This window comes from Alcanivorax sp. IL3 (assembly GCF_047495465.1).
Lineage (GTDB): Bacteria > Pseudomonadota > Gammaproteobacteria > Pseudomonadales > Alcanivoracaceae > Alcanivorax > Alcanivorax jadensis.
On sequence record NZ_CP179931.1, the window covers coordinates 2,168,829 to 2,226,499 of the forward strand.

A 57,671-nucleotide genomic window follows, 5' to 3' on the forward strand; every position below is an offset into this window, starting at 1 on the left:
TCGTTCAGGCGGGTAATGCCACCAACGATGGCCGGGTCGTCGGCAAAGGCCCGATCCCCGTGCAGTTCATCAAAATCAGCGAAAATCCGCTTGATGTAATCCAGCATGTAAGGCCGTTTGGGGTGACGGGCCAGTTGCGAGATCTGCCAGGCACTGAGGTTGCTGAAAATGTTCTCGGTAAGCGAAATGCTCTTTTCCTGCAGCTTGGCCACTTCCTCAGAAATGTTGACCTCACTACCACTGCCTACCAATCGTAATTCCTCGATCTTCGCTTCCAGATCTGCGATGGGTTGTTCAAATTCGAGGAAGTTCGGGTTCATATCTCTGAGCCTGTTTATGGTGTTTTGCTGGCAACGCCGGGAAAAATCGCCCTGTCTGGCGCATGGCTGGCGAAATCGTCATCCCTGATCCCGCCGGAATTGGCCTGCACAAGTGTAGCCGTAACCGGATGACAAGGTCGAGACGCGAAGCGCACGGCTAGGTTGCAAACTGTTTCAAGGAAATCAGCCACCAGCTTTTAGCTCGTAGTTAGAGGGCTCGTAGCTAGAAGCCGCTATCAATACTCCATCCGCACCGCATCTTCGCCGAACTGCACCCGCAGCTCCTCTACCAGGGACTCGTGGGGGCTGATTTTCCAGGCCTCGCCCATCCAGAAACTGGCGGCAGCGATGGGGTGGTCCAGATCCAGCAGCACCGGGGTACTTCCCCCCTGGTATGGGGCCAGCGTCTGTTGCAGGCGTCGGGGCAGTTCTTCGGATACCGGCACGGCCACGCGCAGGCGGCGGGCGAAAGTTTCCCGGGCCTGGCGCATATCCATGATTTCATCGGCAATCAGGTTGAACCCGCCGGTGTAATCGTCATTGCGGACACCGCCTTTGAAGATCAGCAACGCATCCTTTTGCACAAGGTCTCCGTACTCGGCAAAGGTCTTGCCGAACACGGAGACTTCTACCCGCCCGGTCTTGTCATCCAGGGTCACGAATGCCATACGCTCGCCGCTGCGCTTGCTGCGGGTGATACGCAAGGCCACCACAAGGCCGGCCACCGTTGCCGCTTCACCTTTACCCGTGGGTAGCAGCGAGTTGAGCCGGGCGGAGACAAACTGGCGCACTTCGCTCTCATACTGATCAATGGGATGGCCGGTGAGGAACAGCCCCAGGGTGTCACGCTCGCCGTTAAGGCGGGTGTCGTCATTCCAGGACCGGGCCGGTTTCCATTCCACTGCCGTGGCCGGACTTTCGTCCACGGCACCAAACATATCCATGATGCCGGCAGCCTCATTACGGGCATCCTGGTCGGCGGCGGCGATGGCATCCGGCAAGGTAGCCAGGATCGTGGCGCGGTCATGGAAGCTGGATCGTTTATCAGAGGAAGGCGGCCCCAGGTTGTCCAGCACCCCGGCTCGCACCATGGCTTCCAGGGAGCGACGGTTGATTTTCTTCAGATCGATACGACGGCAGAAATCGAACAGGTCCTTGAAGCCACCTCCGTCGGCGCGGGCGGACACGATAGCCTCGATGGGCCCCTCGCCCAGCCCCTTGATGGCGCCCAGACCATAAACGATGTCGCCTTCCGGGTTCACCGTAAAACGGTAACCGCAGGAGTTCACATCCGGTGGCAACACCTGCAAGCCCATGGTCTTGCACTCATCGATGAAGGTCACCACCTTGTCCGTGTTTTGCATATCCGCCGAGATGGTGGCGGCCATGAATTCCGCCGGATAATGCGCCTTCAGCCAGGCAGTCTGGTAGGCCACCAGCGCATAGGCAGCCGAGTGAGACTTGTTGAAACCGTAACCGGCGAATTTTTCCACCAGGTCGAAGATCTTCATGGCCAGGTCCGGATCAACGCCCTTGCCCTTGGCGCCCTCTTCAAAGATGACCCGTTGCTTGGCCATTTCTTCCGGCTTTTTCTTGCCCATGGCCCGACGCAGCATGTCCGCCCCCCCAGGGTGTAGCCAGCCAGCTCCTGGGCGATCTGCATCACCTGCTCCTGATACAGGATGACCCCGTAGGACGGCTTGAGAATCGGCTCCAGCCATTCGTGCTGGTACTGCGGGTCCGGGTAGGCCAGTGGCTCGCGACCGTGTTTGCGGTTAACGAAGTTGTCTACCATGCCTGATTCCAGCGGCCCCGGACGGTACAGGGCCACCAGGGCGATGATGTCTTCAAAGACATCGGGCTTGAGCTTCTTGATCAGCTCCTTCATGCCCTGACTTTCCAGCTGGAATACCGCGGTGGTATCCCCCTTCTTGAGCAGGTCGAAACTGGGCGAATCATTCAGCGGGATATGGTCGATGTCGAGATCATCCAGCCCTTCCCGCTGACGCTTGACGTTGGCTGCCTTCACCGCCCAGTCAATGATGGTCAGGGTCTTCAGGCCGAGAAAGTCGAACTTCACCAGCCCGGCGGATTCCACATCGTCCTTGTCGTACTGGGTCACCAGATTGGTGCCGTCTTCCTCGCAATAGAGCGGCGCGAAATCCGTCAGCTTGCCCGGTGCAATCACCACGCCCCCGGCGTGCTTGCCCACGTTCCGGGTCAGGCCTTCCAGTTTCAGCGCCATTTCCCAGATTTCGTTGGCGGAATCCTTGTCGGAGTTCTCGTCGCTTTCCAGGAACTCGCGCAGGGTTTCTTCCTGCTCAAACGCCTTCTCCAGGGTCATCCCCGGGGTGGGCGGAATCATCTTGGAGAGCCGGTCTGCCAGGCCATAGGGCTTGCCCTGGACCCGCGCCACATCGCGCACCACCGCCTTGGCGGCCATGGTGCCGAAGGTGATGATCTGGCTCACCGCATCACGGCCGTACTTGTCGGCCACGTAGTTGATTACCCGGTCACGCTTCTCCATGCAGAAATCCACATCGAAGTCAGGCATGGATACCCGTTCCGGGTTAAGGAAACGTTCGAACAGCAGGTCGTAGCCAATGGGATCCAGATCGGTAATCTTGAGGGCATAGGCCACCAGCGAGCCAGCACCGGACCCCCGCCCCGGCCCTACCGGCACCTCGTTATCCTTACCCCATTGAATGAAGTCGGCAACAATCAGGAAGTAACCGGGAAAGCCCATCTGGTTGATGATATCCAGCTCGAACTTGAGCCGGTCGTCATAGTCTTTACGCTTGCTGGGGTACTCCGGGTCATTTCTGTCCAGCAATACCTCAAGGCGATCTTCCAGCCCATCCCGGGACAGCTTTTCGAAATATTGCTCGATGGTCATGCCATCCGGAATCGGGAAGTCCGGCAGAAAATTCTCGCCCAGGCGAATATCCAGAGTACAGCGGCGGGCGATTTCGACGGTGTTTTCCAGCGCTTCCGGCAGATCGGAAAACAGCGCCGCCATCTCATCTTCCGATTTCAGATACTGCTCTTCGGAATACTTCTTGGGCCGGCGGGGATCCTCCAGGGTGTTGCCATCGTGGATGCAGACGCGGGCCTCATGGGCCTCGAAATCCCCCCGGCGAATGAAACGTACGTCATTGGTCGCCACCACTGGCATCGCCAGTTCTGTCGCCAGCGCCACGGTGGCGTGCAGGCAATCCTCATCCCCCGGCCGGGAGGTGCGCTGAACTTCCAGATACACCCGATCACCATAAACAGACTGCAGCCAGCGAGCCTGCTGCCGTGCCAGGTCGTTTTTCTCGGCCAGCAACAGCTGCCCCACTTCGCCCTGGCTTGCCGCGGACAGCACGATTAACCCCTCATGGAGCTCTTCCAGCCATTCTGGCTTGACCAGGGCCCTGCCCCGGTCCTGGTTGGTCTGCCAGGCGCGACTGATCAGCAGCGTCAGGTTCTGGTAGCCCTGTTCGTTCTGTACCAGGAAAGACAACTTTGCAGGCTCTTCGATATGGGCGCTTTCCACCCACAGATCCGCCCCCATCAACGGCTTCACTCCAGCATTCATGGCTGCGGAGTAGAACTTGATCATGGCGAACAGGTTGGAATCGTCCGTCACGGCCACCGCCGGGATGGCCTGGCTGGCACAGGTCTTGATCAGTTCCTTGACCCGCACCACCCCGTCCACCAGGGAATAATCGGTGTGCAGGCGCAGGTGGACAAAACGGGGGTCACTCAATGGGGTGTTCCTCAGTGTTGCTGTGTTCGTATCGTGTTTCGGCAAGCCGTCCCGGTCAGTGCCAGCTCAGGCATGGGCACCGAGAATTCTGGCCACCGGCGCAAAGGAGCGGCGATGTTGGGCCAGAGCACCATGTTGTTCCAGCGCGGCCAGATGCACCTTGGTCGGGTAACCCTTGTGGCGGTCGAAACCATACTGGGGGTGTTGCTGGTGAAGCTGCTGCATTTCACGGTCGCGAGCCACCTTGGCCAGAATGGAGGCCGCAGAAATCGCCGGTACCCGACCGTCACCCTTCACCACCGCCTCTGCCGGACAGACAAGCTCGGGGACGCGGTTACCGTCCACCAGCACGCCGTGCACGTCAAGGGGCAAAGCCTGTACCGCACGCTGCATGGCCAGCAAGGTCGCGTGGAAGATGTTCAGCTCATCGATTTCTTCCGGTTCAGCGCGCCCCAGCGACCAGGCCAGAGCATGAGACTTGATCTCAACTTCAAGCTGCAACCTTTTCTTTTCACTGATTTTCTTTGAGTCGGCCAGACCGGGTATCGGGTGCGCAGGATCCAGCACAACCGCGGCGGTTACCACCGCACCCACCAAGGGGCCGCGGCCGACTTCATCCACACCGGCCACCCGCATACCCGGCTGCCAACGAAACACGGAAGGAATGAAAGGCTCGGCCAAGGCGTATTCGGAAAACGGATCCATCAGCTACCTTCCAGCAGTTGGTTGACCGCATCCGCCGCCTTTTCACTGGCACCGCCACGCAGCTGTTCATGCACCGCCCGGAAGCGGGACTTGAGGGCATCAGCCTGATCCGGGTTATCGAACCAGTGACTCACGGACTGCACAATGGCATCGGTGGTCAGGCCGTCCTGGATCAGCTCGGGGACCATTTGTTCGCGACAGAGCAGATTGGGCAGCGACACGAATTCGCTTTTCACCAGTCGACTGGCGATGGCATAGGTAATAGCACCCACCCGATAGCCCACTACCATAGGTTTACCCACCAGCAAGCCCTCAAGGGTAGCGGTACCGGAGGCCATCAGAATCACATCCGCCGCTGCCATCACGGTACGGCTTTGCCCATCCACCAGGGTGACCGGTAAATCCGTTGCTGTATCCAGCAGTGCCTGAATCTGTTCACGGCGAGCGCCATTGGCAGCGGGAATCACAAAATGCAGATCCGGCCGCTGAGCATGCAGGGCCACCATGGCATCCAGGAAAGCAGGCATCAGCTGCCCCACTTCCCCGCCACGACTACCAGGCAGGACTGCCAAAATGTCGGCGCTTTCCGGCAGAGCAAGCTCGACACGCGCCGCCGGAGTATCCGTTTCCAGTGGCACACGATCCGCCAGAGGGTGGCCCACAAAGGACACAGGCACCTGATGTTGCTCATAAAAGCGCGCTTCGAACGGCAACAAGCAGAGCATCAGATCGATGCTGCGTTTGATGCCCTTGATCCGGCCCTGCCGCCATGCCCACACCGAAGGGCTCACGTAATGGACGGTTTTCAGACCCTGTGCGTGGAGACGCCGTTCGATAGGGAGAGTGAAGTCCGGGGAATCAATGCCGATGACCACATCCGGGCGCTCTTCAAGCAGGAAGCTCACCAGTTGTTTGCGCAGGCGCAACAGTTCCGGCAGGTGAGCCAGAACTTCGGTGATTCCCATCACCGAGAGCTTTTCCATGGGAAACAGGCTGGAGAGACCGGCAGCCGACATTTCCTCGCCGCCTACACCGATAAAACGGGCACCCGGATAGCGAACCTGCAAAGCCTGCATCAATCCTGCACCAAGAATATCGCCGGAGGCTTCTCCGGCGATCAGGGCAACAAGCGGAGCGTCCTTGCTGGCTGCCATCTCAGCGGGTGATGCCGCGTTCGGATGCCTTGAGAGAGTCAATAAGGGCCTGCAGTTCATCCGACGCGTCCATTGCCTCAAGCTCGATCACTGCCTGCTCCAGAGTCAGCCCCTGGCGGTAGATAAGCTTATAGGCAGTTCGCAGGGACGCGATGGTCTCTTTAGACCATCCTCGGCGCTTCATGCCTTCAAAGTTCATGCTCCGCGCCTGGGCAGGGTTACCTGATACCATGATATAGGCGGGTATATCCTTCAGCACGAAGGAGCAGCCGGAGGTCATGGAGTAAGCGCCTATCTTGCAGAACTGATGAACCCCAGTCATACCGCCGAGAATCACACCATTACCAACTTGCGCATGACCAGCAACTGAAGCGTTGTTGGCAAAAATACAGTCATCACCAACGATGCAGTCATGGGCTATATGCACATAGGCCATCAACAGATTGCGGCTACCGATGCGGGTCAGAGAATTGTCCTGGATGGTACCGCGGTGGATCGTTACCGATTCACGGATAACGTTATCATCACCAATTTCCAAGCGTGTCGGCTCACCCTTGTATTTCTTATCCTGACAATCCTCGCCAACAGACGCGAACTGGAAGATATGGTTATTCTTACCAATGGTGGTCGGCCCCTTGATGACCACATGGGAGGCGACAACGGTACCTGAGCCAATTTTCACATCAGGTCCGATAACCGTGTAAGGGCCTACCTGCACATCCTCTGCAAGCTCCGCGGCCGGATCGATAAGGGCGGTCGGATGTATCATGAAATTTTCGCTTTAATGTTCTGTAAATACAGGGAGTATACGCCAAAAATCGCTGGCTTATGCCTCCCCGGCTCAGACCTTCTGTTCTGCCACCAGCATCTCGGCACTGGCGACGATCTTGCCATCAACCTTGGCCTCACAGGCGAACTTGAGGATATTGCGTTTGGCCATGATGAACTCGGCACTAAGATGCAGCGTGTCACCCGGTACAACCCGACGCTTGAAGCGTGCGCGGTCAGTGCCAACCAGCAAATAGATAAAACCGTCGCCAGGTTTCTTGTTCTCGGTAACAAAACCGAGGATCCCAGCAGCCTGTGCCATGGCCTCAATGATCAGTACACCCGGCATGATCGGTTCATGGGGAAAATGACCATTAAAGAAGGGCTCGTTGATGCTCACGTTCTTGATCGCCTCAATGCGCTTGCCGGGCTCCACATCAAGAACACGGTCAATCAGCAAAAAAGGGTAACGGTGCGGCAGGTATTCCCTGACCGCCTGAATATCCATCATCATGTGTTCCACACAGGCAAGTGCCGCAATACGCGGTCGTTAATCGCTTGAACGTTCCAGTTTGCGCACGCGGCGAGCCAGATCATCAAGATTTCGGAAGCGAGCCACATTTCTACGATAGCGACTCTGGGTATCTACGGGTAACGCTGAGCCATAAGTACCCGGCTCTTTGATTGAACTCGACACCAGTGACATAGCCAGTATCTGCACCTTGTCACAGACTTCGATGTGCCCGGCAATGCCGGCAGCCCCACCGATCAGACAGTAGGCACCGATCTTGGCAGAACCTGCAATACCAGCTTTACCCGCGATAGCCGTATGGTTCCCGATCACCACGTTGTGGGCGACCTGGATTTGATTATCCAGAATCACACCATCACCGATCACAGTATCTTCAATGGCACCCCGATCCACGGTGGTACCGGCGCCGATCTCCACATCGGCGCCGATGACAACACCACCGACCTGATGCAGCTTGGTCCAGCCGCCGCCATTGAAGGCGAAGCCAAAACCATCGCCTCCAATCACGCAATTGCCATGTATGATAGTGCGCGGGCCCAGTGTCACACCATGATAAATTGTAACATTTGGCCAGATCTTGCACTGATCCCCGATCACTGAACCGGCGCCCACCACGGAATTGGCCATGATCACGGCCCCCTCGCCTACCGTTACCCCGGCATCGACCACCGCATTGGGACCGATGGAGGCAGAATCGGCAATCCGGGCCTGGGGATCCACCACAGCAGAGGGGTGAACCCCCGGCGTTGCTACCGGTGCGGTTTCGAAAAAGGCACTGGCTTGGGCAAAAGACAGATACGGATCTTTCACGATCAGCGCAGGTACCGGGCAGAACTCCCGCTGGGACTCAGGGATTAACACCGCTGCTGCCCGCGTCTGTTCCAGAAAACTGCGATAGCGGGGATTAGCCAGAAAGGTCAGCTGGCTGTCCGTGGCAGATTGTATCGTCCCCATACCGTCTACCGGCTGGTCGGGATCTCCGACCAGCTCGGCACCCAGTTGCCGGGCCAGTTCACCGAGAGTCAGCATTACTTCATCTTGTTCAATTGTTTGGTCACCGCTTCAGTGATATCCAGATCCGGCTTGGTGTAAATCACTGCCTGAGCGCTGACAACCAGGTCCAAGTTTTCTTTCTTGGCCACTTCGGCAACGGCGCTTTGCAGTTTAGGTTCCATTTCCTGCAGCAGTTCACGCTGGGCATCGTTAGCACGCTTTTGCAGTTTGCGCTGCAGGCTCTGGATTTCGATCATTTTCTGCTGACCTTCGGTCTGCATCTGCTCCTGTTGATCAGATGACATGGTCATGCCTTCTTTTTGCATTTTTTCCTGCATCTTGCCCACTTCTTGACGCAGGCTGTTGAGACGCTGCTCATCGGCACCCAGCTCTTTTTCCAGTGCGCTCATGCGGGATTTTACGTTGTCAGCCGCCTGAAGCGCACCGATGGGATCAATCACACCCACACGACTTTCGGCCATTGCCAGAGCCGGCAGCATTACAGCAAAAACAGCGATCCATTTTTTCATCATTATTAAGCTCCTAAAAAGTCTGTCCCAGAGAAAATTGGAAAACTTCCGTATCATCGCCAGTCTGGTCATTCAGCGCCTTGGCGAGGTTGAAACTGAGCGGGCCAATCGCTGTCAGCCAGGTCAGGCCTACCCCCACGGAAGTACGCAGGTCTGTGGCTTCGAAGTCGGCCACAATGTCACTGCGTTCGGTTTCAAACACGTTGCCCGCATCGGCGAACAGGAAGGTTCGCACGCTTCGGGATTCCGGCGCAAACGGCGTCGGGAAAATCAGTTCCAGGCTGGCTTCGGTGAGCAGGTTACCACCGATGGGATCCGGGTCCGGGTCACGGGTGCCGTTGAGGAAAAACGCCAATCCTTCAGAACGCGGGCCCAAGGAGCGGGATTCATAGCCACGCACCGAACCGATGCCGCCGGAGTAATAGTTCTCGAAGAACGGCAGTACGGCATCGTCGCCATAACCATCCCCGTAAGCCACATCTGCACGGGTGCGCAATGTCCAGCGCTGAGTGATCGGGAAATATTTCTGGCCGTTCCAGTTCAATTTATAGAAGCCATAGTCCGATCCGGGGACTGCCACTTCCAGTCCAAGACTGCTGGACCAACCGCGATCTGGCAACACACCTCTGTTCAGCGTGCTGGTCTGCAAGGAGGCATTGAACTTGTATTCATTGAACTCCCTACCTTCCTTCTCCAGGAAATTGAAAATATCCACGGCCACGAAATCACCGCTCGTAATATCGGTTTTCTCATAAGTGCCGCCGAAACTCAGCCGTGAGTATTCAGAAATCGGATAACCAAAGGTCACCGAGCCACCCAGGCGATCCGCCGCATAGGAGGCTACAGAGGTTTCATCAAAATCAATCTTGGAATAGAACAGGCTGAAACCACGGCTTACCCCGTCCAAGGTGTAGTAGGGGTTGTAGTGAGAAAAGCTGTAGGAATCCCGGATATCCGAACGGCTCAGAGCGAAAGACACCCGATTACCGGAGCCACGCCAGTTGTTCTGGGTGACATTGGCACCAAAGATAAACCCTGAGGCATCGGAAAAACCCACATTAGCGCCGATGGAACCAGAAGGCTGCTCTTCCACCTTGTATTCCACGTCTACCAGATCTTCGGAATTCGGCACACGGGGAGTGTCAGCTTCCACGACACTGAAGTAACCCAGACGCTGCAAACGCTGTCGAGACAAGTCCACCAGGGAGGTATTCGCGGGTGCCTGTTCAAACTGGCGCAGCTCGCGACGCAGCACTTCGTCATCAGTTTTAGCATTGCCGCTGAAGTTGATACGGCGCACGTATACTTTGCGCCCGGGCTCCACGTAGAACGTCACATCAACGGTGTTGTCTTCATCATTGGCGTTGTGGTCGCGGCCGTTGACCTCGGCAAAGGTATAACCTTCATTGCCAAGACGGCGCTTGAGCAGGTCATTGGTGTAGGTCACCAGCTGCTGGCTGAACACCTGCCCTTTTTTGACGATCAAGAGCGGCTCAAGCTGTTCCTCGCCCACCACAAGATCACCCGCCAGGCTCACCTCATTGACGGTGTACTGCTCACCTTCCGCCACGTTGACCGTGATAAACACACTGCGACGATCCGGAGTCACCGATACCTGGGTGGATTCGATGGAAAAATTGATGTAGCCGCGATCAAGGTAATAAGAGCGCAGCCGCTCCAGGTCGCCACTCAGTTTCTGCCGGGAATATTTGTCATCACCCTTGATGAAGGACCAGAACCCGGTGGAATTCAGCTCGAAATCCTTTAGCAACTCTTCATCATCAAACAGATCGTTGCCGACAATATTGATATCACGAATACGGGCGGCCTTACCTTCGTAGATCTCGATCTTGAGTCCTACCCGGTTGCGAGGCAACGGCACAGATTCGGTCTTGATATCGGCCCCATAACGACCCTGGCTAACGTATTGCCGCTCCAGCTCACCGGCGATCGCCTGCAATGTGGAGCGCTGGAAGACTTCACCTTCGGCAAGACCGGCTTCAGTGAGCCCCTTGCGCAGGTTTTCCTCGTCGATGGACTTGTTGCCGGATAGTTCAATGCGGGCAATGCTGGGGCGCTCAGCCACAACCACTACCAGATCATCGCCATCACGGCCCAGTTGCACATCCTCGAAGTTGCCGGTGGCAAACAGACGCTGTACCGCATCAACGATCTGATCCCGGTCCACCGTGTCACCTGCCTGAATCGGCAATTCCGCATAGACCCGCTCCACCGGCAGGCGCTGAAGCCCTTCCACACGCACATCGTGCACCTTGAACGGCACCAAGGATTCCGCGCTCGCCCAAGGTGCCAGACACAGGCAGGCTACCGCCAACAGGCCCTTCAGGGGGCGGTTTAGTTTGTCCCCAAATATCATGAAAACTGCTTCACCAAGTCGTTGTAAATGGCCAGTAGCATAAAGCTGATGACTAGCGTCAGCCCTACCCCTTGCGCGGCCATAAGAAACCGCTCCGGTAAACTGCGACCGCGAATCATTTCAATGATTCCAAAGAAAATCCAGCCGCCGTCCAGCATGGGTACCGGGAGAAGATTGATAATACCGAGAGTGATGCTCAGATAGGCCAGCAGCGCCAGAAAACTGGCGATGCCATAGGACGCGCTCTCCCCGGCCACCTGCGCAATGGTAATGGGGCCGCCCAGATTATCCAGGGACAACTTGCCCGTTACCAGTTTTACCAAGCTTGCCCAGACCACTTCGCTCTGTTCCGCAAAACGTTCGGCGGCCGCCACAATGGCACCGCCGGCTCCGAATTGCTGCTGGTAAATGCCGCCCATGGCTACGCCAATACGGCCGAAACTCTGCTCTCCTTCAGTCACTGTTTCCGGGGTGACAGCAAAACGCCGCATTGCCCCGTCTCGCAGCACAGTCAGCTCCAGAGTCTGGTTCGCAGACACCATGATGGTTTCTTGCCAGGCCTGCCAGCCGCTGACCGGCTCGCCGTCCAGTGCAATCACCTGATCACCGGCGAGCAAGCCTGCCTGATCTGCGGCGCTGCCCTCGACAACCTCGCCAATCAGCACCGCCTGACTGATACCCAGTGCATCCAGTGGCAACTTCTCCAGGTCCGCAGACCAGGGCGACGTATCCAGCTCGCGAACCGCCGTATCACCGGATGCGGTGGCTACCGTTACCGGGAGTTTTTCCTTTTCTCCCAGATGCAGAATCAATTCGTTGTAGAAAGGACGCCAGCCCTCAACAGCGGTGCCACCCGCCTCCAGAATGCGGTCTCCGGGGGCAAAGCCGGCCTGTTCCGCCACCGTCCCCGGTGCCACCGGCCCCACCACCGCCTGCATGCGACTCTGGCCGAAACCGACCATCAGCAGCCAGTAAATGAGCATGGCAAGAATGAAATTGAATACCGGGCCAGCGGCATAGGTGATCACCCGTTGCCAGGCCGGTTTGCTGGAGAACTCGCCCGGGTCACCTTCGGCAGTTTCATCTTCACGGGCATCCAGTGGCTTTACGTAGCCCCCCAGAGGGATCCCGCTGATTACCCATTCAGTCCCTTTTTTGTCAGTGAACCGGAACAGCTTGGGGCCAAAGCCCACAGAAAAAGTCAGCACGCGAACGCCAAAAGCACGCATGGCGAGAAAGTGGCCCCATTCATGGAAGGCCACAATAATGACGATGGTGACAACAAAAGCCAGAAGCGTCAGCATCCGCGTTCCTTGATCAGTTGGCAGGCCATTTCACGGGCCTGGCGGTCGATTTCCATCACAGCATCCACATCCATACAGGCGGGTGAGGCCTGCTTTTCCAATGTCAGTTCCACGACCGCCGGAATGCCCATAAAGTCCAGCTTGCCAGCCAGGAAGGCGGCAACCGCCTCTTCATTGGCGGCATTCAAGACCGCCGTGGCAGTGCCTCCGGCGCGCATGGCATTCCTCGCCAGCCCCAGACAGGGAAAACGCTGCAGATCCGGCGCCTCGAAGTTCAGTCCTATCAGGGCGGAAAAATCCAGGCGCTGGGCACCGGATTCCACCCGCTCCGGCCACGACAAGCCGCAGGCAATCGGCGTTCTCATATCCGGTGTACCCAGTTGCGCCAGTACCGAGCCGTCCCGGTAGGCCACCATGGAATGCACCACACTCTGCGGGTGCACCACCACATCAATCATGTCCGGGGACACATCGAACAACCAGCAGGCTTCGATGAATTCCAGGCCCTTGTTCATCAGGGTGGCGGAATCCACCGATATCTTCGGGCCCATGTCCCAGTTTGGATGTTTCACCGCCTGCGCCGGCGTCACCGCCGCAAGATCGGCGGTACTGAATTCACGGAACGGGCCGCCGGAAGCCGTGAGCAAGAGGCGCTCCACGCCGGCATTGACTCCCTCATCCGGCAAGCACTGGAAGATGGCGTTGTGTTCGGAATCCAGTGGCAGCAGCGTGGCACCGTGACGCTTTACCGCATCCATAAACAAGGAACCCGTGACCACCAGGGCTTCCTTGTTGGCCAACAGCACTCGCTTGCCGGCTTCCACCGCCGCCAGTGTAGGCCTGACACCAGCCGCACCGACGATGGCCGCAACCACCGTATCCGCATCCGGATGAGCCGCCAAATCCGCCAGGGCCTTGGGCCCGGATAATACCTCAACTTGAGACCCGGCCTCAGCCAGATGGTTCCTGAGTGCCGCCGCCGCCGCCGGGTCGGACATGGCGACAAAACGGGGCCGGACTGTCTGGCACAGCTCCGCCATCAGCTGCCAGCGGGAACTGGCCGTGAGGGCAAACACCTCATAGCGTTCCGGATGCCGGCGCACCACATCCAGGGTCTGCTGGCCGATACTGCCAGTGGCACCCAGGATAGTCAGACGCTGTCTGGCAGGAGGTGTCACAGACTGCCTCCCGGCAGGGAAAACCAGTTGAAGCCGGCCAGAGCGATGGGTAGGGCCGCAGTCACACTGTCGATGCGATCCAGCATGCCGCCATGGCCGGGCAGGATGGTGCCACTGTCCTTGAAGCCACGCTCACGCTTGACCATGCTCTCGAACAGGTCACCCAAAGCGGAAGCCAGTACCGTCAACAGCGCCACAATCATCAGTGGCAGCAACTTGGCATCGAGAAGACCGGCTGCATAGACGCCAGCCACCACTGCCAGCGCCAGGGCCACACCACCGGCGAGCCCTTCAATGGTCTTGCCGGGGCTGACCAGCGGCGCCAGCTTGTGTTTACCGAAGGCTCGGCCGGCAAAATAGGCGCCAGTATCTGCTGCCCACACCCAGAGCAGGATGAACATCAATGCCCAGGGGCCCGCCAGACCCAGCGCGCCGTCGTCCTGGAGTTGTACGATTGCTGCCCAGGAAGGCACCAGCAACAGCAACCCGACCACTGCCATAAGGGCCGGGCGGTACCAGACACGGGCATTGCCCGGATAACCGATAACCAGAATCAGTGCCAGCAACCACCAAACAGGAATAGCATTGAGCAACCAGGCAGGGCGATAGATCTCTGCCAGGGCCATCACCACACCAAGACCGATGACCCAACCGCTGCGAACCGCGGCTGACACCTTGCCCATCATGGCCGCCCATTCCCAGCCTGCCGTCAGGAAGAACGCACCTGCCACCAGGGCAAACGGTAAACGATCCAGTCCGAAGACGGCGCCCAACACAATGGGCAGCAGGATCAGCGCAGTAATCACGCGCAGTTTCAGCATTCTTATTCTCCTTTCAATCCGGCCACTTCTTCACCTGAGCGTCCAAAACGACGCTGGCGGCCGGCATAATCCTGCAAGGCGGCAGCAAAGGCGTCCGCATCAAAATCAGGCCATAACAGCGGGGAAAAAAACAGTTCGCTGTAGGCCAGTTGCCACAGCAGAAAATTGCTGATGCGCTGGTCACCGCCAGTGCGGATCAGCAGGTCGGGCAGAGGCAAATCGGCCATGGCCACATGCTGCCCAAGGACTTCGGCCGTAATTTGATCAGGCGTGATGCCACCCTGCTCCACCTGAATAGCCAGCTGACGGGCTGCCTGGGCAATATCCCACTGACCGCCGTAGTTCACTGCGATGACCACCGTCATGCGAGGATTATCGCCGGTCAGCGCCTCGGCGTCGGCCATGCCTTTCTGCAGGTCCTCGGCAAAGGCACTACGATCACCGATAAAACGGATACGCACACCATGGCCATGCAGCTCTTCCACACGACCGCCAAGGGCCTTGAGGAACAACGCCATCAGGTGATCCACTTCCCCTTGTGGGCGACGCCAATTCTCCGAGCTGAAGGCAAACAGGGTCAGCGCTTCGATACCCCGCTCTGCCGCACTGCGGATAATAGTCTGCACCGTGGTTTCACCGGCACGATGCCCTTCTTCGCCGGGCAGACCCTGTTTGCGGGCCCAGCGGTTATTACCGTCCATGATAATGGCTACGTGCCGGGGCAGTTCGCCTTGATGGGAATCGATGTCCGGGGCACTGGAGTGGATGTTTTCGCTGGCCATACTGCATCCGCCAATAACAAAAAAGCGGGCTGACGTGCACCTGAATCCGTGGTTTCAGCGTGGACGCATGGCGCAAGAATTTGTTGCCACAGGGGATTTTCCGAAGAAGTATCGTATCAGGGAATACGATCGACTGAGGACAAATTTTCTGTGGCGACAAAGGCTTACGTCAAGCGCCGCGATGAAGTCAGGGATTCAGGTCACAGCCCGCATCCGTGAATGATGACCGGTTGTGCTAAACGGTCATCAACTCCTCTTCCTTCTCTTTCAAGACCCGATCCACTTCCACCACCATCTTGTCGGTAAGCTGCTGGACAAGCTCTTCCCCGCGGCGCTCCTCGTCCTCGGAAATTTCCTTTTCCTTGAGCAGTTCCTTCAAGTCACTGTTGGCATCACGGCGAACGCTGCGCACGGAAACCCGTGCCTGCTCGGCTTCAGCTCGAACCACCTTGACCAGGTCCCGGCGGGTTTCCTCGGTCAACGGCGGCAGCGGTAGCCGGATCAGGCTACCGGAAGTAGACGGGTTCAGACCCAGGTCAGAGGTCATGATGGCCCGCTCTATCTGCGGAATCAGACTCTTGTCGAAGGGAGAGATGGTCAGGGTGCGCCCCTCTTCCACGGAGATATTGCCAAGCTGCTGCAGCGGCGTCTCCGCGCCATAGTAATCCACCGTGATATTGTCCAGCAGGCTGGGGTGGGCACGACCGGTACGCACACGCTTCAGCGCGGTATCCAGCGCAGCCAGACTCTTTTTCATGCGGGATTCTGCATCTTTGCGAATATCGTCAATCACCGTAATTCCTCGCCTTTCTTTTCAGCAGAGTCTGGAAAGCCTCGAGACGCCAACCAGACCCTTGTTATGCAACGTCCGCAGCGCGGACAACAAAAACTTCCAACAGCGGCCAGCCGGAGATTACCCGGCTTCCACCAGGGTCCCTTCGCTGCCACCCAGCATCAGGTTCAGCAGCGCACCCTTCTTGTTCATATCAAACACACGCAGAGGCATGGAGTGATCGCGGCACAGACAGATAGCCGTCAGATCCATGACTCCAAGCTTTTTATCCAGCACCTCGTCATAGGTCAAGGTGTCATATTTGATGGCCGCCGGGTTTTTCTGCGGATCATCACTATAGACTCCATCCACCTTGGTGGCCTTGAGAACCACATCGGCACTGATCTCAATACCGCGCAGACACGCCGCGGAATCGGTAGTAAAGAAGGGGTTGCCGGTACCGGCACAGAAGATCACCACTTCACCATTCTTGAGATGGCGATTGGCATTACGATGGTCATAATGCTCCACCACCCCGCTCATGGGGATCGCCGACATCAGGCGAGTGCGGATATTGGACCGCTCCAGTGCATCACGCAGCGCCAGGCCGTTCATCACGGTCGCCAGCATGCCCATATGGTCGCCTGCCACCCGGTCAAGACCCGCGCTTTGCAATGCCGCACCGCGGAACAGATTACCACCACCTACTACCAAGCCCACCTGGACCCCGATACCGACGAGCTGACCGATTTCCAGGGAAATCGCATCCAGCACTTTGGGATCAATCCCGAAGCCCTCTTCACCCGCCAGCGCTTCACCGCTCAGCTTGAGCAGAATCCGGTTATAGCGCGGCGAGCGCTCCTTGTTCGTCGGCATGTCTTGTTCTCCACCACTCATAAGAAAGCGCCACCCATGAATACCCGCTTTTACACTGTTACCGGGCTGGCAGCAGCTGCCAGCCCGGCCTTTACGCTGCACTCATCTCGCGTCGGTATATGGCCTGCTAGCACAGTACCGCCCCGCACGATGGTTGCAAGCGCTTTTCCCTGAATCGCCCGTAACAGCCGGTCAACAGGCGAAAAAAACGCCCTGCTGATCTCGCCAGCAAGGCGTTCTTTGGTCATCGATCAGTGCTCAACCTCAGCCCTTGGCCGCAGCCTGAACCTCGGCAGCAAAATCGACTTCTTCTTTCTCAATACCTTCGCCCACAACCAGACGCTCGAAAGCGACGATCTCGGCGCCAGCACCCTTCACCAGGGCACCTACAGAGGTATTGGGATCTTTCACGAACGGCTGATCCAACAAGCTAACCTCTTTCAGGTACTTGTTGATCCGGCCGCCGAGCATCTTCTCGACGATCTCAGCCGGCTTGCCTTCCATATCAGGCTGGGCACGGATGATCTCTTTCTCTTTTTCCAGCACTTCCGCCGGAACCTGATCACCGCTGATCACCATCGGGTTAACCGCAGCCACATGCATGGCCACATCTTTACCCAGCTCGGCATCGCCACCCTTCAGGGCTACCAGCACACCGATACGGCCGCCATGGACGTAAGCACCAATGGCACCTTCCGCTTCCAGCTTGGCAGCACGACGGATCTGGATGTTCTCACCGATTTTCTGAACCAGCGCCTGACGGGCTTCTTCAACGGTGGAGCCATCTTCCAGCTTCAACTCGCCAATTTTGGCGGCGTCGGTTTCGCCAGCAGCCAGTGCTGCGCCAGCGACTTTGTCGCAGAAACCCAGGAAATTGTCATCGCGAGCAACGAAATCGGTTTCCGAGTTGATTTCCACCATTACAGCCAGGGTGTTGGCGTCGTTGGTCGCAACCACGACACCGCCTTCCGCAGCGGTACGGCCGGCTTTCTTGGCCGCTTTGGCCTGGCCAGACTTACGCATATCATCAATGGCTTTTTCGATATCGCCATCCGCTTCCACCAGCGCCTTCTTGCACTCCATCATGCCAAGACCGGTGCGCTCACGAAGCTCCTTAACCATTGCAGCAGTTACAGCAGCCATGATTATCCTCTCAATTTGGTAAGTTTCGGTAATACAGGCAGGCCGCAGGGGCCTGCCTCGACGGATCAACCTTCGGCTTTCTCGCCTTGGGCCTCGTCGGCTACCTCGACGAATTCGCTTTCACCACCGGTCTGGTTCTGGGCGTACTGCTTGCCTTCCAGGATGGTGTCGGCGGCCGCTGTCACGTACAGCTGAATAGCACGGATAGCGTCGTCGTTACCCGGGATCACGTAATCCACGCCATCGGGGTTAGAGTTGGTGTCCACTACCGCTACAACCGGAATACCCAGCTTGCGGGCTTCCTGCAGGGCAATGTCTTCGTGATCCACGTCGATCACGAACAGGGCATCGGGCAGACCGCCCATGTCCTTGATACCGCCGATGGAACGCTCAAGCTTGTCCATCTCACGCTTGCGCATCAGGGCTTCTTTCTTGGTCAGCTTGTCAAAGGTGCCGTCCTGGAACTGGGCTTCCAGCTCGCGATACCGCTTGATGGACTGACGGATGGTTTTCCAGTTGGTGAGCATGCCGCCCAACCAACGGTGATCAACGTAGGGCATACCGCAACGCTGAGCTTCTTCGCTCACTGCTTTCTGCGCTGCACGCTTGGTACCAACAAACAGGATCTTGTTGTTGCTGGCAGCCAGCTTGTTCAGAAACGCCATGGCGTCATTGAACAGGGGCAGGGTCTGTTCCAGGTTGATGATGTGAATCTTGTTACGGGCGCCAAAGATGTAAGCGTTCATCTTCGGGTTCCAGTAACGGGTCTGGTGGCCGAAGTGCACACCGGCCTTCAGCATATCGCGCATAGTTACGCTGGACATTGTTAATACTCCACTTTGGGTTAGGCCTCCACGCCCCCGCATAAACCCAACCAGCACCCTGTAAACAGGAATACCAGCACCCGGAGCTATGTGACGGGGCATGTGTGATTTCCTTCCCCACCCAACGGCGGTTACAATGCGGCACTTGTTGCCACATGGCCGTCGGTGAGCGGGAAAGCGCGCGCTTTATACCACAGATGCCCTTTGCGAGCAACGCCAAAGGCGCATTGCCGGCACAGAGAGCGCCGTCTCACACCCGCTCAACCCACTGAAATAGCTGGAGTTTCCTCAAGTCTCATGAATGTTGTCATCAAAACCCCCGAACAGATCGCCAAAATGCGCGAAGCCGGCAAACTGGCCGCCGAAGTCCTGGAAATGATCGGCGAGCACGTCAAGGCAGGGGTCACCACCGAGGAACTGGACCGCATCTGCCACGATCATATCGTCAACAAACAGCATGCCATCCCCGCCTGTCTGGGTTATGGCGGCGCGCCGGGTCGCATTCCATTCCCGAAATCCGTCTGTACTTCGGTGAACCACGTGGTCTGCCACGGCATTCCCAATGACCGTAAAGCGCTTAAGAACGGCGACATCGTCAATATCGACGTCACCGTGATCAAGGATGGCTGGCACGGCGATACCTCCAAGATGTTTTATGTAGGAGAGCCCTCGGTACTGGCCCGCCGGCTAGTAGAAATCACCCGCGAGTGCATGATGGCCGGCATCAGAATGGTCAAACCCGGAGTCCGCCTGGGTGATATCGGCAACCGTATCCAGAAAATGGCCGAGGGAGAACGCTTCTCAGTGGTCCGCGAATATTGCGGCCATGGCATCGGTGAAGGGTTTCATGAAGAGCCCCAGGTGGTGCATTACGGCAAGCCTGGCACGGGTCTTGAATTACAGGAAGGCATGGTGTTCACCATCGAACCCATGATCAATGCCGGCAAGGCGGCAAACAAGCTGCTGCCGGACAACTGGACCGTGGTCACCAAGGATCGCAAATTGTCTGCTCAGTGGGAGCACACCATCGCTGTAACCGCCGATGGTTACGAAGTTCTCACCGCCCGAGGCGAAGAGACCGATTTGTACTGACACGGGCCGCCAACCGGTTTCCTGCCAGTAACCGTTACGGTTGCTGGCCTGCCCGCAACCCCACCACAGGACATTCATGACCTTCTCCCCTGCCCTGCCCCAGGAACAACTGTTTGAGGCCCTCCAGGAAAGCGCCCAACCGGGCCAGTATGCCCGCCAGTATCTGGAGCAGGGTCAGGAGCGCCTGAACCAGGCCTTTGCCTCCACCGACATTACCGAGCTGGTCCGCGACCGGGCTGATCTGGTAGACCAAGTGATGATTGCCGCCTGGTCCCTGTTTGGACTCGCCGAACGCGATGGCGTGGCACTGGTAGCCGTGGGCGGCTATGGCCGGGCCGAGCTTCACCCCTGTTCTGATGTGGACGTGCTGGTACTGATGGCCGACAGCCCGGATCAGACCCTGCGCGACTGCCTGGAGCGTTTCGTCGCCTTCCTCTGGGATATGGGCCTGGAAATCGGCCATGCAGTGCGCACTCTGGATGAATGCGTGGAGCTGGCCCGCGAAGACATCACCGTTGCCACCAACATCATGGAAGCGCGCACCCTGGGCGGGAGCGATACCCTTCGCTTGCAACTGGAAGAGCGTACCGGCCCCGAGCACATGTGGGATTCCGCTGCCTTCTTCGCCGCCAAATGGCAGGAACAGGTGGCCCGCCACAAGCGCTTCAATGACACCGAATACAACCTGGAACCGGATCTGAAGAATGCGCCGGGCGGCCTGCGCGACGTGCAAATGATCGCCTGGGTAGCCAAACGCCACTTCAATGCCGACAGCCTGGAAGCCCTGGTGGATGTGGGCTTTCTGACCGCCGAAGAATACGGCGTGCTGCGCAAATGCCTGGATTATCTCTGGGAAGTGCGCTGGCAATTGCACGTACATACCGAGCGCAACGAAAACCGGCTGCTATTCGATCATCAGCGCCAGCTCGCCACCCGTCTGGGCCACGAGGATTCCAGCGCCAATCTGGCGGTGGAACATTTCATGAAAGGCTTCTATCGGGTAGCGCTGGCCCTGTCGGTACTCAATGAGATGCTGCTGCAACTGTTCGACGAGGTAATCCTGCACAACGAGAAGCCGGATCAGGTGCGCCCCCTCAATCGCCGCTTCCAGGTACGCAACGACTACCTGGAAGTGACCAGTCCGCAAGTCTTCGAAAAACACCCCAGCGCCCTGCTGGAAGCCTTTGTACTGATGGCCCAGAACCCCCAGCTTAAAGGGATTCGTGCTTCTACGGTGCGAGCCCTTATCTACAATCGAAGGCAGATCAACGAGGCGTTCCGCAACGACCCGGAAAACACCGGCCTGTTCATGCAGTTGCTGCGCAGCCCCCACGCCCTTTTTTCGCAGCTGCGACGCATGAAGCGCTACGGTATTCTCGGCAAATACCTGCCGGAGTTCGGCGGCATCATCGGCATGATGCAGTACGACCTGTTCCACATCTACACTGTGGATGCTCATACCCTGCTGGTAATCAAGAACATGCGCCGGCTGCGCTATGAAGATCTGCGCGAGGAATTCCCGCTGGCCAGCGAGGTATTTTACCGCCTGCCCAAGCCGGAACTGCTCTACGCCGCCGGCCTTTACCACGATATCGCCAAGGGCCGTGGCGGCGACCATTCCGAACTGGGCGCCGAAGACGCCATTGCCTTCTGCCAGCGCCACGGACTTACCGCCTGGGATGGCAAGCTGGTGGCCTGGCTGGTGAGAAGTCATCTGACCATGAGCGTGACCGCCCAGCGCAAGGACATCTCCGACCCGGACGTGGTCTACGAATTTGCCCGCAAGGTGGGCGACCTGGTGCACCTTGATTATCTCTACGTGCTGACCGTGGCCGACATCAACGCCACCAACCCCACCCTGTGGAACTCCTGGCGCGCCTCCCTGCTGCGTCAGCTATATACCGAGACCAAGCGTGCCCTGCGGCGGGGCCTCAACAACCCGGTGGAAAAACAGGACTGGATCGACGAAACCCGCGATGCAGCAATGAAAATGCTCACCGAGCGTGACCACGATCCCAAAGCGATCGAATCCCTGTGGGCGAACATCGGCGACGAATACTTCCTGCGCGAAACCCCCCGGGATATTTCCTGGCATACCGAAGCTCTGCTGGACCGGGATGATCCGGAAGACCCCCTGGTGCTGATCCGCGAATCCAGCCAGAGCGTGCTGGCCGGCGGCTCGCAGATCTTTATCTACACCCCGGACACCCGCAACCTATTCAGCGCCACGGTGAACGCCCTGGACACCCTGGGCCTGACCATCATGGACGCGCGCATCATTACCAGTGCCGACGGCTTCAGCCTGGATACCTATATCGTTCTTGACGAGAACGGCACCCCCATTGGCGAGGACTGGCCGCGCATTGAACAGATTCGCAAAATGCTCACCGAGACCCTGAAGCATCCAGAACGCTTCTCCTCCACGGTGAGCCGACGCATGCCTCGTCGACACAAACATTTCGATGTACCTACCCAGGTACTGATCAGCAACGATATCGTCAACGACCGCACCGCCGTGGATATCCAGACCCTGGATCGCCCCGGCCTGCTCGCCCATATCGGCCGCATCTTCATGCGCTTCGAGTTGCTGGTGCAGAATGCCCGCATTGCCACCCTCGGCGAGCGCGTGGAAGACGTCTTTTTTATTACCGATCTCGATGGTGATCCGGTTTCCGACCCGGCCCTGTGTCAGGAGCTGCAGGAAACCCTCATCAAAGAACTCGACGACAAGAACAACGGAAACTCCTGACCCTATGAATCCAGATCTGGAACGGTTGCACCCTTACCCGTTTGAAAAACTGAAACTCCTGTTCAAGGATTTGCCCACCTCGGACAAGTCGCCCATTGCCCTGTCCATTGGCGAACCCAAGCACCCCTCGCCAGACTTTGTACAACAGGTGCTGGGCGACAACACCGCCCTGCTGTCGCGCTATCCGACTACTGCCGGCATTCCGGAGTTGAGCGACGCCATTGCGACCTGGCTCAAGCGCCGCTTCCACCTCAACAGCGTGGATGCCAGCAGCCAGGTACTACCGGTGAACGGCACCCGGGAGGCCCTGTTTGCCTTCACCCAGGCCGTCATTGACCGTCAGCGTCAGCCACTGGTGCTCATGCCCAACCCCTTCTACCAGATCTATGAAGGCGCCACCCTGCTGGCCGGTGGCGAGCCCATGTACCTGCCCTGCACCGACGACACCGGCTTGCAGCCGGATTTCGACGCGGTCAGCGAAGACACCTGGATTCGTACCCAGCTGCTGTTTATCTGCACTCCCGGCAACCCCACTGGCGCCACGCTTACCAAGGCCCAGCTCAAGGCCCTGATACAGCTCGCCGACAAGTATGATTTCGTCATCGCCTCGGATGAGTGCTACTCGGAAATCTACCGGGACAAGCCCCCCGCCGGCCTGCTTCAGGCCTGTGCGGAACTGGGCCGGGATGATTACCGCCGCTGCGTGGCATTCCACTCCCTGTCCAAGCGTTCCAACCTGCCGGGGCTGCGCTCCGGCTTTGTGGCCGGCGATAGCGAAATCCTCAAAGGTTTTCTGCGCTACCGCACCTACCACGGCTGCGCCATGCCCATTCATCACCAGCTGGCCAGCATCGCTGCCTGGAATGATGAAACCCATGTGGAAAAGAACCGGGCCCTTTATCGGGAAAAATTCGACGCGGTACTGGACATTCTCGGCGGCCCACTTAAGGTATCCGCCCCGGCTGCCGGCTTTTACCTTTGGCCGAAAACACCGATCTCCGATGAGGAATTCGCCCAGCGTCTGCAAGCGGAGCAGAATGTCACCGTACTGCCCGGCCGCTACCTGTCACGCACAGTGAATGGCAAAAACCCGGGCAAGAACCGGGTACGAATGGCGCTGGTGGCTCCGCTGGAAGAGTGTGTAGAAGGGGCGAAACGCATCAAGGCGTTACTGGATACGCTATAACATCGCCGTAGGAGCGTCGCTGGCGGCGCGATCAAAAACCAGGATCAAAAGCGATTTCACCACAGAGGGCACAGAGCACACAGAGTAAAACCCGTCTTTTCCTCAGTGATCTCTGTGCCCTCTGTGGTAAACAGCGCTTTTCAGGTTATGGGCTATCGCACCGCCAGCGAGGCTCCTACGGAAAGGCTCGAAGAGGAATACACATGGAACTGACCATCTTCGGTATCAAAAACTGCGATACCATGAAGAAAGCCATAAAGTGGCTGGATGACAACGGCGTTGGCTATCACTTTCATGACTACAAGAAGGAAGGCGTGCCCGAGCAACGTCTTCGTCAGTGGCTGGAAGCGCTGGGCTGGGAAACCGTGATCAACAAACGCGGCACCACCTGGCGCAAGCTTGATGACGCGGTAAAAGAATCCATGAACACGGAAAAGGCCATTACCGTGGCGACGGAGAATCCGTCCATCATCAAGCGCCCGATCCTGCAAAACGACCATTTCATCCTCGCCGGTTTCAAGGCCGACGAGTGGAAAGACACTTTGAATTAAGAAACGTCAGACGCCTGACGTCCGACGCATTGAAGAGAGGACACCATGAGCAACTTTTTCGCCATCGCCCTGGGCTGCGGCACCAAGAACCGCAATGACAACTGGCTGGAAGTGTTTTATCCGGATCCGGCTCTCAATCCGGATGACAAACTGGTCGAAGTCATCCGTGAAGAACTGGGTTACCAGGGTGGCAATGCCGCCATCGAGCTGACCCACCGCCAGGTACAGCACATCGCCCGCGAATGGCGCGAAGCCGGCTTCGAGCACGAAGCCAGCTATGGCGTTGCCTTCCAGGAGTCGGACCGTCCGGTGGTTCTCACCGTACTGGAAACCGATGCGGAGCCCGCGTCCACACCAGAGGCCTACCTGAAGCTGCAGCTGATCTCTCACCGCCTGGTGAAGCCACACGGCGTCAACCTGTCCGGCATGTTCCCGCTGCTGCCTAATGTGGCCTGGACCAACGAAGGGGCCGTGGACCTGGACGAACTGCCTGAGCGTCAGCTGCTGGCCCGTCTGAATGGCAAGGTGCTGGAAGTGAACAGCGTGGACAAGTTCCCCAAGATGACTGACTACGTGGTGCCCAAGGGCATACGTATCGCCGATACCGCCCGCGTCCGTCTGGGCGCCTATGTGGGCGAAGGCACCACCATCATGCATGAAGGCTTCATCAACTTTAACGCCGGTACCGAAGGCCCGGGCATGATCGAAGGTCGCATCTCTGCTGGCGTCTTCGTCGGCAAGGGCTCCGACATCGGCGGTGGCGCCTCCACCATGGGCACCCTGTCCGGCGGCGGCAACATCATCATTTCCCTGGGTGAAGGCTGCCTGCTGGGCGCCAACGCCGGTACCGGCATACCGCTGGGCGACCGCTGCACCATCGAAGCTGGCCTCTACATCACATCCGGTTCCAAGGTGCAGCTGCTGGACGACAAGGGCGAGATCGTGGACACCGTCAAAGCCCGCGATCTGGCCGGCCAGTCCGACCTGCTGTTCCGCCGCAACACCACCAATGGTGCCGTGCAGTGTCTGACCAACAAGAGCGCCATCGCCCTGAACGAAGAACTGCACAAGCACAACTGAGGCACCAAGCCCCGACCGGGCCACCTGTAGGAGCACCTCTCGAGGTGCGAACAAAGGCCAGAAGCGAGTAACTCGTGACTCGCAACCACCCTTCGCACCTCAAGAGGTGCTCCTACAGCGGCTTTGAATCACCGATACTGGAATACCCATGTCCCGCACCCTCGACTACACCAAAGAACTCATCCGCCGTGCCTCCGTCACTCCCGAGGACGAAGGCTGCCAGGACTGGATGATTGAAAAACTGGAAGCGCTTGGTTTCCAGTGCGAAACCCTGTGGTTCGAGGAAGTGCGCAATCTGTGGGCACGGCGCGGTACGCAAGGGCCGGTGTTTGCCTTTGCCGGTCACACTGACGTGGTGCCCACCGGGGATGTGTCGGCGTGGAAGTACGACCCTTTCACACCCACCGAAGAAGGTGATCTGCTCTATGGGCGCGGCACCGCGGACATGAAAGGCTCCATCGCCGCCATCATGGTGGCCATTGAGGATTTTGTGGCGGCGCATCCGGACCACAACGGCAGCCTGGCCCTGTTGATCACCGCCGATGAGGAAGGGCCGTCAGTGAACGGCACCGTCAAGGTGGTCGAGCATCTGCAGGCCCGCAATGAACACATCGACTACTGCCTGGTGGGCGAACCCTCCTCCACCAACACCGTGGGCGATGTGATCAAGAATGGTCGCCGTGGCTCCCTGGGCGCACGCCTCACCGTCAAAGGCATTCAGGGGCATGTTGCCTACCCGCACCTGGCCCGCAACCCGGTCCATGATGCGACACCGGCCCTGGCCGAGCTGGCCGGCACCGAATGGGATCAAGGAAACGATTTCTTCCCGGCCACCAGCTTCCAGATTTCCAACATCAACGCCGGCACCGGGGCCACCAATGTGATCCCCGGCACCTGCGAGGTCATTTTCAACTTCCGTTTCTCCACGGAACTGACCGATGCCCTGCTGCGCGAGCGTACCGAGGCGGTCCTGGACAAACACGGCCTGGATTACGACCTGCAATGGACCCTGTCCGGGCAGCCGTTCCTCACCGATCGCGGCGCCCTGGTGGATGCTGCCGTCACCGCTATCCGTGATGTCACCGGCCTCGACACGGAACTGTCCACCGCCGGCGGCACCAGCGACGGACGTTTTATTGCCCCCACCGGCAGCCAGGTAGTGGAGCTCGGGCCCACCAATGCCACCATCCACAAGGTGGACGAGCACACCAGCATCAGTGAGCTGGATACGCTGACCGGAATCTACACCCGCCTGCTCGAAAAGCTGATGCAGTGAATCGCCAGCAGAAATAGGCATCAAGCCGACCTCTCCTACAGGTGCCCCGGATTATCCGTTACCATGCTCGGTAACGTGACACTGCCAGGGAACGACGATGTGGCTGCATGAAATTCCGGTTGGCGGACTGCTGATCAGCCCCATGGTGCTATTCGTGCTGCTGGGCATGATGCTCACCCTGTTGACCTTCCTGCTGCTGCGCAAACTGGGTTGGCATCAGCAACTCTGGAAAAGTGCCTGGGTCTATCTGTCACTGTTTATCTGCTTTGTAGCCCTTTTCCTGAGAGCGCTGAGTTAGGGACAATTCATGCAACAACCGCTACGCATTCTGCTCACCGTAGTTCTGGTCATTCTGGCCCTGCTGGCCGGCAACTGGGTGTGGAATTATTACCTCTATGCTCCCTGGACCCGCGACGGCAAGGTGCGCGCCGAGATCATTACGCTATCCCCGGATGTGTCCGGCTGGGTCAGCGAGCTGCACATTCGTGACGACCAGACCGTGCAACAGGGCGATCCCCTGTTCCGGATTGATGACATCCGCTACCGGGCCACACTTGCCCGGGCCGAAGCCCAACTGCTCCACGAGCAGGAGTCCCTGCGCCTGGCGGAACATCAATACGAACGGCGCAAACGCCTGCACGCCGGCAACAGCATCAGCCGTGAAGAACTGGACAGTGCCCGTATCGAGGCCCAGCTTGCTGCCGCCAATGTGGCGCTGGCCGAGGCAGAACTGGCCAGCGCCAGAATCAACCTGGAACGAACCCGTGTGGAAGCTCCCGCAGACGGCACTATCGTCAACCTGACCCTGCAGCAGGGTAACTTCGTTAATCAGGGCACGCCGGTAGTGTCGATGGTCAAGACTGGCAGCTTCTATGTCACCGGCTACTTCGAGGAAACCAAGCTGCCCATGGTGGAAGTGGGCCAGCGGGCCACAGTGGTACTGATGAACGGCGCCCGCAAACTGCGCGGCAAGGTCACCAGCGTGGGCCAGGCCATCGCCAATGCCAACACTCAGACTGACGGCCAGCTATTGCCCCAGGTCCAGCAGACCTTCAACTGGGTGCGCCTGGCCCAGCGCATTCCTGTGCATATCGAGCTGGACCACATTCCCGATGACATTCTGCTGGCCGCTGGCATGACTGCCACCGTGCGCCTCCACGAGCAGGACACCAAGAGCGAGCAATGAAACTGGATCCGCGACTGGCTGTTCTGCTCACTCCTGACCGCCAGTCTGTCCTGTTCGCCGCCAAGGGCGTCATCGCCATGGCCCTGGCACTCTATCTGTCCATGCTGCTGCAACTGGACCGGCCCTACTGGGCGCTGATCTCCGCCGTGTTCCTGCAAGTCCGCCCGGAAACCGGGCTGGTGATTGAAAAAGGCTTCTGCCAGATCGGCGGCACCCTGGTAGGCGGCGCCATGGGCCTACTGATCCTGGCCTGGCTACTCCCCTACCCGGCCCTGGCCATTGGCGCACTGACCCTGTGGATCGGCCTCAATGCCGGCGCCTCCGCCTGGGTGCGCCAGGCTAATTTCATCTACGGTTTCGCCATGGCGGGCATCACCGCCACCCTCATCGTGGTGCTGGCCATCGCCGACCCGGCCAATACCTCCAGCCTGGGCATATTCCACATTGCCAACGCCCGGGTCAGTGAGATCATTCTCGGCGCCGTCTGCGCCACTCTGGTAAGCAGCCTGCTGTGGCCAGTACGAGTCAGCGGTCTGCTCAAGGAGCATGCCCGCACCGCCCTCAACCAGACACTGGCCTATCTGGAACTGGAACTGGACCCGACGGGCACTCACGCCAAACGCCACAACCAGGTGGATACCCTGCTGCAGGGTATTTTTGCGCTCAGTGATGACAGCAGCGCCGTTCACTACGAGGGCAGCCATGGCCCGGGGCGGGCCCGGGCGGCTACCGTGATCTGCCACAAAACCCTGTCACTGGTAGCCCGCATCCGCGTGATCGGGCGCCTGATGCGTAACCATGATGATCTGCTCACCCCGGCCTTGCGCGACCTGCTTGATGCCTTGCGCACCGCCTTCCAGCGCATGCGCGAAACCCGCTCCGCCGAGCAGGCCATGAAAGAAGCCCAGACCCTGCGCCAGCAACTGCGCGAAGCCCGCGGCGAGCAAGCCGAGGATGCCCCGCCTCTGCAGCGGCGCTTCTTCCAGGTCAGCCAGAACCTGACCGCTGACCTGATCCTGGCTCTGGAGGCCAACCGTGCCCTGCATTTCAGCCATGAAGTGCAACTGCGGCCACAGGGCCTGCGGCCTTACCGGGATCTGCAGATCGCCGCCGCCGTGGGCCTGCGCAGTGCGCTGGTGTTTGCCCTTGCCGCCGGTCTCTGGGTAGGCACTGCCAGTCCCATGGCCATCATGCTGATGATCATGCCGGTCATGTTCACCATTCTCTTTGCACGTCTGCCAGAGCCGGATCAGGTGCTGAAACGGGCCACCTTCAGTTCTGTGCTGGCCACCCCGGTGGCCCTGTTTTTCACCCTCCCCCTGCTGGCGCTCAATAACGGCAACTTTCCCCTGCTCATCCTGATTCTCGGCGCGCCTTTGTTTGTCGGCCTGCTGGCCATCAGCAAACGCCTGACCCTGCCCCTGGGGCTGGGCTTCTGTACGCCCTATATCATTCTGGTGCAGCCGGGCAACGCCATGGATTTTGACGTGGCCCGGGTGGCCAGTAACGGCCTGGCAATCACCGCAGGAATCGCCATCGCCTTCCTCATGTTCCGGCTGATTACGCCCCCCAATGGCCCCAACCTGCGCCGCCGACTGATCCGCCAGACCGCCACCGACCTGACCTTGATGGGCAATACCTCTGCGACCACGACGGGCACCGCCAACATCAATGAGGAATGGTTCAATGCCCGCATGGCCGACCGTCTGCGCTGGCTGACCATCTGTGACAAGGCCCTGCCCGAGGCCCAGCGCCATTTCACGGACCTGGGCCTCACCGGACTGAACCTGGGCCAGGTTTCCCTGTGGATTCAAAGTCGCCTGCGCAGCAATGCAACACCCGCGCTGCTCGACAGCGCCGATCGCTGGCAACTGGCCCTGGCTGCGGCCTACCAGGCCTGTTCCCGTGGCGCCGTCGACCAGGGCTTTCGCCAGCAATCGGAAAGGCTCAAACTGGCTATGGACGATGCTGGCAACCTGGCTCAGCGTGACCGTGAGTTGATTGCCGGCGCCCTGGAACGCATTGCCCTGACCTTCGAGCGCATGGCGTTCCGGCTGACGGAAGCGCAGCAAAGCCGTGGCGTCACCGCCTGAAATCGGCCCGAACAGCACTAGCCACAATGTCTACTCTGTGTTTACCTATGTGCCTTTCCCGGAGTCAGACACTGGCCCTCTCAGAACAGCCCGCAGGCCGCCTTTGCGACCTGCCGTGATGGAGACTTCCTCACATGACCGCGCAAGAAAAACTGGATAGCAAAACCGTACTGGACACCAACCCGGCCACCGGCACCGCCGTGGCCGAGCTGAATGAAACCGATCTGGCCAAACTGCCCGAGATCATGACCCGGGCCCGTGAAGCCCAGGCGATCTGGGCGGCCAAATCGTTCAAGGAACGGGCTCGCCATATCACCATGATGCGCAGCTACATTGTCGACCGCGCCGACGACCTGGCTCGCACCGTCAGCGAAAGCAACGGCAAGACCCTTACCGATGCCCTGGCCACCGAAGTGCTGCCCTGCGCCCTGGCCTGCAAGTGGTATGCGAACAACGCGGAAAAATATCTGAAAGAGAAGAACCGCCCCGGCGGTAGCATCCTGTTCTTCAACAAGAAGACCCACATGCTGCGTGTACCACTGGGCGTGGTGGGCATTATCAGCCCCTGGAACTATCCGCTGTCGATCCCCTTCGGTGAAATCGTCATGGGCCTGATGGCGGGTAATGCCGTACTGCTGAAAGTGGCCGCTGCCACCCCGGCAGTCGGGCGCGCCATCGAGCAGATCATCGCCGCCGGTGAATTGCCTGAGGGTCTGTTCCATCACATCGTCGGCTCCGGCTCCAAAGTGGCCACTGGTTACTTTGAGAATGGCGTGGACAAGCTGTTCTTCACCGGCAGCGTCCCCGCCGGCAAAACCCTGATGGCCCAGGCCGCTGAAACCCTCACTCCGGTATCCCTGGAGCTGGGCGGCAACGACCCCATGCTGGTGCTGGAAGATGCGGACCTGGAACGGGCCACCAACGGTGCCGCCTGGGCCGGTTACCAGAATGCCGGTCAAAGTTGTGGCGGTGTGGAACGGGTGTATGTGGTGGACGCGGTCTACGACCAGTTCGTGGATCTACTCGCCAAGAAGACCCGCCAGCTGCGTCACGGCGTAGGCTGCAACGATTTCAATGTAGATATCGGCAGCCTGACCACTGCCGGCCAGCTTCGCACCGTGCAGCAACACCTGGAAGATGCCCTGGCCAAAGGCGCCCGTATCGAAGCCCAGTCCCGCCCGGTAGGCAACGTGGAAAACGGCTTCTTCCACCCGGCGACGCTGCTGACCAATGTCACCGACGACATGCTCACCATGTGCGATGAAACCTTCGGCCCCCTGATTGCCGTGCAACGCGTGGCTAACGAAGAAGACGCCATCCGCAAGGCTAACGAATCCAAGCTGGCACTGACCTCCTCCGTATGGACCAAGAACAACAAGCGTGGCCGCGCCATTGCTGCCCGTCTGCAGTCCGGGGTCACCACCATTAATGATCACCTTTACAGCCACGGCCTCTCCGAAACCCCCTGGGGCGGCTGGAAGGAATCCGGCATCGGCCGCACCCACGGCCCGGAAGGCCTGGAGGAAATGACTCAGGCAAAAGCGGTCAACTGGGACATCCTGCCCTCCAAGCGAAACATCTTCTGGTACCCCTTCGACGAAGCCACCTACAACGGCATCAAGAACGCCCTGCACTTCGTCTTCCCCAAAGGCCTCGGCCAGATGCTCAGCGCCTCACTGAAACTCACCCCGTTCCTGGTGAAGAAAATGTTTACCAAATGGAAAACGGATTGAGGCAGTGAATAGTTAACAATTAATAGTGAACAGTTTCGCGGAACAGGTTTGAACTGTTTTGAAACGCAAGAGGCCGCGTCCAAATCATGGACGCGGCCTCTTTGTTTTCAGTCCAGAAGGCGCGAAACCGGGCCGCTGTTAACTGTTCACTATTAACTATTCACTGATCTTATCAATCCACTCCTGATCCGGTGCATACCACCACGAGCCCATCACCGGGCGAGTGTAGTCCAGCAGGCGGTCTTTGACGGTATCGTCGGCGATGCCGTACATGCGGCGAAGCAGGTAGTCGTAGCGATCCAGTTCGCAGCAGAAGGCCAGGAAGTACAGGCCGTGTTCACTGCTGTCGCCGTAGGGGACCGAGCGGCGCCACATTTTTTGGGGAACACCATCGCGATCCACATCGGTGCGGCCCACATGGGCATTCGCCGGCATGCGTTCTTCGTCAAACTCCACTGCATCTTCCTTGGTGCGGCCGAACACGTTTTCCTGTTCGTTGACCGGCAGTTGGTTGAATTTCTTCAGGTCATGAACCCACTTCTGGGTCAGCACCCAACTACCACCGGCACCGGGGTGTGGCTCGGCAATGAAGGCGGCCTCTTCTGCCTTTTCACCGGTGGGATTGCCAATGCCATCGACAAACCCGGTCAGGTCACGCATGTCGTGGTAGACGAAGCTGTTCAGCTCCAGCTGCGTGGAAAGCAGCTCGCCCACAGCATCGCGTACCTGCATGCCGGTATCGAATAGATCACCGCGCTCTTTCGCCTGCACCCAGACCCACAGATCCCCCTGGGTGGCCGGCACATGGCCTTCCAGGGAGAACGGCGGGAAGCTGAAGCGGGTGTCCAGTTGCTCCCAGAGGGCTGGCCCGAACGCCATCAACACCGGTGTCTTTTCACTTTTCAGCGAATTCAGCTGGCGCAAAGCGGCTCTGACTGCCTGCATCTCCTGGCCACTGCCAAGGCAGAATTCGAAGAACAGATGATGTTGATAACTACGATCAAAAATCCCCGTTTGCGGTGTCGACACCGTTAACTCCTTAGTCCTTATCAATAAACTGCCAACAGTCTAGCAAGGCTACCTGACTTGTTCCCGTGAATATAACGGTATACTGGACCATGGTACGAGTTGGCAGACGCAATTCTGAAACAAATTGAAATATGCGCTGGTGTCCCCTGCCCAGGGCTTTCGCTACACTTGCTGCACACTGGTTAACTGAATCCTACTATGACACCTTGGCTTGGCCTGGATCGCCTGGGCTTCTTCCTGATCCGCATTTTCCTGCGTTTGTGCACACGTGCTAACGCGCTGCCTTCAAACCCTGACGAACTGCAACTTGCTCCCAATACCCCGGTGGTCTATGTGCTGCGTGATCGCTCTGCCGCCGATGCAGCAGCAGCGGATCAATCCGCACGACAATTGGGCCTTGCATCTGCACTGCATGGGTTGACGCTGGGCAAAAGCCACCTGAGCCATAGTTACTTCCAGCTGTACCGGCGCAAATTCAGTAATGGCCGGCAGCGAACCCCCGTGTCACCGCCACGGCTGGAAAAACTGGTCAGCGCACTACGCGCCAATCCCGAAGCCGATGTACAGCTGGTGCCGGTATCGGTGTTCTGGGGCCGCCGTCCGGAAAAGGAAAGCTCTCTGTGGCGCATTCTGTTTTCCGACAACTGGTCGCCGGCGGGTTTCATCAAGAAATTCTTTATCATCGTCACCCAGGGCCGGCAGTTGTACGTCCATTTCAGCAAGCCCATGTCCCTACGCACCCTGGTGGATCAGTGCCCCACGGACGAACAGACCGTGCGCAAGGCCTCCCGCATTCTGCGTGTGCATTTTCGCCGTCAGCAGGAAGCCGCCATCGGCCCGGATCTGTCGCACCGTCGCACCCTCACCAATACCGTGGTGGACTCCATCCCGGTACAGGAAGCCATCCGCGCCGAGGCCCAGCGCCAGGAAACCAGTATCGAGAAGGTGGAAGCCAAGGCTCGCCATTACGCCATGGAAATCGCCGCGGATTACTCCCATACCGTCATTCGGTCTCTGGAGTTGTTCCTGAACTGGGTCTGGAACCGGCTTTATGCCGGGGTCAGGTTGTACAACATGGACAACCTGACCAAGGTAGCCGGTGATCACGAAGTGATCTATGTGCCCTGCCACCGCAGTCATATTGACTACCTGCTGCTGTCATTTGTGGTATTCCGCAATGGCCTGGTACCGCCGCACATCGCCGCCGGCATCAACCTGAATATGCCCATCGTCGGGACTATCCTGCGACGGGGCGGTGCTTTCTTCATGCGCCGCAGCTTTCGTGACAACCCCCTGTACGCCACCGTTTTCAGCGAATACCTTCATACCATCACCGTACGTGGTTACTCCATCGAGTACTTCGTGGAAGGTGGGCGCAGCCGTAGCGGCCGAATGTTGAAGCCGCGCACCGGTATGCTCGCCATGACTCTGCGCAGCTTTCTGCGTGATGCCCGCAAGCCGATTGCCTTTGTGCCGGTTTATGTGGGCTATGAGAAAGTGATCGAATCAGGCTCCTATATCGGCGAGCTGCACGGCAAGAAAAAGCAGAAGGAATCTGTCGGCGGGCTGATGAAATCCCTGGCGGTGCTGCGCAGTCACTTCGGTCAGGTGCATGTGAATTTCGGTGAGCCCATCAAGCTGGTGGACTTCCTCGACGAGCATCACACCGCCTGGCGCAGCGAAGACCTGGCTGCCGATGAAAGCCCAGCCTGGTTCAAGCATGTGGTCAATGAACTCGGACAGGAAGTGGTGGAATCCATCAATGCCGCCGCCGTCGCCAACCCGATCAACCTGCTCAGCCTGGCCCTGCTCGCGTCGCCCAAACACACCATGGATGTGGCCCAGTTACGCCAGCAGCTGAACCTCTACATCGCCCTGCTCAAACAGGCTCCCTACAGTGACAGCGCCTCCATCGCCACGGATGATGCTTCAGCCATCATCCAGTATGGGCTGGACAACGAGTTCCTGGAGCGCATCGAGCACAAGCTCGGCGATGTGGTGACCACCGATGAAAAAACGGCCCTGCAGATGGCCTATGTCCGCAACAACAGCCTGCACCTGTTTATTCTCCCCGGTCTGATCTGCTCGCTGGTGATGAACGCTCGCTCTATCAGCATTGACACCCTGCAGAGCATGGTGCATTTGCTCTACCCCTTCCTGCGCAATGAATACTATCTCCACTGGCAGGACGGCGACGACCTGTCCCGGGCGGTCAGCAAGACGGTGGATGTGCTGGAGAAGGAACAGTTGATCAGCCGCGAAGACCATTGTCTGCACGGCGCCCCTATCCACACCCATGAATCCGACATGCTGGACCATCTTGGCCAGACCGTCATGCCGTCTCTGGAGCGTTACTATCTGACCATTCGCCTGCTGGTTCAGTACGGCTCAGGCATGCTGACCGCCGACCAGCTGGGGGAACTGGCTCACCAGACCGCGCAACGACTGTCGCTGCTCTACGAGTTCAACTCTCCAGAATTTTTCGACAAGGTGGTGCTGAAAAACTTTATTAGCCAGTTGTACGGTACCGGCCTGGTCACCACGAACGATGCCGGCGCCCTGGTGTTTGACGAGAAACTGGAATCGCTTGACGATGAAGCCCGTCGTATCCTCAGCCCGGATATCAGCGACGCCATTCAACGGGTGACGCGGGTGACAGACATTGAGCACCTGGTGGAGCCGGCCTCCTCTGCCTCTGCTTCCTGAGACCGGCAACCGTAGCCGACAAAAAAATACCCGCCAAATGGCGGGTATTTTTATTTCCGGGCACACAGCCAACCGCTAGATGGCAATGGAAATACCCAGGCTGTAGTTGATGCTCTCCAGATCCATTTCCAGTTCCCGGGACAGTGCCACCGTACCGCCAACCCCATTGGCCGTATCACCACTTTCCACGGTACCGGCATCCACATAGAAAATGGAGAAATCCACGGAGGCCGCATCACTGAGCCAGTAGGCAACACCCCCACCAAATTTGAAGGCAAATTCGGTGCTGCCACCGTCTTCAATGGTTGCAGATGCGCCACTAACGAAAACGGTCATATCCTCCAGTTCGTTATCGGCAAGACCGATACCCGCCCCTACATAGGGGTCAAAGGCCCCGGTGCCACGGTCATTCATGAAGTGGTAGTAGCCATTGATCATGAGAAGATGACTGGTGGTCTTGGCCTCGAACGTCCCCGCCTCTGAAGCCCCGCCGGAGCTGACGGTAACGCCATCGTCTTCCTTGGACGCCAGAGAGAAATCCAGTGCAACTTCTGCGCGCAAGTTGGGGGAAAGCCAGGTACCACCTGCTACGCTAAGATAATCCGTACCACCCGGATCGTACCCATCGATGGCCAGAGTCTCGTCTGAAGGACTCGCAACCGTAAAATCCATATCTTGTTCATCGTAATCGGCAAGGCTATAGGCAAACCGCAGGTAGTTATCGGCCATGGCAGATGCCGGCAAAACCAGAGGCAATGCCGCAGTCAACGCAAGCAAACGGAAGGTATTCATTATCTTATCCTCATGCTTAAAGTGTCATTCCTTAACACCAACACATCAGGTGCACCTTTGACGCTATCAAAGCGACATCATTGTGTCTATTTTATGATCAATTCATGAATGCGTTACAGGATGGACTAGTTGCTCAGCGATTCGGGCTACTCATAGACATCAAAACGAATAGCCTTGCCGGCAATCTGATGATGAGGGCTGCGTTTTGCCAGCGGTTCAGCCTTGCCGGGCCGTTTGACCACCACCCGATGCGGATCAAGACCAAGCGCCCATTCCAGCAACGCCGCTTCTTCGTTCTGATCGGGATAGGCTGCCAATTGCTGAAGCCATTGCAGGTCTTTTTTTACCGCCGCACTTTTGTCCCGCGATGGAAACATGGGATCAAGATAGACCGCATGCAGCGGCGGCAAGGTGTGCGCGCCAGCATCCGCGCAGGGTAGCAACTGCATGGCGGCAGCGAGCTCTGCAGGCGCCCGCCGCAAGCCATCAGCCAGCATGGCATGGAGAATCGGCGAGCGTTCCGCCAGCAATACCGGAAACCCGGCCATGGCGATCAGGGCCGCATCCCGGCCCAGGCCAGCGGTGGCATCCAGAACAGTAAAGGTTTCTTCCCGGGGTTTTCCCAGCGCCTTGATCAACCGCTCGTGGCGGACCCGCTCCGCCGTCAGTCGGTAGCCCTGTTTGCCATCATTGAAGCTGACGCTCAAGGGAGTTTCCCGCCCTTGCGGTCGCCACAGGCTGAGGCGCTCCTCATGCCAGCCCAGCACCAGCGGCAGGGCCAGTTCCACCGCTCTGTCTGCCTCTTCTACCGGCGTACCGGGAAGCCCGTCAGGGCACCCGGGTAACAGACCCAGCACCGTAGCCAGCATGGAATCAGGCCAGCCACGCCAGTAGCGCAACGCCAAGAACCAGGCGGTACACCACAAACGGCAGCATGCCGATGCGCTCAAGCAGACGAATGAAGAACACAATGGTCAGATACGCCGTAATCGCACTGACCACCGCACCCAGGGCCATCAGTCCCCAGTCCACCGCTACCTGCTGCTCGACAAGATCCTTTGTCTTGAGCAATCCCGCACCAAGAATGACTGGAATGGAAAGCAGAAAGGAAAAGCGGGCAGCGTCCTCGCGCTTGTAACCCAGCGCCAGTGCCGCCGTGATGGTAATACCGCTACGGGAGGTACCGGGAATCAGTGCCAGAGCCTGGGCCAGGCCGATAAAAATGGCGCCGATCACACCCAATCGCACCAGACTGAACTGGCGCTTGCCGAACGCATCGGCAGCCCACAGCAACGCGCCAAACACCAGGGTAGTAACGGCAATCACCAGTGCAGAACGCAACTCCCGTTCAATCCAGTCATCACCAAGAAAGCCGAACACCACCGCAGGAATGGTAGCCAACACCACCAGCAGTCCCAGTTTCAGGTCGTCGTTCATGGTGCGCTGGGTCACCGCTTTGCCGGCACCGCCGACCATGGCAAAAAGATCCCGGCGGTAGTAGGCCATCACCGCCATCAGGGTGCCCAGGTGCACGGCCACATCAAAGGCCAGCCCCTGATCGGGCCAGCCCAGTACCTGAGACGGCAGAATCAGATGGGCAGAACTGGAAATGGGAAGAAACTCGGTAAGTCCCTGTATCAGGGCAAGCACCAGGGCCTGGAACCAATCCATGGAATGTCCTTATTGAATGGAACGTCAGTAACGGGAACGAGTTGCGAGGGGCGATAATCAAGACGGGTGAAGCGCTTTGAAGCGCGATTCCCGTCTATCGCAACGTTTTACTCTTCTGTGGCGGTGATTTTGTAACCCTGCAAAAATTCCGGGGGCATGCGGCGGGGCTTACCGGAATCCAGTGCCACACACACCCAACGGGTGCGGCCGCGCAGCAGGGTTCGCCCGTCTGATTCGCGAACAATCTGGTAACGGCGCGTGATACTGATGCGCTGGTCGTTTTCCACGATCCAGGTACCGATCTTCAGGTGTTCACCTTCAAAGGCCGGCGCCAGGTAATCCACTTCGGTATGCCGGGCCACCATGCCCCGGTTGAGCTTCTGGTACAGATCCCAGCCCAACCCAAGGCTGGCGGTATGATCCCAGGCAATTTTCTCCATGAAACGCAGATATTCGGTGTTGTTCACATGCCCCATCACGTCGATGGCTTCGGCCGGCACAGTCACCGCCAGTTCATGGACATTGGGAAGGTCCCAGTTGATCATCGTACAGCTCCCTGAATTACCTGATCACGAAGATAGACCGGCTGCGCCAGTTCTGCACTGACACCCTGCCCGCGCTGGAAACCGGATAATGCCAGCTGGGCCACCGCTTTCGCATGGGGATGCACGTCGACCTCACAGTGACTTGCGCCATAGGCCAGGCAAAGGGCCTCACGATAGACCAGCCCGGAGCCGATAATCATCCAGTCTTTTTGTAGCAGAGATGGCAAAGTATCCGGGTGAAACAGGCCGTCGTCGAACACGGTTCTGGCAACGCTATCCTCACAGGCATAGGCGCCCAGATAGACCTCTCCCATACGCGCATCGAACACCGCGATCACATCCCGGTGTGGCGTCGTCTCCTGAGCGCTGAGTGCACAGGCCGCCAGAGTAGACACCCCGATCACCGGCAAGTCCGCCGCAAAGGCCAGCCCCTGGGTAACCGCAGCCGCGACCCGCACACCGGTAAAGGCACCGGGACCATGGCCAAAGGCAATGCCGTCCAGCTGGCGAAGCGACAGTTGCGCTTCCGCCAGCAGTGCTTCCACCATCGGCAGCACCCGTTCGGTTTGACGACGTGGCGCCTGCTCGAAATATTCGAGCACCTCGTCGCCATCCATGATGGCCACCGAACAGGTTTCACCGGCGGTTTCCAGAGCCAGAATTCGTGTCATGATTCCATCTGTTCCGTTGTCTGCCCTTCTTGCTGCCGGGCCAGGTAATCGAAAAACCGTTGTACCACGTCCAGCTTCCGGGTGCGGGTCATGTTGGGCAGACTGTTCACAAAGAGTTTTCCGTAGCTGCGCGTCAGCAGCCGGGGATCCGCCACCACCAACAGGCCGGTATCCTTGGGATCACGAATCAGTCGGCCGGCACCCTGGCGCAATGCCAGCACCGCCTGGGGCAACTGATAATCGCGGAAGGCATTGCCACCATTGCGATTGATATGTTCAATGCGTGCCGCCGCCACCGGGTCACCCGGCGAGCCGAACGGCAGTTTATCAATAATCACGCAACTGAGTGCCTCGCCACGCACATCAATGCCTTCCCAGAAACTGCTGGTGCCCAACAGCACCGCGTTACCTTTTTCCCGGAAGCTGTCCAGTAACTCCCGTCGACCGGACTCCCCTTGCACCAGCAACGGATAGTCCAGACGTGGGCGTAGCAACTGGGCCGCTTCCCGTAATGCTCTGTGACTGGTGAAAAGGAAAAAAGTGCGACCCTTGGCGGCATTGATGACCGGCACCATGGCATCGCAAAGCGCCGCGGTATAGCCGGGATCGTTCGGCGCCGGCAGGCATTCAGGGGCATAAAACACCGCCTGGCGTTTGAAATCGAACGGGCTTTCCAGCCGCAGGGTGGTAGCCGCGTCCATGCCAAGGCGCTTCTGGATATGCTCAAAGCGCCCGCCCACAGACAGAGTCGCCGAGGTAAGCACCCAGCTGCACGGCTGACGCTCGCGCTGGGCACGCAGCTGGGCTGCCACGGACAGGGGCGTGCTGTGCAGCACCACAGTCCGTTTGAAGGTTTCAAACCAGTACACCCGGTTGGGCTGTTCCCCTTTCAGGTAGGCCGCCAGGCAGTCCACTTGCTCGCTGGCACGACGGGCACAGGCCTCCATTCCCCGGCTGGCCTTGGCCAGGGGGCCAAGGAACATTTCCAGATCGCGCAGGGCCGTTAGCAGGGTCTCGCCCGCTTCGATGACAGTCTCTTTCTCCGCCACCTCGGACCAGGGCTCCCGACGCTCGCCGTCGCCCAGGCTCAGGCGCAGATCCAGGCAGCCCTTTTCCACCGCTGCAATCAACTGGTTCAGACGCGCCAGATCGGCAGCGGTCTGCCCAGCTTCGGACAAACTATCACGGCCCAGTTCCTGGACCTGTCGGGTGCTCAAGGTATCGCCGAAAAAAGCGGCAGCGATTTCCGGCAGCTGATGCGCCTCGTCGAAGATCACCGTGTTGGCACTGGGCAGCAGTTCCGAGGCCGAGCCGTTACCGCGCAAGGCCGCATCAGCAAAGAAAAGATGATGATTGACCACCACCAGGTCCGCTTCCTGGGCTTCCTTGCGGGCCTTCATCAGCGGGCATTCCTGATAGCTGGGGCAATCTGTGCCGAGACAGTTGTCGGCAGTACTGGTTACCCAGGGCCATACCGGCGCGTCTTCGGGAATCTGTTGCAGCTCGGCGATGTCACCGGTTTTGGTACGACCAGCCCAATGGGCCACGATCTGCAATTGCTCGGCGGTTTCCCGAGTCAGAAAACGGGCCTCTTCCTGATGCAGGGTCATCCGGTAGGGACAGAGATAATTGGCGCGCCCTTTCAACAGCGCCACCTTGCGCGGCAGCCCCAGGGCTTTCTTGACCAGCGGCACATCCTTGAAAAAAAGTTGATCTTGCAGACTCTTGGTGCCGGTGGACACCAGTGTCGGCCCCTCCGACAACAGGGCCGGCACCAGGTACGCCAGGGTCTTTCCGGTACCGGTTTCCGCCTCGACCATCAGGGTGCCACCGGTGCCGATCACCGCATCCACTGCGTCCGCCATGGCCAGTTGCGGTTCACGGGGCTGATAGCCCGGCAAAAGCGGCGCAAAGCGCGTCAGATCGGTAAGATGGTTACGGGCGCTGGTCACACGATGTCCTGAGGATGACAGAAAGGAAGCAAGCCACAGAGCATAGCATTAGACGCCACAAGCAGCACGCCTCACGCAACGCGGAAAACCCGCCAACGGACGGTTTCTGTGCTCAGGCATCCCACACCAACGGAGGCACCCCATGGACTACACCCTGATCATTCTGGCTGGCGGCCAGGGAAAACGGGTCGGCGGCGCCGACAAGGGATTAGTGGAGCTGGATGGCAAGCCGCTGATCGCTCACCTGCTGGATCACCTGGCGCCCTCCCCGACCCGTATCGTAATCAGTGCCAACCGGAATCAGGCCACCTACCGGCATTGGGCCGACCAGGTGGTCAGTGATGAACGGGACGGGTTTCAGGGGCCCATGGCCGGCCTGGAAGCAGCACTGAATGCCAGCCAGGGGCTCTGCCTGTGCCTGCCCTGCGATCTGGTGCAGGCTCCCACCTCACTGCCCGGCGACCTGCTGAAAAAAGCCGGCCCGGAGCACATCTGCGTGGCCCAGGATCCGATCCGCCGCCAACCTCTCTGCCTGGCGTTGCATGCGGAGCACTGGCGGGACTCCCTGCAGACCTATCTGGATAGTGGTGGCCGCAGCGCCTACGGCTGGCTGGATCAGGTATCGGTTCACCCGGTGGCCGTGGCCTCGCCTCTGCAGAACCTGAATCACAAAGAGATATAAGTAACGAGGAGCGAGGAGCGAGGAGCGAGGAGCGAAAAGATTAACCAAAACAACCCGTCGTGGCTCTGCTTTTCGTAACTCGTAACACGCTCCTCGAAACTGATTCCCCCAGAAACAACAATGCCCGCACAAGGCGGGCATTGGGGAAAGACTCCAGATAAACGACAGTGTCGTTATATCAGGCAGTCACTTCCTGGATCTGCTTCATCAGGGCAACCTGGTCAGCAGAAGGCTGGGCGGTTTGCAGCGCCATCAGCTTGCTCATGTCGCCTTCGATACGGATCTGGCCACTCATGAAGCCCTGCATACCGGCGGACTGGTCACCTTCGATGAAGATACGCTTGGCCAGATCAGCCGGCAGGATCATGGTAGTCGGCGCGTCAGCGTGATGACCTTCTTCGATCATGCCACCGACCAACGCCATCTCCTTGTCGCCACCATCGCCGGACACAGTGATGTTGATTACCAGATCTGCCAGGGCAGCCGGAGTTTCCACATCACCGGCACCGTCACGGATCTCTTTTACTTTCGCAAACCACTCGTCAGACAAAAATTCCAGGCTCATTCTTATATCTCCTTAACCTATCGTTGTGGCTTCGACACCCCGTGTAATCAGGCATCACCATTCAAACAAGCGTTCGAAACTTACCCGTACCTTATAGAAAGGCCCAGAGGGTGGCAATAGCCGTACAAGCGTCTATCGGGGACAAAAAAACCCGGCGCAAGGCCGGGCTTTTGGGTCGTTGTCATGCAGTGGTAATCAGAGGTCGTAACCACGCTCTTCGTGCAGGGCAATATCCAGACCCTGGGTTTCTTCGTCGCTGTCCACACGCAGCTCCGAGAACAACCCAACCAGCTTGAGCAACACCCAGGTCACCACAGCGGTATAAACGAACGTGGCCACCACGCCCAATGCCTGTACCCCGAACTGATCCAGCATGGTGAATTCCGGCTTGGCAAAACCGTAACCGGAGAACAGCCCCAGTTCCGTGGACGCAAAGATACCGGCAAACAGGGTACCGAGAATGCCGCCTACACCGTGCACCGGGAACACGTCCAGGGAATCATCGATCTTCAGCTTGTGCTTGATGAAGATGACCGAGTAGAAACAGATCACACCTGCAGACAGACCAATCACCAGCGCTGCTGCCGGCCCGACAAAACCGGATGCCGGGGTAATGGTACCCAGACCCGCCACCATGCCGGTGGCGATGCCCAGTGCCGAGGGCTTGCCGAACTTCTTCCACTCCATGGTGATCCATGCCAGCGAGCCTGCCGCCGCGGAAATGTGCGTGACCAGCATGGCCATGGCAGCGTCGCCGCCAGCGGCCAGTGCAGAGCCACCGTTGAAACCGAACCAGCCCACCCACAGCATGCCGGCACCGGTCACGGTCATGGTCATGTTATGCGGCATCATGCCTTGCCCGGGAAAACCCTTTCGGCCACCCAGCACCAGTGCCGCCACCAGCGCCGCCACACCGGCAGTGATATGCACCACGGTACCGCCAGCAAAGTCATACAGACCCAGGTCAGCCAGCCAACCGCCGCCCCACACCCAGTGGCAGACGGGCACATACACACCCAGCAGCCAGAGCACGGAGAACGCCAGCATGGGTCCGAAACGCATGCGCTCGGCAAAGGCACCCACGATCAGCGCAGGAGTAATAATGGCAAAAGTCATCTGGAACAGGCCGTGCAGGCTTTTCGGCAGCGTGCCTTCCAGAGTGTCTTTACTGATACCGGCAAAGAACGCGTGATCAAGACCACCGATCCAGGCATTCATGCTGCCGCCATCGGAGAACGCCAGCGAGTAACCACAGATCAGCCATACCAGCGATACCGCACAGGTAATGGCAAAACACTGCATCAACACGGAGAGTACGTTTTTACTCCGCACCAGGCCGCCATAGAACAGGCTCAGGCCGGGAATGGTCATGAACAGCACCAGCGCGGTGGCCGTCAGAATCCAGGCGGTGTCGCCGGTATCCAGGCCATCGGCCAGGGCCAAGGATGGAAGCATTAACAGTACAGCAAGCAGTTTTTTCATCATCGCCCCCTTAAATAGCTTCGTTGCCGGTTTCACCGGTGCGGATACGAATTACCTGCTCCAGATCGCTGACGAAGATCTTGCCGTCACCAATCTTGCCGGTGCCCGCCGCCTTCATGATCGCTTCGATGGCCTGATCCAGGTCCTCTTCACGCACCGCCAGTTCCAGCTTTACCTTGGGCACGAAATCGACCACGTACTCCGCCCCCCGGTACAGCTCCGTATGGCCCTTCTGGCGGCCGAAGCCTTTGACTTCAGTAATGGTCATGCCCTGCACCCCGACCTGGGCCAGCGCATCGCGGACTTCGTCCGCTTTGAACGGCTTGATCACCGCTGTCAGCATTTTCATGGTTATCTCCTGATCCACGTGCATCTCTGATGCACCAACACAATACGTGCCGAAAAGTTTGCACCGGCATAGGGCATACAAGAATCAGGCCAGTAATATTACTTTTTAATTTCAGTGACTTGGCCGCAGAAGACCCCATATATGCACCACAATAGAACCGTTGCACCACGCAGATGCACAGATTTAATGCATTGAAGCATTCCAGGATGATGCAGCGAGGGAAAATTCAGAAAAGGCCGAAAGCAATGTGCACCAGCAAGACGCAGCGCATCGACATACGAGGGGGTTAAGGAGAGAAATACCACGCCTCCCCCGGCCTGGGGAAAGCGTGGCGGCAGATCAATACAGGTAATTGAACATCTTGCGACGGTATTCGCTGGCCAGCGGGTCGCCCTTGGGCAGGCATTCGAATACTTCCAGCAGCGCGCTGCGGGCAATGCCGTCGCGGAAATCCCGGTGCTCGCTCAACAGTTGCAGCAGCGCCTCCAGGCCAGCCTGGAACTGGCCGGCTGCCGCAGCCTGCAAACCAAAGGCATAGAGATCTTCCGGGTTCGGCTCATCGCTGATGCGTTGACGCAGCTCCGCCAGAGAACGGCTCTCGCCCTCCAGTTTTTCCAGCAGGGCAAAGCGGGCACGGAACGGCCGTAATGGCTCCACGTCCTCGGTGACCTCCGCCAGCACCGACTGGGCCTCGTCCAAACGTCCTTCACCCAACAAGAACTCCACCAGCATGGCCCGGATCGCGTGCTTGTCAGGGCTCTGCTGCAAGGTCTGGCGTAGTGCAGCTTCCGCCTGCTCACCATGGCCGGCGTCGATGGCCATACGGATCTGCTCGATAAACCCTTCTTCCTGCTGTTGCTCGGCAGCTTCCGGGTCCACCACCGGGGCCAGCCACTGGCGCAACGCCCCTTCTGTCTGGGCACCATCCAGCTCGCTGACCAGTTGCCCCTGATACACCAGTTTCAGGCTGGGCAGGCTGCGCACCCCGAACTGGCTTGCCAGCATTTGCTGCTCATCCGCATTGACCTTGGCCAGGATCACCTTGCCCTGGTACTCATTGACCAGGCGCTCCAGTATCGGTGCCATCTGTTGGCAGGGCTGACACCAGCTGGCCCAGAAATCCACAATCACCGGCACCTGCCGGGACTGCTCAAGAATTTGCTGAATGTTCTGTTCAGTTGCTTCAATGATGTAGTTGTTCGGTTGCAACGCCTTGCTCCTGAAAGCCCTAAAACTGTGACAATTGTAAGGTATGACCGCCATTAAATCCGGTTAAATCCTGTGCAACTGATCACTTTCACGGGTTAGACTCAAAGAGGCTGAGTCAATTAGGCTTCACGCCATGTACATGACACATGAGTACGCTGGACCGTATTCAAATTTACCTGAGTTCACAGGCTCGGGTTCACGGCAAAGGAGATCACCATGCTTAGCCTGTTGGCTATTGTAGTGTTAATTGCCACGCTGATGACCTTGTTCTATCAGCGCATCAGTCGCGGCATCGGCAGCGCGGTTTTTGTAGTTGTCTGGCTGTTGAGCGCCTTCCTGGCCCCCTGGCTGGTTCACCCGGTTTCACTGATCCTGCTGGCCGCCGGCGTTGCTCTGCTCAACCACGTTGATCTGCGCCAGAAGTTCATCAGCAAGCCGGTCTATAATGCTCTTGGCAAGGTCATGCCCGCCATCGGCGACACCGAGCGCGAGGCCATTGAAGCCGGTACTACCTGGTTCGAGACCGACCTGTTTTCCGGTCGCCCGGACTGGGAAAAATTCGCCCATATTCAGTTTTCCACTCTCACCGATGAAGAGCAGTCCTTTGTGGACAATGAGGTCCAGGAACTGTGCGACATGCTGGATGAGTGGAAAATTTTCCACGAGCTGAGAGACCTGCCAGAGGAAGTCTGGGATTTCCTCAAGCACAAGGGCTTCTTCAGCCTGATCATCCCTAAGGAATACGGCGGCAAGGCATTCTCCCCCTATGCCCAAAGTCGCATCATGAGCAAGATTGCCACGCGCTCACTGACCGCCGCCGTTACCGCCATGGTCCCCAATTCCTTGGGCCCCGGTGAACTGCTCGCCGAGTACGGCACCCAGGAACAAAAAGACCGCTGGCTGCCCGGCCTGGCCAAGGGCGACGAGATCCCCTGCTTCGGCCTGACCGGCCCGGAAGCGGGTTCTGATGCTGGCGCCATCCCCGATACAGGGGTTATCTGCAAAGGCAAAATCGACGGCAAGGAAGTGTTGGGCATGCGCCTGAACTTTGCCAAGCGCTGGATCACCCTGGCCCCGGTGGCCACGGTGGTAGGTCTGGCCTTCAAACTCTACGACCCGGAGAAACTGCTCGGCGACAAGGAAGAGCTTGGAATCACCTGTGCGCTGATTCCTGCTGACACTCCCGGGGTGGAAATCGGCCGTCGCCACTACCCTGGCTCTCCGTTCATGAACGGCCCCATCAACGGCAAGGATGTGTTCGTACCGCTGGATACCATCATTGGCGGGCCAGACATGGCCGGTCGTGGCTGGCGCATGCTGATTGAATGCCTGGGTGCCGGTCGCGGTGTCTCCCTGCCCGCCCTGGCCACTGCCAGCGGCGAAGTCGGTTACCGCATGACCGGTGCCTTCGCCCGTATCCGTCGCCAGTTCAACACGGCGGTAGGCCAGTTCGAAGGCGTGCAGGAAGCCTCTGCCGAAGTAGCCGCCATTGGCTACACCCTGGAAGCCTACCGTCACCTGGTGACCCGTTCACTGGAAGATGGTGCGCCTTCAGTGGTCACCGCCATGGCCAAGTACCACGCCACAGAAATGATGCGTGAGCTGATTAACCACGGCATGGACATCGCCGGCGGGCGCGGTATTCAGTTGGGCCCCCGTAACTTCCTGGCCCTGCCCTATCAGTCCACCCCCATCGCCATCACCGTGGAAGGGGCGAATATCCTCACCCGCTCGTTGATGATCTTCGGTCAGGGCGCCATGCGCTGCCATCCATACCTATATGACGAATTGCAGGCAATCCAGGCAGAAGACAAGAAGCAGGGACTGCAGGATTTCGATGCCCTGTTCTTCTCCCATGCCGGTCACACCCTGGGCAATATCAGTAGCGGTATCATGCAGGCTATTGCCGGCCCCTATCTGTCCGAAGCACCGGGCAATGCGGACGCCTTCAGTGCCCCTTGGTACCGGCTGGTGAACCGCTATAGTGCGGTGCTCTCCAGTACTGCAGATATGGCATTGGCCCTGCTGGGTGGCGATCTGAAACGTCGTGAGCTGCTCTCAGCCCGGCTGGGTGATGTGCACAGCCAGTTGCTGATCGCCTGTTCCATTCTCAAATACCACGCCACCCTGCCACGGGACGAGGCCAACGACGCCCACGCCAGCTATGCGCTGCGCCGGTCGTTCAGCAAGGCCCATGACGCCCTGGATGCCTTCTACCGCAACTTCGGCTTCTTTGGTGTGGGGTATGCGTTGAAAGGCTTGTTCTTCCCGTTCGGTCGCCCCTGCAAGGCCCAGGCCCCAAGCGACGACCAGATCCGCACGCTGGGTGACATGATCATGGCGCCCAGCTCGGTGCGCGATGCACTGGCAGAGCCGGCCTATATCTCTCAGGACCCGGAAGATGCTATCGGTCGCGTGGAAGCCACTTTCAACAAGCTGCTGGAAGTGGAGCCGGCCTACCTGGCGTTCCTGAAAGCCGACGGCAAGGGACAACTGGAAGGCAACAGTGTGCTGGAAAAGCTCCAGGACGCGGCCAGCAAAGGCATCATCGACGCCGACCAGGTAGACCCGGTGAACGAGTACGATGCCATGCGCTACGACTGCCTGCTCACTGACGCCTTCGATATGGACCTGAAGGACGTCAACGTGCACGCAGAACGCCCGGTGATGTAAACCCAACCAGGCGGAGGGGCCGAAATGCCCCTCCGCTTTCTCCTTCTCCATTCTCCGAGCCCCCGTAGGAGCCCATGCTTGCATGGCGAACCGTGCTTGCGCGGAAATCGCCCGGAGGGCGATCAGGAATCTCAGAGCTTGACAGGTCTCTCCAGAAACGATGGCGGATAAATGTTGACTTCTGCCGCCTCTATACGCGCGGTTCGCCATGCAAGCATAGCTCCTACAGCGGCTTCGTCACAGCAGCCTCCTACTGGAGATTTTTGGCAAGGTCGCCAACCGGTCCACAGTTTCACAAAAAGCCACAAAGCCACGTCAGCGGTGAAAACGCTGCTTTTTCCACCAGTTATTCCGCTGTCATCCCCATATCACGCAGATTTAACATTCATATCACCCTTTTGGCGCTTTTACGGCTCGCCGCTTTCGTCTAGGCTTTGCCAAAATTACGCCCCACCGGGCCTGGCGCGCTTCTCGTGCCATTTTGCCCCTCGGACAACAGGTCAGGAATGACAGCAGTCGTCGAAGAAAATACCGTTCTCGAGTTCAAGGGCCGCATGCTGATGATGACGGTCCTGCAACTGAAAAACCTGGATGCCAACCTGCTGCATCAGGAAGTCAGCCAACGGCTGGAAGATGCCGCCCAGTGGCTGCAGGAAGCCCCGGTGGTGATTGACGTGAGTCAGGACCTGGAGGTGGACCCGGTGGCCCTGATGGCCGCGGTGGACACCCTGCGCAGCCTGGGCGTGAACCTGGTGGCCCTGGCCCGCACGACCGGCATCGATAACGATACCGCCGCCATGCTTGGCTTGGGCACCCTGAGCCTGTCCGGTGGCCGCGATGTGCCGCGCCGCAGCGAGCCTGCGCCACAGGTAGAAGCAGAAAAAGTCCCCACCGCCACCCAGCGCATCGAGACGCTGGTGGTGGACCAACCGGTACGATCCGGCCAGCAGGTCTACAGCCGTGGCGATTTGATCGTGCTGGCCCCGGTGAGCACCGGCGCCGAGCTGATGGCGGAAGGCAACATCCATGTCTACAGCAAACTGCGTGGCCGCGCCCTCGCCGGCGTCCGCGGGGACGGCAGTGCACGTATTTTCTGCCAGCAACTGAATGCCGAACTGGTATCCATTGCCGGCCATTACCGGGTAGCCGAAGATCTGCCCGAAGCGCACCGCAACCGGGCTGTCTATCTGTCCCTGGAAGGTGACGCCATGCAATTTACCGCGCTGAGCTAGCGCCACAGAAAGACGAAGGTAAGGAGAAAGAGCGTGACGAAGATTGTGGTCGTGACATCCGGCAAGGGTGGCGTCGGCAAAACCACCACCAGTGCAGCGCTGGCCACCGGCCTTGCCCTGCGCGGTTTCAAAACCACTGTCATTGATTTTGATGTAGGCCTGCGCAACCTGGACCTCATCATGGGTTGTGAACGCCGCGTGGTTTATGACCTGGTGAACGTGATCAGTGGCGATGCCAACATCAAACAAGCGCTGATCAAGGACAAGAAGGTGGACAATCTGTTCATCCTTCCCGCGTCCCAGACCCGTGACAAGGACGCTCTCACCACCGAAGGGGTGGAAGGCGTGCTCAACGCCCTGCGCGATGACATGAAGATGGACTACATCATCTGCGACAGCCCGGCCGGCATCGAGAAAGGCGCCCTGATGGCCGCCTACTTCGCCGACGAGGCAGTAGTAGTGACCAACCCGGAAGTCTCCAGTGTGCGTGACTCCGACCGCATCATCGGCATTCTGGCCAGCAAGACCCGCCATGCCGAACAAGGTGACGGGGATATCCCCGCCCGTCTGCTGCTCACCCGCTACTCTCCGGAGCGCGTGGAGAACGGCCAGATGCTGTCCGTGGAGGATGTGCAGGAAATTCTCGCCATCGAATTGCTCGGCGTGATTCCCGAATCCCAGGCGGTACTGAACGCCAGTAACGCCGGCAGCCCGGTAATCCTGGATATCGATTCCGATGCCGGTCAGGCGTACAGCGATGCGGTAGCCCGCTTCCTGGGCGACCAGCTGCCCCATCGTTTCGTCAACGTTAACAAGAAAGGTCTGTTCGGCCGTCTTTTTGGAGGCTAAGGGATGAGCATCTTCAGTTACCTGCTTCCCAAGAAGCAGACTTCCGCATCAGTGGCCAAGGAACGCCTGCAGATCATTGTGGCCCGCGAACGCTCCACGCGTGGCGGCCCGGATTATCTGCCGCAGCTGCAGCAAGAGCTGCTGATGGTGGTACGCAAGTATGTCCCCGTGGGGGAAGACGCCGTGAATGTGCAGGTGGATCGTGATTCAGGCTGCGAAATTCTCGAGCTGAACATCACCCTGCCGGAAGAAGAAGCCCAGCAGCAGTACTGAGCTGGCACCGGAAGCCGCCGCAAGGCGGCTTTTTCTTTCTGCCCTATTTCCCCTCACATCTACCACGTCCCGCTACCGGCACTCTCTGTGCCCCATGCGTATACCTGTAAGCGAACACTGCTTTCTCTCAACCTGGCACCACGAGCGTCGCTGGCGACGCGATCCGTGACATCGACGAAGCCACTCTAGGAACGAGCGTAGCGGAGTAACGCACGTATTTCCGTGCGACCCGAAAGGTGAGCGAAGCGAATAACTCCGCTTGAGGGACGAATCCGAGCCTTGGCGAGGAAGCAGGCGATGCGAGTGTCACCTGATCACTCAAGTGAGCCCGGTTGCTCTGCTGCTTCGGACCGCATCCGGGGGCAGACTCTGCGGATGATTTCCACGCTGACGCGTGGTTCGTCCCTCAAGCGGAACTCCTACAGCGGCTTCGTTATAAACGTGCGGGCCGAGGCCCCTAAGGCGGACCGGACTATTCCGGCAGCACCTGCCATTCCGGTTCGTCGAATTCTCCGATCACCGTAACCTCACAAACCTTGGCGTGTTTCGCCAGAATCGCCTTTACCTTTTCACTGCGGCTGTCGTCCTTGGCATCCCGGTGAGCCTTGCTGTCCCAGTGGGCAATGGCCAGCACCTTGTCCGGTTCGCCGATCTTGCGGTGCAGGTAGGTGCCCCGGGCGCCCGGAGTCTGCTGAATGATTTCACTGGCTTCCACCCAGCCCTGAGCATATTCCTCTACGGTAAAGCCCGGTTTCACCCGAACTTCGAAGATAAATTTCATGGCTGTTCTCCCTGTCGGTAAAACTGTGCCAGCAGCCGGTACAGATCCGGCCAGTCCCGGTGCAACGAGTCCGGCGCCTCGAAAAAGGCTTCACTGCAAACCGCAAAGAACTCACCCGGCCCGGTCAGTGCATAAGGATCGATAGACAGGGGCCGATGCTGTTCATAATCATCGAATAGCCGGTCCCAGGCCGCCGTGAAGGTATCGTGCCACTGGCGCGGATTCATACCCGGATGCAGCGGCGGCGCGCCATTGGCACCGTTACGGCGCATATCGAGTTTGTGGCTCATCTCATGGATGACCACATTGCTGCCCTGCCCGGCTTCAAGCACTGATTCCCATGACAGTATGACCGGGCCCTGATGCCAGGCCTCACCGGCCAGCACCGGGCTACTGGCATGGACCACACCATCCTCAGTCTGCCAGGGCCGGTTGGGAATGAAATCTCCCTCATAGAGAATGACCGTATACCAGCCGTCATACCAGTCGAGCCCCAGTTCCAGGATGGGCACACAGGCCATGGTGGCGATACGCAGACACATGGCATCGGTAATGGCGAAGTTGTTCCCCGGTGCGACACTCTTGCGCGCCAGAAAGCGAAAGCTCAGATCCCGCAGTCGAGCCCGCTCATCGCCCTGATACCGCTGCAACACCGGCCAGTCGGCCACCGCCGCTTCCCATTCTGCTTCGGTATACCCCATCTTCTTGACCCGGCGCTTGTCGCGCCAGTTTCGCCAGGCTGCAAACATTGTTACCTCAACGTCAAACACCACACCTTATTCAAGGCCACGCACAATTTGGAGCGCTCGGGCATAACAGCTGTTATCGCTGCTGGCGCTCTTCACATTGCGAGTACCGAGTTGAAAGTAACGACAGGCATATAACAATGCGGATTCTGATCTATTCGCTACTTTCAACTCGCAACTCGGTCCTGCCCTGAAGCGATTCACCCGAATCAATGTCTGTACCATGAATCGACCCGCGCTCAGGATAATGCGTGTCTACTTTGACCTGATCTATGTCGCCTGAACAGTCGTTACCCGGCACAGGCCCTGTGCTACCATCGCCAGCTCTGTTGCCATGCGAATCCTGTTCAGTGCCTGTTAACCAAGCTCACAAAGCCGACCTGCTGCTTCTGGTGGTCACCCTGCTGGCCGCCATCAGCTGGATGTTCTCCCGAGAGGCGGTGCTGGCAATGCCACCACTGCTGTTCATGTCGCTGCGCTTCCTGCTGGCGGCAAGCCTGCTGGCCATGGTCGCCCACCGCCAGCTGCGCCGGCTCAGCGGCCAGCAACTAGTCCGCTGTGTGCGGGTGGGCGCCGTGTTCGGCATTGCCATGAGCTGCTGGGTCATGGGGCTGGCCATGGCCGAACATGTTGGCGAAGGGGCCTTTCTCACCAGCCTGGGCGTGGTTCTGGTACCCGTGATCGCCCGGCTGATCTTTGCCGAACCAGTGCCCGCCAGCACCTGGCTGGCTTTGCCGGTGGCTGCTGCGGGTCTGGCTCTGTTGTCACTGGAACAAGGACTGCATCTGGAGGCCGGACAGCTGTTCTTTGTGGCGGCAGCCACCATCTTCGCGCTCTATTTCAACCTCAACACCCGTGCCGCCAACACCATTTCCACCACCGACCGCAGCGGCAATGCCATTGAACACCCACGCATTCCGGCTCTGGCACTGACCACGGTAGTACTGGCGGTGGTCGGTGTGCTGACGGGCGGCCTGTCCGCCATTTTCGAGCACTGGGGCGAGGCCGCGGCAAACGCCACCTTCGAGTTGGCAATCTGGGTCATCCTCAGCGCCACCGTGGGTACCGCCCTGCGCTTTCTTGTGCAAACCTATGCGCAAAGCCTGTCACTGCACAGCCATGGCGTTGTCATCATGGTTCTGGAACCCATGTGGACCGCACTGATGGCGGCGGCCTGGTTCGGCGAGCAGATGACGCTGATGCAGCTAGCCGGTTGCGCCCTGATTTTCCTGTCACTGCTGGTCAATCGCTGGCGGGCAGTGAGAAGCCTGCTCAAACAGGCTCTGTCACGCGTTTCCACTCACCATTAAGTTGCTCACTCCCGAAGAAAAGGATGTCTTATGGGACCCGATATTCTCTCCCTGATCCCCGCTATCGCCCCCGGCACTCTGGTGGCCATTACCGCCTTTGTGCTCGCAGGAATATTCATGCAGCGTGCCCGCACTGCGGCCATGCTCGTGATGATCGCCGGCCTGCTCACCCTGCTGCAGAATGGCTGGATCATCTTCAACCAGACCGTATTGCTGGAATGGATGTTTGATGACGTTATCAGCTCGGATACCTACTCACTCATCGCAACCGCCGCCTACAACCTGTTCTACCTTGTCATCAGCGCCCTGCTGCTGTTTGCTGCCTTTGCCGGTCGCCAGTCTCTAAACGCGCCCAGATCCACCGCTCCTCAGGTCGAGCCCCGTCCCGAAGGTAATCTCCCCGCCCATCGAGGCGGGCTGGTGCTGACCTTCGGCCTGCTGGGTGTCCTGTTGTTTGCGCCGCTGGGCATCGTCGCCTGGATACTGGGCAACAAGGATCTCCACGCCATGGGCAGCGGTAACATGGACCCGTCAGGGGAAGGCATGACCACCGCCGGCAAGGTGCTTGGCATCATTGCCACTGTCCTGATGGTGGTCGGTTTGCTGGTGGCCATGGCTGTAATCAGCATTATTGCCGCCAACTTCCGGGGCTTCTGATTCTTGCTCGCAGGCCCAGGCAAAAGCTCGGGGCGGTTTCCATAAACCATCGCGGTAATGCCACAGCCATTCACTGTATGCACATTTGTGTAGCGCGCTGTGACCCAGTTCCTTCTCTCCATCCTCAGTTGGCGCACCATTTGTTTCTGGTAGGAAATCACCGTTTATCATTTGCACTGCCATCGCAATACCGGTTACTGGTATTGCCTGAGCGTTCAGCCCTGATAACCAATAACAAAACGATGGGACAATGAGAGCAATCAACCTGGCAGTTTTCTGCCTTCTCGGCACATTGCTGACCCCCAGTCTGCAGGCGGCTCCTGCTGACTGCGGGGCAGATTCGTCACGCCCCCTGGTTCTCTCCAGCCAGGACCAGCAATTGCTGGAGATACTGGGAGGACATGCCAGTAACAGCCACACCCCTACCCTGATCCGCTACAACGACCAGACTCCTGGCATCAACCAGCCAATTCTGGGCAACTATGCCCGTCTGCGCCTGGCAGCCATGGCTCTGCGCGATGGCGATACCGAATTCGCCCGGCAGCAATTAAATCAGGTGGAACAGAACAGTCCCGCGGCGGTGGATGCGGCACTGCTATTGGCGGAAAGCTATCGTCGTGACGGGGACCGCGAGCGGGCCAGGACCTGGTTCGTGCGTATTGCCGCGCGTTTCCCCGGTAATCCCAGAGCCGTCTCCGGGCTGGTACTGGCCGGCGATGACTGGCGCAAACAAGGAGCCGTTGAGCAGGCCCTGCCGGTCTACAACCTGGCCCTGAACAAGGTGGCGGAAAACATGAAGGCGCTGCAAACCCTTGCCGACGACCCGGATCGCCTGTATCGCTCGCTGACCAACAGTGTTGCCGGCAACAGCACCACCGTGATGGACCAGCTGGTACTGGCCATGATCCGCGACCGCGACAGCCAGGTTCTGGATGCCACCGGCAAGCTGATCAATGCCAGCAATGTCCGCAAATGCCTTCGTGAGCAGGAAAAAACCTTGCGTAACGCTATCCAGCACGCCACCGCCCGGGACCTCTCGAATGGCGCTTTTCGCACTGCCGCCAAGATGGAAAGAACCGCCACCGAACAGGAAATTGCGGATCTGCAGCGGGTTCTGGCCAATGCACCGGATGCGGAAGACTTCCGGGCCCGTCTGACAGACGCCCGGGATCGCCTGCAACGTATTGAAGACCGCCTGGAAAGACTGGGCAGCACGGCCCTGCCTCCAGCACTGGAAAAACGAAAGAAACAGATGCAGAAGGACAAACAGCGGGTGGAAACGGAGATTGAGGATGCCAGGCAGCAGGTGCGCCAGGCCTTGAAAGCCCAGCTACCGGAACTACAACGGTTTTACCGCAACCTGGCCGGGGAAGCGCAGCTGGGCAAGGCCCAACTGCTGCAGGCAAGAGGGTGAATCATCAGCCCGGAATGCGGTTTTAGCCCTTGTGGCTTTTCAGCAGACTATCCACCTTGTCGATGTACTTCTGCTTGGCGTCGTCCGCAGACATGCCCTTGAGCTTGGCCCAGGCGTCATACTTGGCCCGGCCCACCATATCCAGCATGCCCGGACGTTTGCCACTCACATCGCCAGCACTGCCCTGTTTGAAGTGGGCATACAGAAACAACAGATCATCGTTGCCGGGCTTGCGATCCAGGGTTTTCACATCTTTTTGGGCTTGTTCAAAACGGGCAGTATCGGTCATGATGCTTCCTGTTGGTTGTGATCATTATTGAATATCGCGACAGGCTTTATTCGCGATCAGGCTGTCAAAATACTGCGCTGTCACAGCCTGCGAATCAAGGAGCCTCTGGATAACTCCTTGCATGCTCAGTCTTTCAGGCTGGCTCGCCCCCTCTATGGGCCAAAAGGTAAAGTGGGGCGCAATGTTGAAGGTGTGTGTCGACCCATCAAGATATTGCAACAACGAGTGCGGGCCAGCCTGGGAGACCCGAAGGGCGCGGCCTGAAGGGCCCATCTGCTGCGCTTTGTCGCTAGGAAAGGGAACCCACCCTGCCCGTCGCGACAAAACACAACAGCTGCACCCTTCAGGCCACGCTGAGCACGCAAGGAGTTATTCAGAGGCTCCTCAAACGGAATAATAATCAGGTAACGCCATGCCCGCAGCATCGGAAGCAGCGATCAGCAAAAACCAGGAAGGCGTCCTGCGCAACGCACTCGACAGCCTTCTGGTCACCTTTGATGGGGAATTGGAAGCCCGCTACCGGGAACATGCTCATCGGCGCGCCCGGGACCTGATAAGCCATTCGGTCTATCTGCTCGGGCTGTTGTACCTGGTGGTGGTGCTGCCGGTAATGCTGCTGGTAGATACCGCTGAGATGGTCGCCTGGCGCAATTACGGGGTCTATCCGATCGCGGTGTCACTGCTGGCTCTGTGGTGCAGCACCCGGCTGTCCTGGCTCACAGCCCACACCATCGGCGTCATGTATCTGGCCCTCGGCATTGCCCTGGCCGGCACTCTGCTCGGCGCCATCCGCTTTCACGGTCTTTTCCCCGGGCAGATTTCCGCCTTTGAAACCATCTATATCCTGATTATCGGTTTTTCCATCTTGCGCTTGCCGCCGCGGCAAACGCTCATCAGTTGCCTGTGTGCCCTGGCGGTAACCCTGCTTGCTGCCCTGTTTCAACAACTACCTCTGCCGCTGCTATCCATGCTGCTTTACTTCGTCATTCCGCTGATTATCTGTGCGCTCAATGGCTACATTCTGGATGTCAGTGCCCGACGCAATTTTGCCAACAATCTGCTGCTGGAAAGTGAATCCTCGCAGCTGGCCCGCTGGCGGGAACAGGCGGAAAAGGACACCCTGCGCCAACAGCAGCTCAACCTGTTTCTGGAACGGATTGCCGGCAACCTGACACCGGCGCAGCTTCTCGAACGGGTGCTTGGCTATCTGATAGAACAGATCGGCGCGAAAGCCGGCGCCGCCTACACCCTGGAAGAGCAGGAACTGGTCCGGCAGGCTAGCTGGGGGCTCAATGCCAGCGCCTCGGAACGCCGCAAATTCCCCCAGGATGAAACCCTGCTCGGCGCAGCGCTGAACCAGAAACTGCTGATACAGCAGCATACCGTGCCGGAAGGCTATCTGGATCTGGAAGTCGGGGAAGGCAAACGCAAACCCGCCACCCTGCTACTTTGGCCAATACATCAGGGAGAGTTTGCGTTGGGTATCGTGGAAGTGGCCGGCTCTCAACCGTTTTCTGACGCCGATGAGGCCCTGCTCAACGAGTTGCATCGGCCACTGGCCTTTGCCTTGCAATCGGCCCAGCGCCGCCAACAGTTTCTCAGCCGCCTGGACGAGCAAGACAACACTGCTCAGGCCTGATTCTTTTGTCGAAGCTCCAGCAACGGGGCGGACAAGCGCTCCGGGCGGCGCGGCACGATATCCGCCAGTACCTGCACAATCCTGGCCATGTCCTGCTCCATGTCACCGGTGGGCATGAAGCTGCCAACAATGCGAACCTGACGACGCTGGTAACAGAAACCGATCACCACAATGGGGATCTGCATCTGTTCGGCTATCCGGTAGAAGCCAGTTTTCCAACGCTCTGCCCCTTCCCGTGTCCCTTCCGGTGCAATGCCCAGCCAGAACGGTTTTTGCCGCATCACAGAGGTAGTCTGATCCACCACATCGTCGGCACTGTCCCGGTTTACCGGTATCCCGCCCAGCCAGACCATCAGCTTGCCAAGGCGCCCCTCGAACA

At 58.7% G+C, this 57,671-nt stretch carries 51 protein-coding genes and 1 pseudogene (2 of these 52 cut by a window edge); 20 read left to right on the forward strand and 32 right to left on the reverse strand.

Annotated elements, in window-relative coordinates:
• From ACMG4M_RS10125 to rpsB, 17 genes and pseudogenes are all read right to left on the reverse strand, one after another.
• Positions 1 to 320, reverse strand: partial view of an acetyl-CoA carboxylase carboxyltransferase subunit alpha gene (locus ACMG4M_RS10125; protein WP_035244639.1) — the beginning only. 652 nt of this gene lie to the left of the window's left edge; the window shows 320 of its 972 coding nt (coding positions 1–320); the start codon lies at positions 318 to 320; its stop codon lies beyond the left edge, outside the window.
• Positions 321 to 556: 236 nt separating this feature from the next.
• Positions 557 to 4,071: pseudogene (gene dnaE / locus ACMG4M_RS10130) on the reverse strand (DNA polymerase III subunit alpha).
• Between the two features lie 66 nt (positions 4,072 to 4,137).
• Positions 4,138 to 4,776, reverse strand: a complete 639-nt coding sequence (rnhB, locus tag ACMG4M_RS10135; protein ID WP_414429914.1) for a ribonuclease HII — start codon at positions 4,774 to 4,776, stop codon at positions 4,138 to 4,140.
• Entirely contained in the window at positions 4,776 to 5,930 is a 1,155-nt protein-coding gene (gene lpxB, locus ACMG4M_RS10140; RefSeq protein ID WP_414429915.1) for a lipid-A-disaccharide synthase, read from the reverse strand. Before lpxB ends, rnhB begins: the two co-directional genes overlap by 1 nt.
• A gap of 1 nt (position 5,931) precedes the next feature.
• The gene (gene lpxA / locus ACMG4M_RS10145; protein WP_035244645.1) at positions 5,932 to 6,699 is read right to left on the reverse strand and encodes an acyl-ACP--UDP-N-acetylglucosamine O-acyltransferase; all 768 of its coding nucleotides are present in this window, start codon (positions 6,697 to 6,699) and stop codon (positions 5,932 to 5,934) included.
• 72 nt (positions 6,700 to 6,771) lie between these two features.
• Positions 6,772 to 7,212: a 3-hydroxyacyl-ACP dehydratase FabZ gene (gene fabZ / locus ACMG4M_RS10150; protein WP_035244646.1), complete on the reverse strand. Its 441-nt coding sequence runs from the start codon at positions 7,210 to 7,212 to the stop codon at positions 6,772 to 6,774.
• A 36-nt stretch (positions 7,213 to 7,248) separates the two neighbouring features.
• The gene (gene lpxD, locus ACMG4M_RS10155; protein ID WP_414429916.1) at positions 7,249 to 8,259 is read right to left on the reverse strand and encodes a UDP-3-O-(3-hydroxymyristoyl)glucosamine N-acyltransferase; all 1,011 of its coding nucleotides are present in this window, start codon (positions 8,257 to 8,259) and stop codon (positions 7,249 to 7,251) included.
• Positions 8,259 to 8,756 (reverse strand): OmpH family outer membrane protein, encoded by a 498-nt coding sequence (locus tag ACMG4M_RS10160; RefSeq protein ID WP_035244650.1) that lies wholly within the window; start codon positions 8,754 to 8,756, stop codon positions 8,259 to 8,261. Before ACMG4M_RS10160 ends, lpxD begins: the two co-directional genes overlap by 1 nt.
• Positions 8,757 to 8,766: 10 nt before the next feature.
• Positions 8,767 to 11,130 (reverse strand): outer membrane protein assembly factor BamA, encoded by a 2,364-nt coding sequence (gene bamA / locus ACMG4M_RS10165; protein ID WP_198030600.1) that lies wholly within the window; start codon positions 11,128 to 11,130, stop codon positions 8,767 to 8,769.
• Positions 11,127 to 12,434, reverse strand: a complete 1,308-nt coding sequence (gene rseP / locus ACMG4M_RS10170; RefSeq protein ID WP_272997133.1) for an RIP metalloprotease RseP — start codon at positions 12,432 to 12,434, stop codon at positions 11,127 to 11,129. The genes bamA and rseP overlap by 4 nt, the downstream gene beginning before the upstream one ends.
• The gene (ispC, locus tag ACMG4M_RS10175; RefSeq protein ID WP_035244654.1) at positions 12,428 to 13,612 is read right to left on the reverse strand and encodes a 1-deoxy-D-xylulose-5-phosphate reductoisomerase; all 1,185 of its coding nucleotides are present in this window, start codon (positions 13,610 to 13,612) and stop codon (positions 12,428 to 12,430) included. The genes rseP and ispC overlap by 7 nt, the downstream gene beginning before the upstream one ends.
• Complete coding sequence (locus ACMG4M_RS10180) at positions 13,609 to 14,433, reverse strand: phosphatidate cytidylyltransferase (protein WP_035244656.1); 825 nt, start codon at positions 14,431 to 14,433, stop codon at positions 13,609 to 13,611. Before ACMG4M_RS10180 ends, ispC begins: the two co-directional genes overlap by 4 nt.
• A 2-nt stretch (positions 14,434 to 14,435) precedes the next feature.
• Positions 14,436 to 15,215 (reverse strand): polyprenyl diphosphate synthase, encoded by a 780-nt coding sequence (gene uppS / locus ACMG4M_RS10185; protein WP_035244658.1) that lies wholly within the window; start codon positions 15,213 to 15,215, stop codon positions 14,436 to 14,438.
• 235 nt (positions 15,216 to 15,450) lie between these two features.
• Positions 15,451 to 16,008: a ribosome recycling factor gene (frr, locus tag ACMG4M_RS10190; protein ID WP_035244660.1), complete on the reverse strand. Its 558-nt coding sequence runs from the start codon at positions 16,006 to 16,008 to the stop codon at positions 15,451 to 15,453.
• A 120-nt stretch (positions 16,009 to 16,128) separates the two neighbouring features.
• Positions 16,129 to 16,863 (reverse strand): UMP kinase, encoded by a 735-nt coding sequence (gene pyrH / locus ACMG4M_RS10195; protein WP_035244662.1) that lies wholly within the window; start codon positions 16,861 to 16,863, stop codon positions 16,129 to 16,131.
• Between the two features lie 264 nt (positions 16,864 to 17,127).
• Positions 17,128 to 18,006, reverse strand: coding sequence for a translation elongation factor Ts (gene tsf, locus ACMG4M_RS10200; protein ID WP_035244664.1), 879 nt, complete (start codon positions 18,004 to 18,006; stop codon positions 17,128 to 17,130).
• A 65-nt stretch (positions 18,007 to 18,071) separates the two neighbouring features.
• The gene (gene rpsB / locus ACMG4M_RS10205) at positions 18,072 to 18,830 is read right to left on the reverse strand and encodes a 30S ribosomal protein S2 (protein WP_035244666.1); all 759 of its coding nucleotides are present in this window, start codon (positions 18,828 to 18,830) and stop codon (positions 18,072 to 18,074) included.
• Positions 18,831 to 19,127: 297 nt separating this feature from the next.
• On the opposite strand from rpsB, the gene map reads away from it, so the two are divergent.
• The 10 genes from map to ACMG4M_RS10255 all read left to right on the forward strand — a co-directional run bounded on the left by map (position 19,128) and on the right by ACMG4M_RS10255 (position 31,776).
• Positions 19,128 to 19,922, forward strand: a complete 795-nt coding sequence (gene map, locus ACMG4M_RS10210) for a type I methionyl aminopeptidase (RefSeq protein ID WP_035244668.1) — start codon at positions 19,128 to 19,130, stop codon at positions 19,920 to 19,922.
• Positions 19,923 to 19,998: 76 nt separating this feature from the next.
• Positions 19,999 to 22,671: a [protein-PII] uridylyltransferase gene (locus ACMG4M_RS10215; RefSeq protein WP_035244669.1), complete on the forward strand. Its 2,673-nt coding sequence runs from the start codon at positions 19,999 to 20,001 to the stop codon at positions 22,669 to 22,671.
• 4 nt (positions 22,672 to 22,675) lie between these two features.
• Positions 22,676 to 23,857 carry a succinyldiaminopimelate transaminase gene (gene dapC, locus ACMG4M_RS10220; protein ID WP_035244671.1) on the forward strand — a complete coding sequence of 394 codons (1,182 nt, stop codon included), beginning with the start codon at positions 22,676 to 22,678 and terminating at the stop codon, positions 23,855 to 23,857.
• A gap of 203 nt (positions 23,858 to 24,060) precedes the next feature.
• Complete coding sequence (locus ACMG4M_RS10225) at positions 24,061 to 24,408, forward strand: ArsC family reductase (protein WP_084573361.1); 348 nt, start codon at positions 24,061 to 24,063, stop codon at positions 24,406 to 24,408.
• A gap of 45 nt (positions 24,409 to 24,453) precedes the next feature.
• Entirely contained in the window at positions 24,454 to 25,488 is a 1,035-nt protein-coding gene (dapD, locus tag ACMG4M_RS10230; RefSeq protein WP_035244673.1) for a 2,3,4,5-tetrahydropyridine-2,6-dicarboxylate N-succinyltransferase, read from the forward strand.
• 148 nt (positions 25,489 to 25,636) lie between these two features.
• Positions 25,637 to 26,764 carry a succinyl-diaminopimelate desuccinylase gene (gene dapE, locus ACMG4M_RS10235; RefSeq protein WP_035244675.1) on the forward strand — a complete coding sequence of 376 codons (1,128 nt, stop codon included), beginning with the start codon at positions 25,637 to 25,639 and terminating at the stop codon, positions 26,762 to 26,764.
• A gap of 97 nt (positions 26,765 to 26,861) precedes the next feature.
• Positions 26,862 to 27,062, forward strand: coding sequence for a DUF1656 domain-containing protein (locus ACMG4M_RS10240; RefSeq protein ID WP_035244676.1), 201 nt, complete (start codon positions 26,862 to 26,864; stop codon positions 27,060 to 27,062).
• 9 nt (positions 27,063 to 27,071) lie between these two features.
• Positions 27,072 to 27,950, forward strand: a complete 879-nt coding sequence (locus ACMG4M_RS10245; RefSeq protein ID WP_035244678.1) for an HlyD family secretion protein — start codon at positions 27,072 to 27,074, stop codon at positions 27,948 to 27,950.
• The gene (locus ACMG4M_RS10250; protein ID WP_052042434.1) at positions 27,947 to 30,043 is read left to right on the forward strand and encodes an FUSC family protein; all 2,097 of its coding nucleotides are present in this window, start codon (positions 27,947 to 27,949) and stop codon (positions 30,041 to 30,043) included. The genes ACMG4M_RS10245 and ACMG4M_RS10250 overlap by 4 nt, the downstream gene beginning before the upstream one ends.
• A gap of 134 nt (positions 30,044 to 30,177) precedes the next feature.
• Complete coding sequence (locus ACMG4M_RS10255) at positions 30,178 to 31,776, forward strand: aldehyde dehydrogenase family protein (RefSeq protein WP_035244680.1); 1,599 nt, start codon at positions 30,178 to 30,180, stop codon at positions 31,774 to 31,776.
• A 156-nt stretch (positions 31,777 to 31,932) separates the two neighbouring features.
• Here ACMG4M_RS10255 and ACMG4M_RS10260 read toward each other — a convergent pair whose 3' ends face one another.
• Positions 31,933 to 32,805, reverse strand: coding sequence for a Dyp-type peroxidase (locus ACMG4M_RS10260; RefSeq protein ID WP_414429917.1), 873 nt, complete (start codon positions 32,803 to 32,805; stop codon positions 31,933 to 31,935).
• 198 nt (positions 32,806 to 33,003) lie between these two features.
• Between ACMG4M_RS10260 and plsB the strand changes: the two genes are divergently transcribed.
• Positions 33,004 to 35,511 (forward strand): glycerol-3-phosphate 1-O-acyltransferase PlsB, encoded by a 2,508-nt coding sequence (gene plsB, locus ACMG4M_RS10265; protein ID WP_414429918.1) that lies wholly within the window; start codon positions 33,004 to 33,006, stop codon positions 35,509 to 35,511.
• Between the two features lie 75 nt (positions 35,512 to 35,586).
• On the opposite strand, the gene ACMG4M_RS10270 is transcribed toward plsB, so the two are convergent.
• The 6 genes from ACMG4M_RS10270 to ACMG4M_RS10295 form a co-directional block, all read right to left on the reverse strand.
• Positions 35,587 to 36,303 carry an outer membrane protein gene (locus ACMG4M_RS10270; RefSeq protein WP_272962852.1) on the reverse strand — a complete coding sequence of 239 codons (717 nt, stop codon included), beginning with the start codon at positions 36,301 to 36,303 and terminating at the stop codon, positions 35,587 to 35,589.
• Between the two features lie 146 nt (positions 36,304 to 36,449).
• Complete coding sequence (locus ACMG4M_RS10275) at positions 36,450 to 37,202, reverse strand: class I SAM-dependent methyltransferase (protein ID WP_277673208.1); 753 nt, start codon at positions 37,200 to 37,202, stop codon at positions 36,450 to 36,452.
• On the reverse strand, positions 37,177 to 37,974 hold the full coding sequence (locus tag ACMG4M_RS10280) for an undecaprenyl-diphosphate phosphatase (protein WP_335625865.1): 798 nt from the start codon (positions 37,972 to 37,974) through the stop codon (positions 37,177 to 37,179). Before ACMG4M_RS10280 ends, ACMG4M_RS10275 begins: the two co-directional genes overlap by 26 nt.
• 107 nt (positions 37,975 to 38,081) lie before the next feature.
• Positions 38,082 to 38,519, reverse strand: a complete 438-nt coding sequence (locus ACMG4M_RS10285) for an acyl-CoA thioesterase (RefSeq protein ID WP_052042436.1) — start codon at positions 38,517 to 38,519, stop codon at positions 38,082 to 38,084.
• Positions 38,516 to 39,190, reverse strand: a complete 675-nt coding sequence (tsaB, locus tag ACMG4M_RS10290) for a tRNA (adenosine(37)-N6)-threonylcarbamoyltransferase complex dimerization subunit type 1 TsaB (protein ID WP_414429919.1) — start codon at positions 39,188 to 39,190, stop codon at positions 38,516 to 38,518. The genes ACMG4M_RS10285 and tsaB overlap by 4 nt, the downstream gene beginning before the upstream one ends.
• Positions 39,187 to 41,142, reverse strand: a complete 1,956-nt coding sequence (locus tag ACMG4M_RS10295) for an ATP-dependent DNA helicase (protein ID WP_414429920.1) — start codon at positions 41,140 to 41,142, stop codon at positions 39,187 to 39,189. The genes tsaB and ACMG4M_RS10295 overlap by 4 nt, the downstream gene beginning before the upstream one ends.
• Positions 41,143 to 41,284: 142 nt before the next feature.
• On the opposite strand from ACMG4M_RS10295, the gene ACMG4M_RS10300 reads away from it, so the two are divergent.
• The gene (locus ACMG4M_RS10300; protein WP_414429921.1) at positions 41,285 to 41,824 is read left to right on the forward strand and encodes a molybdenum cofactor guanylyltransferase; all 540 of its coding nucleotides are present in this window, start codon (positions 41,285 to 41,287) and stop codon (positions 41,822 to 41,824) included.
• Positions 41,825 to 42,002: 178 nt separating this feature from the next.
• Here ACMG4M_RS10300 and ACMG4M_RS10305 read toward each other — a convergent pair whose 3' ends face one another.
• The 4 genes from ACMG4M_RS10305 to ACMG4M_RS10320 form a co-directional block, all read right to left on the reverse strand.
• Positions 42,003 to 42,389: an SCP2 sterol-binding domain-containing protein gene (locus tag ACMG4M_RS10305; RefSeq protein WP_035244687.1), complete on the reverse strand. Its 387-nt coding sequence runs from the start codon at positions 42,387 to 42,389 to the stop codon at positions 42,003 to 42,005.
• 195 nt (positions 42,390 to 42,584) lie between these two features.
• The gene (locus ACMG4M_RS10310; RefSeq protein WP_414429922.1) at positions 42,585 to 43,844 is read right to left on the reverse strand and encodes an ammonium transporter; all 1,260 of its coding nucleotides are present in this window, start codon (positions 43,842 to 43,844) and stop codon (positions 42,585 to 42,587) included.
• 37 nt (positions 43,845 to 43,881) lie between these two features.
• The gene (locus ACMG4M_RS10315) at positions 43,882 to 44,220 is read right to left on the reverse strand and encodes a P-II family nitrogen regulator (RefSeq protein WP_035244689.1); all 339 of its coding nucleotides are present in this window, start codon (positions 44,218 to 44,220) and stop codon (positions 43,882 to 43,884) included.
• A gap of 339 nt (positions 44,221 to 44,559) precedes the next feature.
• Complete coding sequence (locus ACMG4M_RS10320) at positions 44,560 to 45,429, reverse strand: tetratricopeptide repeat protein (protein ID WP_035244690.1); 870 nt, start codon at positions 45,427 to 45,429, stop codon at positions 44,560 to 44,562.
• Positions 45,430 to 45,645: 216 nt separating this feature from the next.
• Between ACMG4M_RS10320 and ACMG4M_RS10325 the strand changes: the two genes are divergently transcribed.
• The 4 genes from ACMG4M_RS10325 to minE all read left to right on the forward strand — a co-directional run bounded on the left by ACMG4M_RS10325 (position 45,646) and on the right by minE (position 50,456).
• On the forward strand, positions 45,646 to 48,102 hold the full coding sequence (locus ACMG4M_RS10325; RefSeq protein WP_035244692.1) for an acyl-CoA dehydrogenase: 2,457 nt from the start codon (positions 45,646 to 45,648) through the stop codon (positions 48,100 to 48,102).
• Positions 48,103 to 48,608: 506 nt separating this feature from the next.
• On the forward strand, positions 48,609 to 49,334 hold the full coding sequence (gene minC / locus ACMG4M_RS10330) for a septum site-determining protein MinC (protein ID WP_414429923.1): 726 nt from the start codon (positions 48,609 to 48,611) through the stop codon (positions 49,332 to 49,334).
• A 33-nt stretch (positions 49,335 to 49,367) separates the two neighbouring features.
• Positions 49,368 to 50,183: a septum site-determining protein MinD gene (minD, locus tag ACMG4M_RS10335; protein WP_035244695.1), complete on the forward strand. Its 816-nt coding sequence runs from the start codon at positions 49,368 to 49,370 to the stop codon at positions 50,181 to 50,183.
• 3 nt (positions 50,184 to 50,186) lie between these two features.
• A complete protein-coding gene (gene minE / locus ACMG4M_RS10340) occupies positions 50,187 to 50,456 on the forward strand; it encodes a cell division topological specificity factor MinE (RefSeq protein WP_035244697.1) in 270 nt (89 codons plus the stop codon).
• Positions 50,457 to 50,928: 472 nt separating this feature from the next.
• Here minE and ACMG4M_RS10345 read toward each other — a convergent pair whose 3' ends face one another.
• On the reverse strand, positions 50,929 to 51,237 hold the full coding sequence (locus tag ACMG4M_RS10345) for an antibiotic biosynthesis monooxygenase family protein (protein WP_035244699.1): 309 nt from the start codon (positions 51,235 to 51,237) through the stop codon (positions 50,929 to 50,931).
• Entirely contained in the window at positions 51,234 to 51,986 is a 753-nt protein-coding gene (locus ACMG4M_RS10350) for a zinc-dependent peptidase (RefSeq protein ID WP_272962843.1), read from the reverse strand. The genes ACMG4M_RS10345 and ACMG4M_RS10350 overlap by 4 nt, the downstream gene beginning before the upstream one ends.
• Before the next feature lie 347 nt (positions 51,987 to 52,333).
• Between ACMG4M_RS10350 and ACMG4M_RS10355 the strand changes: the two genes are divergently transcribed.
• The 3 genes from ACMG4M_RS10355 (at position 52,334) to ACMG4M_RS10365 (ending at position 55,364) form a co-directional block, all read left to right on the forward strand.
• On the forward strand, positions 52,334 to 53,293 hold the full coding sequence (locus tag ACMG4M_RS10355) for a DMT family transporter (protein WP_414429924.1): 960 nt from the start codon (positions 52,334 to 52,336) through the stop codon (positions 53,291 to 53,293).
• Between the two features lie 30 nt (positions 53,294 to 53,323).
• On the forward strand, positions 53,324 to 53,950 hold the full coding sequence (locus tag ACMG4M_RS10360; protein WP_035244704.1) for a hypothetical protein: 627 nt from the start codon (positions 53,324 to 53,326) through the stop codon (positions 53,948 to 53,950).
• A 250-nt stretch (positions 53,951 to 54,200) separates the two neighbouring features.
• A complete protein-coding gene (locus ACMG4M_RS10365; RefSeq protein WP_272962841.1) occupies positions 54,201 to 55,364 on the forward strand; it encodes a tetratricopeptide repeat protein in 1,164 nt (387 codons plus the stop codon).
• A gap of 22 nt (positions 55,365 to 55,386) precedes the next feature.
• Here ACMG4M_RS10365 and ACMG4M_RS10370 read toward each other — a convergent pair whose 3' ends face one another.
• Complete coding sequence (locus tag ACMG4M_RS10370) at positions 55,387 to 55,653, reverse strand: acyl-CoA-binding protein (RefSeq protein WP_035244705.1); 267 nt, start codon at positions 55,651 to 55,653, stop codon at positions 55,387 to 55,389.
• A gap of 412 nt (positions 55,654 to 56,065) precedes the next feature.
• Between ACMG4M_RS10370 and ACMG4M_RS10375 the strand changes: the two genes are divergently transcribed.
• Positions 56,066 to 57,292 carry a GAF domain-containing protein gene (locus ACMG4M_RS10375; protein ID WP_035244707.1) on the forward strand — a complete coding sequence of 409 codons (1,227 nt, stop codon included), beginning with the start codon at positions 56,066 to 56,068 and terminating at the stop codon, positions 57,290 to 57,292.
• Here the strand turns inward: ACMG4M_RS10375 and ACMG4M_RS10380 are convergent.
• On the reverse strand, positions 57,283 to 57,671 hold the 3' portion of the coding sequence (locus ACMG4M_RS10380) for a 1-acyl-sn-glycerol-3-phosphate acyltransferase (RefSeq protein WP_414429925.1). 253 nt of this gene lie beyond the right edge of the window; only the last 389 of its 642 coding nucleotides appear in the window; its start codon lies beyond the right edge, outside the window; it ends in the stop codon at positions 57,283 to 57,285. The two genes, ACMG4M_RS10375 and ACMG4M_RS10380, sit on opposite strands and share 10 nt — an antisense overlap.

Coding starts and splice junctions, on each gene's coding strand:
- ACMG4M_RS10325 (WP_035244692.1), top strand. CDS start 45,646: ATGCTTAGCCTGTTGGCTATTGTAGTGTTAATTGCCACGCTGATGACC.
- fabZ (WP_035244646.1), bottom strand. CDS start 7,212: ATGATGATGGATATTCAGGCGGTCAGGGAATACCTGCCGCACCGTTAC.
- ACMG4M_RS10240 (WP_035244676.1), top strand. CDS start 26,862: ATGTGGCTGCATGAAATTCCGGTTGGCGGACTGCTGATCAGCCCCATG.
- dapD (WP_035244673.1), top strand. CDS start 24,454: ATGAGCAACTTTTTCGCCATCGCCCTGGGCTGCGGCACCAAGAACCGC.
- ACMG4M_RS10270 (WP_272962852.1), bottom strand. CDS start 36,303: ATGAATACCTTCCGTTTGCTTGCGTTGACTGCGGCATTGCCTCTGGTT.
- ACMG4M_RS10285 (WP_052042436.1), bottom strand. CDS start 38,519: ATGATCAACTGGGACCTTCCCAATGTCCATGAACTGGCGGTGACTGTG.
- ACMG4M_RS10360 (WP_035244704.1), top strand. CDS start 53,324: ATGGGACCCGATATTCTCTCCCTGATCCCCGCTATCGCCCCCGGCACT.
- lpxD (WP_414429916.1), bottom strand. CDS start 8,259: ATGCTGACTCTCGGTGAACTGGCCCGGCAACTGGGTGCCGAGCTGGTC.
- ACMG4M_RS10280 (WP_335625865.1), bottom strand. CDS start 37,974: ATGGATTGGTTCCAGGCCCTGGTGCTTGCCCTGATACAGGGACTTACC.
- ACMG4M_RS10250 (WP_052042434.1), top strand. CDS start 27,947: ATGAAACTGGATCCGCGACTGGCTGTTCTGCTCACTCCTGACCGCCAG.
- rpsB (WP_035244666.1), bottom strand. CDS start 18,830: ATGTCCAGCGTAACTATGCGCGATATGCTGAAGGCCGGTGTGCACTTC.
- minC (WP_414429923.1), top strand. CDS start 48,609: ATGACAGCAGTCGTCGAAGAAAATACCGTTCTCGAGTTCAAGGGCCGC.
- ACMG4M_RS10345 (WP_035244699.1), bottom strand. CDS start 51,237: ATGAAATTTATCTTCGAAGTTCGGGTGAAACCGGGCTTTACCGTAGAG.
- ACMG4M_RS10225 (WP_084573361.1), top strand. CDS start 24,061: ATGGAACTGACCATCTTCGGTATCAAAAACTGCGATACCATGAAGAAA.
- ACMG4M_RS10315 (WP_035244689.1), bottom strand. CDS start 44,220: ATGAAAATGCTGACAGCGGTGATCAAGCCGTTCAAAGCGGACGAAGTC.
- plsB (WP_414429918.1), top strand. CDS start 33,004: ATGACACCTTGGCTTGGCCTGGATCGCCTGGGCTTCTTCCTGATCCGC.
- ACMG4M_RS10255 (WP_035244680.1), top strand. CDS start 30,178: ATGACCGCGCAAGAAAAACTGGATAGCAAAACCGTACTGGACACCAAC.
- ACMG4M_RS10365 (WP_272962841.1), top strand. CDS start 54,201: ATGAGAGCAATCAACCTGGCAGTTTTCTGCCTTCTCGGCACATTGCTG.
- ACMG4M_RS10375 (WP_035244707.1), top strand. CDS start 56,066: ATGCCCGCAGCATCGGAAGCAGCGATCAGCAAAAACCAGGAAGGCGTC.
- lpxA (WP_035244645.1), bottom strand. CDS start 6,699: ATGATACATCCGACCGCCCTTATCGATCCGGCCGCGGAGCTTGCAGAG.
- dapC (WP_035244671.1), top strand. CDS start 22,676: ATGAATCCAGATCTGGAACGGTTGCACCCTTACCCGTTTGAAAAACTG.
- uppS (WP_035244658.1), bottom strand. CDS start 15,215: ATGGCCAGCGAAAACATCCACTCCAGTGCCCCGGACATCGATTCCCAT.
- pyrH (WP_035244662.1), bottom strand. CDS start 16,863: ATGCCGACGAACAAGGAGCGCTCGCCGCGCTATAACCGGATTCTGCTC.
- ACMG4M_RS10160 (WP_035244650.1), bottom strand. CDS start 8,756: ATGATGAAAAAATGGATCGCTGTTTTTGCTGTAATGCTGCCGGCTCTG.
- ACMG4M_RS10305 (WP_035244687.1), bottom strand. CDS start 42,389: ATGAGCCTGGAATTTTTGTCTGACGAGTGGTTTGCGAAAGTAAAAGAG.
- ACMG4M_RS10350 (WP_272962843.1), bottom strand. CDS start 51,986: ATGTTTGCAGCCTGGCGAAACTGGCGCGACAAGCGCCGGGTCAAGAAG.
- tsaB (WP_414429919.1), bottom strand. CDS start 39,190: ATGACACGAATTCTGGCTCTGGAAACCGCCGGTGAAACCTGTTCGGTG.
- bamA (WP_198030600.1), bottom strand. CDS start 11,130: ATGATATTTGGGGACAAACTAAACCGCCCCCTGAAGGGCCTGTTGGCG.
- tsf (WP_035244664.1), bottom strand. CDS start 18,006: ATGGCTGCTGTAACTGCTGCAATGGTTAAGGAGCTTCGTGAGCGCACC.
- ACMG4M_RS10370 (WP_035244705.1), bottom strand. CDS start 55,653: ATGACCGATACTGCCCGTTTTGAACAAGCCCAAAAAGATGTGAAAACC.
- ACMG4M_RS10215 (WP_035244669.1), top strand. CDS start 19,999: ATGACCTTCTCCCCTGCCCTGCCCCAGGAACAACTGTTTGAGGCCCTC.
- dapE (WP_035244675.1), top strand. CDS start 25,637: ATGTCCCGCACCCTCGACTACACCAAAGAACTCATCCGCCGTGCCTCC.
- ACMG4M_RS10180 (WP_035244656.1), bottom strand. CDS start 14,433: ATGCTGAAACTGCGCGTGATTACTGCGCTGATCCTGCTGCCCATTGTG.
- minE (WP_035244697.1), top strand. CDS start 50,187: ATGAGCATCTTCAGTTACCTGCTTCCCAAGAAGCAGACTTCCGCATCA.
- ACMG4M_RS10300 (WP_414429921.1), top strand. CDS start 41,285: ATGGACTACACCCTGATCATTCTGGCTGGCGGCCAGGGAAAACGGGTC.
- rnhB (WP_414429914.1), bottom strand. CDS start 4,776: ATGGATCCGTTTTCCGAATACGCCTTGGCCGAGCCTTTCATTCCTTCC.
- ACMG4M_RS10310 (WP_414429922.1), bottom strand. CDS start 43,844: ATGCTTCCATCCTTGGCCCTGGCCGATGGCCTGGATACCGGCGACACC.
- rseP (WP_272997133.1), bottom strand. CDS start 12,434: ATGCTGACGCTTCTGGCTTTTGTTGTCACCATCGTCATTATTGTGGCC.
- map (WP_035244668.1), top strand. CDS start 19,128: ATGAATGTTGTCATCAAAACCCCCGAACAGATCGCCAAAATGCGCGAA.
- ACMG4M_RS10245 (WP_035244678.1), top strand. CDS start 27,072: ATGCAACAACCGCTACGCATTCTGCTCACCGTAGTTCTGGTCATTCTG.
- lpxB (WP_414429915.1), bottom strand. CDS start 5,930: ATGGCAGCCAGCAAGGACGCTCCGCTTGTTGCCCTGATCGCCGGAGAA.